Below are 57671 nucleotides of genomic sequence, written 5' to 3' on the forward strand. Positions count from 1 at the left end.
GGGCCTGGACCGCAGCATCCCTGCTGCGGACCACCCTCGATAGCCCTACCTGGCAGCCGGTGCTGAACTTTTGCTAGCGAACTCCGAAACTTGCGTTACCGAGCTGAGCCGGTGTCAGTGGCGGAAATGGCGCATGCCGGTCAGTACCATGGCGATGCCATGCTCGTTTGCGGCGGCGATGACTTCGTCGTCGCGCATACTGCCGCCCGGTTGAATGACGGCTTTTACGCCCATCTCGGCGGCCTGGTCGAGACCATCGCGGAACGGGAAAAAGGCGTCGGATGCCATCACCGAACCGGAGATATGCAACCCTTCATCGGCGGCCTTGATACCGGCGATTTTGGCGCTGTAAACCCGGCTCATCTGGCCAGCACCGATACCGACCGTCTGGCCGTCTTTGGCGTAGACAATGGCGTTGGATTTAACAAACTTGCACACCGACCAGGCAAATTGCAGGTCTTGCAGTTGTTCAGGCGTTGGGGCTGTTTGCGTAACCAGTCTGAATTCATCGGCCGTTACCTCGCCCAGATCCCGATCCTGAATGAGCAGGCCACCGTTAACGCGTTTGAAGTCAAAACCGGGCAGGGCAGAGCCCCAGACGCCGCTGCTGAGCAGGCGAACATTCGGTTTGGCGGCCACAATGGAGGCGGCTTCGGCGCTGACCGAGGGTGCGATGATGACTTCAACGAATTGACGGTCGACGATGGCACGGGCGGTGGTGGCGTCGAGTTCCCGGTTGAACGCGATGATGCCGCCAAAGGCTGAGGTCGGGTCGGTTTGGAAAGCGCGTTCGTAGGCTGCCAATTGAGTGTCTGCGACGGCCACACCGCAGGGGTTGGCGTGCTTGACGATGACACAGGCCGGTTGAGCGAAGCGTTTAACGCATTCCAGGGCGGCATCGGTATCGGCAATGTTGTTGTAGCTCAGCGCTTTGCCCTGCAGGCTGGTGGCGGTGGCAACGCTGGCTTCGGGTGTCTCGGCGTCTACATAAAACGCCGCTTTCTGGTGCGGGTTTTCACCGTAGCGCATGACGTCTTTTAGCTGCCACTGTTGATTGTAGGTATGCGGGAAGTCGGCTTTTTCCGGAACGCTGGCCGGGTCGGTCTCGAGTTCAATGCGGCCCAGGTAGTTGGCGATCATGCCATCGTAGGCGGCGGTGTGCTCAAAAGCGGAGCGAGCCAGCCGGAAGCGGGTTGAATGCGACAGGCCACCCGTGGCATCCCATTCACTCAGAATGGCAGAGTAATCATCTGTGTTGACCACAATGGCCACATCCGCATGGTTCTTGGCGGCCGAGCGCACCATGGTCGGGCCGCCGATGTCGATGTTTTCAATGGCATCGGCCAGGGTGCAGTCGTCCCGGCTGACGGTATCGGCAAAGGGATACAGGTTGACCACGACCAGATCAATGGCGTCGATGCCGTGTTCGCTCATCACTGCGTCGTCCTGACCGCGCCGCCCCAGTATGCCGCCGTGAATCTTCGGGTGCAGGGTTTTGACCCGACCGTCCATCATTTCCGGGAAGCCGGTGTGGGCGGATACTTCGGTTACCGGAACACCGGCGTCGGTCAGCAGACGAAAGGTGCCCCCAGTGGACAGTAATTCGACGCCGCGCTGGTTGAGTGCGCGGGCAAAGTCGACAATACCGGTTTTGTCGGAGACGCTGATCAGGGCGCGTTGTGGCGTTTTGGTCATGGGATCCTCGAACGATCAGTCGGTGGCTCACACCGGCAGGTACGGTGCTGGGATGGGCCGGTTTCAGTCAAAATAAAGTCGGTGATGGTAAATCTGGTGCAACTGGTCAAAAACCGGTTGTCCGAAATGCAAAAAGGCGACTCAGGGTCGCCTTTTTAGATATCAGAGCAGTCCGTACTGCTTCAATTTTTTGCGCAGCGTACCCCGGTTGAGGCCGAGTACCCGGCTGGCTTTGGTCTGGTTGTCCCGGCTGAAGCGCATAACGGCCTCCAGCATGGGCGCTTCCACTTCACTCATCACCATTTGGTAGACGTTGGCGACGTCCTGGCCTTCGAGGTGTGCGAAATAGTTGCGCATGGCAATTTCAACGCTGTCACGCAGGGTCTGTGGGTTGTCGGCCGAGGAGTGAATGTGCAATGAGTCTTTTAAATCAGGGCGCTGAGGGTCCTGGGCAACGGGGTCGAGGTTCATGCTGCTGTATCCTTTAACGATGTCAAACGTTGAAAAAGGGTGGCTATAACCTGAAGCTGCTCACGCGGTTGCTCCAGGTGATTGAATGCTGAGAGTGAGGTCCGGTCGACACCCTGGGCTTTGAGATACCAGCCCACGTGCTTCCGGGCGATGCGCACACCCATGTGGTCCCCATAAAATCGATGCAGTGCCTGAACATGCTGGCTCAGCGTGGCGGCAACTGTCTCCAGACCGGGTTCAGGCAACTGTTCGCCGGTCGCCAGGAAATGATTGATGGCCTGGAATATCCAGGGATTTCCCTGGGCCGCCCGACCGATCATCACGCCATCAGCTGCAGTGACTGACAGCACCTTCGCGGCCTGCTGCGGGCTGTCGATATCGCCATTAGCCAGTACCGGTATCCGCACCGCCTGCTTTACGTTGGCGATGGTGTCGTACTCGGCTACGCCCTTGAAAGCGTCAGCCCGGGTCCGTCCATGAACCGATAACAGGGCGATGCCCAGGTCTTCTGCCATCCGTGCGATGGCCACGGCATTGCGCTGATCGGCAGACCAGCCGGTGCGAATCTTCAGCGTTACCGGCACATCGACGGCATTGACGACGGCGGTCAGTATGTCTCTGACCAGGCCTTCATCGCGCATCAGGGCGGAACCAGCGGCCTTGTTACAGACTTTTTTAGCCGGACATCCCATATTGATGTCTATAATCTGAGCACCCCGGGCCACATTGGCTTGTGCCGCCTGGGCCATCATGCCAGCGTCGCCGCCAGCAATCTGGACGCTGACCGGGCCTTCCTCTCCCTGATGATCCAGCCGCCAGCGTGACTTGTTGCTGTTCCACAAACGGGTGTCGCTGGTCACCATTTCAGATACGACCAGTCCCGCACCCAGCGACCGGCACAGCGTGCGAAAGGGTCGATCGGTTACCCCGGCCATTGGCGCGAGGACAGTCGGTTGTGAAATGGTGTAGGGGCCGATGGAAAACACAGTAATCGGTTAAAAATTGCTCAGCTCAAGGGCGGGGAATGATACTGGCTCTGGCGTTGAGATGAAAGATTGACAATCGGTTTCTTTTCAGAAAATGGGACCGAAGGCCCCATTGCGCTCTGGAAGTCTCTAGGAGTCCGACAGACTCCTAGGCCGTCATTAGCCTGTTCCAGCGGGCGCCAGTACAAGCTGGTAATTGACCGCCCGGGTACCGGGGTCGCGAATCGGCAGCGATACATAAATCCGTGTGTTGACGGGCATCAGCCGCGTACCGGTCAGTTCGCCGCGCAGGTATTGTTCCGGAGTGAATGACTGGTCGGCAACGAGATCTCCATTGACGTCGGTGTATTGCAATATCAGCATCGGGAAAGGTTGTCGGAAGGCGGCACGGTTGGTTAGTACAGCGTCCAGTAATTTCACCTCATCCAGTGCCCGGTGATCACGGATCAGGACGTTGGAGGTGCGAATCAGGTCAATGTCTTCCTGGTCCGGCAAGGTGCAGCCCAGTACGTCACAGGCACTCTGGTACAGGCCACGCCACTGATCCATCTTGGCGTAGGTGTCCCGTTGTACCCAGGCAAACTGGGCGGTCAGAACAGCCATCAACAGCATAATGAACACCACGCCCAGCCAGCGCCAGCGGGCGAGCCGGTCTTCGGCGTTGAAATCCAGATCAATATCGTGATTCAACTGGCGAACGACCGACGACGCCGTAGACGTGCCTTTGGCCCGCCGGTCGGTGCCACCGAAGTCGACCGAATTGAAATCATCGTCTCCTGAATCATCAAGCGACCAGGCCGGTTGTGCCTGATTGTTTTTTGGCTTGGCGGGCCGGGTGTCTGAGATCGGTTTGCTGACGAAACTTGTTTTTTTCTGGCGTCGGCTCTCCCGGGATTCTTCACGCTCCTGCTCTTCAAGGATCGATTCAGCCCAACTCTCGTCGGCCGATTCAGGATCATCGAGGACGTCTTTGTCGAGATCGCTCTCGCGCTGAAACGGATTGGCCTCTTTGCTCCGATCACCACTCGGGTTACTTAGACTGATGAAGGAGTCACTCAAATCATCCAGTTCGGAATCGTCATCTTCCTGGTCATACAGGTCGTCATCGCTGTCCTGAAAAACGTACTCCTGATCTTCCTCTGGGTCGTCTGCAAACAGGAAATCGGCATCGGCATCTTCATCGGCCGCGAAACGAGAGGGAGCGGTTGGCTTGGGTTTTGATGTCGGTGGTGTTGATGCTGGCTTGGGTGCAGCAGCGGCTTTCGGCGCGGATGTCTGTTGGGTTCTGGCCTGTTTTTGTGGGGTTGGCCGGGTGGCGGGTTTTTTCGCAACGGCTGCGGTAACAATGTGTTTGCGAGCGCTGAACACCTGAAGGCAGGCGCCACAGCGCACAGAGCCATTGGCAATGGACAGTTGTTCGTCGCTGACGCGAAATGAGGTGCCGCAGTGTGGGCACTGTGTAATAAAAGTTTCAGCCATTGCTAACTATGATTCCTGGCATCCATGCGCGATTAGGCCCTGTTTTGGCCACCCGATGAGTAACCGGCAGGGCATTGTTGTTCCGTCCGGTAATGCAAACGGTCTGGTAGTGTAAGAAAGGCGCCAACAGATAACAATATACCGCCTTCACACTGGGCTCGCCCAGCCGCTAATTGCGACGTTCTCCATTCAATCGAACCCAGCCATCATGGCTTGCCGGGGGCTCAAAGTCGATCCAGGGCGTATAGGCCGTGCGTACGGCATCGGCCTGATGCTCCAGAATACCGGAAAGAGCGATTCGCCCGCCGGGCCGAAGGCGCTGACAGATCGCTGATGACAGATCGCACAGAGGCCCGGCCAGTATGTTGGCGACGATCAGGTCGTATTGGTCGACGAGATCACGGTCGTCGAGCATGACTCGGTAGCGGGATGGGTCGATAGCATTGTTCTCCGCATTGGCCCGGGTCGCGTCGAGCGCCTGAGGGTCGATGTCGAGCCCATCCATGCGGGACGCACCGAGCAACAGGGAGGCCAGACCCAGAATGCCGGAGCCGCAGCCATAATCCAGCACGGTATCACCAGGCTGGGTGTTCCGGTCGAGCCATGTCAGGCACAGGTAGGTCGTAGGGTGAGTGCCGGTGCCAAAGGCCAGGCCGGGGTCCAGTCGCAAGTTGATGGCTGCTGGGTTGGGTGGCTCCAGCCAGGACGGGCAAATCCACAGGCGGTCGCCGCAGGCGATGGGCTTGAAATTGTCCATCCAACTGCGTTCCCAGTCTTTGTCTTCCAGAATCTCGGTGACGATCGGACCCCGGGCGTCAATGTTCAGGGCGCACATAGCCTGCTGCATACGATTTACCAGCGCGTCGGCATCCAGCTGGTGATCGAACAGCCCCTGTATCGTTGTGTGTTGCCACAAGGGCGTAGTGCCGCGAATCGGCTCGAAAACCGGCTGGTCTTCTGTGTCGACCAGGGTTACCGCCTGGCAGCCAGCCAACAGCAGCGCGTCTTCCAGTGCGTCGGTGTGGTCCGGCGAGGTGGGGATTTTGATTTGTAACCAGGGCATGGTAGATCCTGTGCAAGTGGATGCATCGTGATAGAGGGTGACTTGCTGTAAGAGTGTACACCAGACGGACAATCCGGTTTAGCTCAAGGTGATAACTGCGGATCTTTCCTGGTATCACCCGCTTAATAACTCAAGTTTCGGAGTTCGGTCGTGGCCCGCACCGGCTACCGGATATGCCCCTGTGGGGTCGGCGTAGATCCGTCCGTGGAGCCTAGGCCGCAACATCCATGCTGCGGACTTTCCCACAGGGGCATATCCGGCACCCGCTGCTAGTCTTATCGGCGAACTCCGAAACTCGAGTTATTAAAAAGCCGGGCGATGCCCGGCTTTTTAACGGCGTGCTAGGGCAAAATTACTGCTCGTCGGCCAGCTTGTGTTCGAGGTAGTGGATGTTGACGCCACCGCGTGCAAAACCGGGGTCACGTACCAGGTCCATTTGCAATGGGGTGTTGGTCTTGATGCCAGCGATGACCAGTTCATCCAGTGCCGACTTCATCCGTGCCAGCGCCTGGGGCCGGTCGTCTGCCAGGGTGATCAGCTTGCCGATCATCGAGTCGTAGAATGGCGGAATGGTGTAGCCGGAGTAAATGTGTGAATCCCAGCGCACACCCAGGCCACCGGGTGGGTGGAACTGGGTTATCTTGCCCGGGCTGGGCATGAAGGTACGCGGGTCTTCGGCGTTGATCCGGCATTCAAACGCATGGCCTTTGATGTGAATCTCATCCTGGCGATACGACAAGGATTCGCCGGAGGCAATGCGCAACTGCTCCTTGATAATGTCCACCCCGGTAACCATTTCGGTGACCGGATGCTCAACCTGGACGCGGGTGTTCATTTCAATAAAGTAGAAGTTGCCATCTTCGTACAAAAATTCGAAGGTGCCAGCGCCCCGATAACCAATTTCGATGCAGGCATCCACGCAGGCCTTTTGCACTTTGGCGCGTGCCGCCGGTTCAATGAGAGGCGCCGGGGCTTCTTCCATAACCTTCTGATGGCGTCGCTGCAATGAGCAGTCACGATCGCCAAGGTGAATGGCGTTGCCGTGGGTGTCGGCCAGCACCTGAATTTCGACGTGACGCGGATTCTGCAGGAATTTTTCCATGTAGACCGTACCGTCACCGAAGGCTGCAGCCGCTTCGTTTTGGGTGACCTGGATAGCGTTCAGCAGGTCTTTTTCAGCGTGAACGACCCGCATACCGCGGCCACCGCCACCGGCAGCTGCCTTGATGATCACCGGGTAGCCCACGTGGCGACCCATGGCCAGGCATTTCTCAGTGTCGTCGGTCAACGGGCCATCGGATCCGGGTACCGTTGGAACCCCGGCTTTTTTCATGGCTTCAATGGCTGAAACCTTGTCGCCCATCAGCCGAATGACATCGGACGAGGGGCCGATAAAGGTAAAACCAGACTTTTCAACCTGCTCACAGAAGTCAGCCCGTTCGGCCAGAAAGCCGTACCCGGGGTGGATGCCGTCGGCATCGGTGACTTCCGCTGCGGCGATCAGGGCGGGAATGTTGAGGTAGCTGGCTGAGGAAGCATTCGGGCCAATACACACCGACTCGTCGGCGAGTTTCACGTGCTTCAACTCACGGTCGACGACAGAATGCACCGCCACCGTTTGAATGCCCAGCTCTTTGCAAGCCCGCAGGATGCGCAAGGCAATCTCGCCACGGTTAGCAATCAGGACTTTCTTAAGCATGACAGGCCTCGTTAGCTAATGGTGATCAGGGGTTGGTCAAATTCGACCGGCTGACCGTTTTCCACCAGAATCGCTTCTACCGTGCCGCTCTTTTCGGCTTCGATCTGGTTCATCATCTTCATCGCCTCGACGATGCAAATGGTGTCACCCTGCTTCACCTGCTGACCGACTTCAACGAAGTTGGGACTGGTCGGTGAGGGTGCACGATAGAAAGTGCCGACCATTGGGGAGCGTAACGCATGGCCTGCCGGTTCGGCGGGAGCGCTGGGTTCAGCCGGGGCCGGGGCTGGTGCGGGGGCAGGTGCTGCCATTTGGGCCGGTGCTGCCGCGTAATGCATTTGCTGCGGCGGCAGGCTGTGAGAGGTTCGGCTGATGCGAATGGCTTCTTCACCTTCGGTGATCTCAATTTCATCGATGCCGGATTCTTCCAGCAGTTCGATCAGTTTTTTGACCTTGCGAATATCCATAATGGGTTCCTTTAATCAGTGCGTTAACTGTTGATGGGCGGCGTGCAAAGCGAGTTCATAGCTGTGCGCTCCAAATCCACATATTACCCCGACCGCCTGGCCGGAAAGATACGATTGATGTCTGAAGGGTTCGCGGGCATGCACATTGGACAGGTGCAATTCGATGTAGGGTATGGCAACACCGGCCAGTGCATCGCGCAGCGCTACACTGGTATGGGTGAAGGCTCCGGGGTTGATCAGAATAAAGTCGACCTGCTCGTCTCGTGCTTTGTGTATCCGGTCGATCAGTACGCCTTCATGATTGCTTTGGCAACACGCCAGGCTGTGGCCGAGGTCGGCGGCGGAGCGCGTCATCGACTGTTCAATATCGTTGAGGGTAGTATGCCCGTAAACCTCGGGCTCTCGCGTGCCCAGTAAATTGAGGTTGGGGCCATTGAGCAGCAGTAATTGCGCCATGAGTACCTGTATGTCCTTGCCTGTTGGTCCGGAGGTAAGTGTATGCGGTGAATCGACCTATGTCCGGGAATTTGTCCGGAAATGTAGACGATAGTGCTGTTAAATTCGTCGAACAACTGAATCGACGAATTTTAGTTGTGAATTTATATCATTAAATGCCTGCCTTTCCACGCTTTTCGTGCATTTCAGGCGCTGTCCAGTCCGTCGGGGCAAAGGCGATCTCTCCGCTTTATTGCATTTGTGACCTTCATCCCTTGGTTTCGGGTGAGCGGATGACTAAGCTGGATGAAATGGTTTCACATTTCCCAACGTTCAAAGCATAGAACGTTAATAACATCGTAAGCAGGGAGTTAAGACATATGATTCGTGAACGATGGTCGCGCATGAGAGCAGGGTTAGGTCGCGGACTTGGCCGATTTCGACTGACCGGTCGTTCAAGCCGCTGGTTGGGCCTGGCGGTAATTGTGGTGTTTTTAGGTCTGGTTCTGCTGGGCTGGTTCTGGAGTAATGAGCCCAGCGAGCGGGATGTGGTCGCCCTGGCGGAGCGCCATGCCAGTGAGAACGGTCATGAGTTGGTCGTGGGGTACACCACGACCTATACACTCAGAGAGCTGATGACCGTGGTGCTGGAAAAACCCGGGGGTTATTTGTCCAATGACGTAACACCGCCTTCATTGTGGCTCGACAACATGCCGAGCTGGGAGTTTGGTGTGATCATTCAGGTGCGGGATCTTAGCCGTGCCATGCGTCGGGACATGAGTCGCTCCCAGTCGCAGTCAACCGAAGATCCGGATCTGGCCCGAGCCGAGCCACTGTTTCACTTTGACCACAACAGCTGGATGTTGCCCTCCACCGAAAGTGAGTATCGGCGCGGGCTGAATTTTATCGACGCCTATATGCTGCGACTGTCTGACCCCGAGAATACCCGGGCTCAGTTCTATGCCCGGGCCGATAACCTGAATCGCTGGCTGGAGGATGTGGAGACCCGCCTGGGCTCTCTGTCGCAACGTCTGAGTTCGTCAGTGGGCCAGCGCAGCGTAAGCTCTAACGAGATGCTTAACCCCCAGGTATCGGCCGAACTGATCAATAATGAAGAGCAAATTGTCAAAACACCTCGTCTGCAGGTGGACAATGTCTTTTATGAAGCCCGGGGTTCCGCCTGGGCCTTGTTGCATATCCTGAAGGCCATTGAAGCTGATTTTGGCTCGATTCTGGATAACAAGAACGCTCGGGTCAGTTTGCAGCAGGTGATCCGTGAACTGGAGGGAACGCAGCGGATGGTGTTCTCCCCCATGGTGCTGAACGGCAGTGGCTTTGGCATTCTGGCTAACCATTCGCTGGTGATGGCCAATTACATTTCCCGGGCCAATGCCGCTCTGGCGGATTTGCGTGAATTAATGGCCAGCGGCTAAATCTTCTTGGGCGAGCACAAAAAAGCCGGGACTGTGATCCCGGCTTTTTTAATGACACGCTAACCGGTTTGGTTTATTGCTTGTCGTAGGCGTTGGCCGCTTCAACAATAATCTCTTTGGCGCGTGCTGCATTGGCCCAGCCTTCCACTTTCACCCATTTGCCTTTCTCGAGATCCTTGTAGTTCTCGAAGAAATGCTTGATCTGTTCCAGCAGCAGGGCAGGCAGGTCAGTCACTTCCTGAACGTCGTCGTACAGCGCGCTGAGCTTGCTGTGCGGCACGGCGACGACTTTGGCATCGGAGCCGGCTTCATCGGTCATTTCCAGAACACCTACCGGGCGGGCGCGAATGACACTGCCTGGCACCACCGGATAAGGCGTGACGACCAATACGTCTACCGCGTCGCCATCGTCGGCCAGGGTGTTGGGGATGTAGCCATAGTTGGCCGGGTAGAACATCGGTGTGGCCATGAAGCGGTCGACCATCAGGGCGTCGAAATCCTTGTCGATTTCGTATTTGATCGGGCTGCTGTTGGCGGGAATTTCTATGGCAACATAGACGTCGTTGGGCAGGTCTTTCCCGGCCGGGATCTGGTTATAGCTCATGAGGCGGGCCTCCTGGGTCAAATCAATGGAACCGCCCGGGTTCAGGCGGCCTGAGTCAAAATATTGTGCGCGCCATTATAGGGGCTGGCGCGCGGCTTTGCAGCCTTACCATGGTCGCATTAGCTATGGGTAATGCTGGTAAAGCGTTCAAAATAGTCCGGAAAGGTTTTTGAGGTGCAGCCCGGGTCATTGATGGTGATGTCGGCATCGCCAAACGCGGCCAGTGAAAAACACATGGCGATGCGATGGTCGTTGTAGGTGTCGATGGCAGCTGATTGCAGGGTTTTGGGTGGGGTAATAGCAATGTAGTCCTCGCCTTCATCGACATTGGCGCCGAGTTTGCGCAACTCGGTGGCCATGGCTGAAAGCCGGTCGGTTTCCTTTACCCGCCAGTTATAAATGTTACGAATGCGCGTCGTGCCCTCGGCGAACAGCGCCGTGGTGGCAATGGTCATGGCGGCATCGGGAATATGATTCAGATCCACATCGACGGCCTTGAGCGGCCCGCCCTGGCTGACTTCGATCCAGTGCTCATCCCAGGTGACGTTGGCCCCCATCTGTTCGAGCACCTCGGCGAAGCGGGCATCGCCCTGCACCGAGGCGGTGCCGGTGCCCTCTACCCGAACCGGCCCGCCGCCAATGGCGCCCGCTGCCAGAAAGTAGCTGGCACTGGACGCATCGCCTTCAACCATGATGCGGCCCGGGCTGACGTAGGTCTGGTCGGCACTGATATGGAAGGACTGGTAATGGTTGTTCTCGACGGTTACCCCAAACTGCTGCATGACGTTCAGAGTAATGTCGATATAGGGTTTGGATACCAGTTCGCCAGTGACCTTAATGGTGAGGTCTTCGGTCAGTAATGGCGCGGTCATCAGCAGGGCCGTGAGGAACTGGCTGGAAATGCTGCCATCGATACTAACGGTACCGCCGTGCAGCGGTTGTGATTCAATGTGCAGCGGTGGAAACCCCGGTTGACCGAGGTAGGTCACCTGGGCGCCAAGGGGTGTTAACGCATCGATGAGATCTCCAATCGGACGCTCGGCCATGCGCGGCTCACCGGTCAGTTCAAATTCGCCCGAGCCGACGCAGAGGGCCGCTGCCAGGGGCCGCATCGCGGTTCCTGCGTTACCGAGGAACAAGGTCAGAACCTGACCCCGGGCCAGTTCACCCGCCTGGCCTACCACCCGGCACTCGGTGCCATCGTCGCTCAGGTAGTAGGGGATGCCAAGTTCGTACAGGGCGTCGAGCATGTACCGGATGTCGTCACTGACCAGCAGGTTACTGACCCGGGTGGTTCCCTTGCACAGAGCCGCCAGCAGCAAGATTCGGTTGGACAGGCTTTTGGAGCCCGGAATTTGAACGATGCCGCGTGCCTGTCGCAATCGGGGAAGGGTCAGAGTTTGCATAGCCATCCGTACGCTGAAGAAATCGGGCGGTTATTGTACGTCAGCTTGGGGTGGTCTTGCATCCAGTGCAACGCACTGAAAGAGTGTGTTGCACATTTAGGCGGCGGGGTTGCCCCTTATTTGACGATCAGGATGTCGACGGTAATCCGGTCCAGTATTTTTTCGGCGGTATGGCCCAGTAGCCAGCGTTCCAGTCCACTGCGCGCAACGGCACCCATGATGACCATGTCGACATTGGCCTGGTGCAGGTATTCGGGAATGACGGTTAGCGTTGAGCCGGTTTCGAGGACGGTATGGTCCCGGTCAATCTGGTGTTGATCCGCCAGTTGATGCAGCGCCTGCTCATGCTGTTCGCGAATTTCTTCGCTGATGTCGGCACTGTCGATGGTTGGCTGGTCGAGGTAAATGAGCAGGGGTGTGGGGTCGTACACGTGCAGCAGTTCCAGACGCCCATTCAGGTGTTTGCCAAAATCCTTGCCCCAGCGAACGATGTGTTCATCGAGGGTGTCGGGTTTGTCGTTCGCTTGCACCGGGTCGACGGCGGCGGTGAGACGCACCGGGTCACCCCAGGCGTTCGCTTTGGTGAGCAACAGCGGTACCGGGCAATGACGAATCAGTTCCCAGTCGGTCTGGCTGAAAAACGTCCGCTGAATCACGTTTTGATGGTGAGTGGCCTTTATCACCATATCGGTCGGATGTTCGGCCAGATAGTTCAGCAAGGCCGTGCCAGCGTGTTTGTCCCAGATACCTTCCAGCGAGACCTCGACGGCCTCATTTCGGGCGATGTCGGCAATGGTTTCCAGCCCTTCCATCATGCGATGCATATAGGCTTTCTGGGCTTTTTCGGACGTTTCGGGATTAAGCGGGTGGTTCGAGGCCAGGCTGGCATTGTAGCCGCAGGCGAACAGGGTAAGATGCGCATCGTCAAGACGCGCCAGACGGCTGGCCTTGCTGACCGCCAGTGCACTGTCTTCGGCCGGGTCAATCAAAACAATAATGTGTTTGTGTTTAAACATGGCCAGATCCTCACAAGGTCGGTTCAAGAGTAAGCTTAGACGCAGATGTCGAGCTTGTCTTTGCGGTGTCTAAACTAAATGAATCCGCTTGCGGTGACTTTACAGCAATGGGCGCCTGCAACAACCGGCGTATACAATGACCAGTAGGGCACCCGACGATCAGTCGGCCGGAGTGAAAACAGTCACAACTTTTTGCACGCCCGATACTTCCGAAGCAATGGTGACGGCTTGCTGTGCGGTGTCGCGGGTTACCCGGCCGAGCAAATACACAACACCTTCTTCTACCACGATGTTGACGTTGGAAGAGGCAAATTCGTCCGTGGTGAACATTCTGGATTTCACCTTGACCTCGAGCCAGGAGTCGTTGGTGCGTACACCAGCAGAAATGGGTGCCTTGACTGAGAGGTGGTTGTGTACCGCCTCGACCTGGGGGTCGGTCCGAGCGACCTGGGTAGCTCGGGCCACCAGCTCTGTGCTCGGTACCTGGCCGACCAGCAACACCAGGCCACTGTTTACATGAATGCCGATACGGCTCTGGCTGAAGCGCTGGTCGGCTTTCCCGAGGTTTACAGACAGGCGTGTGGCAAGACTGTTGTCGTCAATCACCTGGCCCATGCTGCGACCTTCGGTGTCGGGAACGATGGGCTCGTCGGTAGCGCTGCCGATAAGGTTTGCGCAGCCGCTGAGGGCGAGAAAACCGGACATAATGACGATAACAGGGAGTTTCATATCAGAGCTCACTTCCAAATAATTGATGTTCGATCAATGCACCCAGGCAATTCAGTATCAAGTGATGGGTTAGCTGTAGACTGGTATTGGTGGCGCCGGAAACACTGAGTTCAACATCATTCTCTTCCAGCAGGGTGGCGATGTCACCACCGTCCGGCCCGGTTAGTGCAACAACGCACAAACCCATATCGTGGGCAGCCTGCACCGCTTTGATAACCGCAGGGGCCTTGCCTGAGGCAGAAATCGCCAGCAAGACATCCTGTTCATGCCCGAGCGTGCGGACTTGCCGGGCAAAGATGTCGTTGGGATTGGTGTCGTAACTGATGCCGCTCATCAGTGAACCGTCGCCCGACAGTGCCAGTACCGGCAGCCCCGGACGTTCCCGGTCGAAGCGACTGAGCATGCCGGTGGCGAAACCCTGGCCCAGAGCTGCAGAACTGCCCATACCGCACACCAGTATCTTGCCGTCGTTGAGCAGGGCTTCGGTCAGCAGGTCGGCGCCGTGGTGCAGCAGTTCGTCCAGTTGTTCGGCCACCCATTGAAACGTTTCGAGGCTCTGGCCAATGTGTTCGTAGAGAATGTCATTGGGCTCCATCATCAGGCCGCAAAGGCTCCTTTTATCCAGTGGATGGTGTTGTTTTTATCGAGTGCGAGTACATCAAAACGGGCGCCGCTACGGGCCTGGCTCGGATTCGACTGCAAATACCATTGCGCCGCCCGGATCAGCTTCTTTTGCTTGGCTGGCGTCACACTGGCGCTGGCGGAGCCAAAACGTTCATTGCGACGTTGCCGGACTTCCACAAACACCAGGGTGTCGCCATCGCGGCAAATCAGGTCGATTTCGCCCACTTTTACCTGATAATTGCGCGACAGGACGGTCCAGCCCTGTCGCTGGCACCAGTCATGAGCCTGGTCTTCCGCATCGCCGCCTTTAACCGGACGCCATACCATCAGGGTGTGATGCCGGACGGATTGAGCACATTTACCAGCCCGGAACCGGCACGGGCTTCACCGTTACTAAATTGAGCCCAGCTCAACTCACGCTCGATGCGCTGGCGCGCATCAAGCCGTAAGGTGCCGGTAACGCCGTACACACGGGTGTCGGGAAACTGCTGCAATTGTGGCAGACGCGGGTAGAGACGGTAGCTATCGACGCCCAGTGCTACCAGTGAGTCAAAGCCCGCGAACTGTTCATTAAAGGCGGTTTGCACTTTCTGTTTGATCGGGTTATTGCGCAGTTCCCAGGGCATTTCGACGAAGGCGACGCCGTTCAGATCCTGATCTCGACTGGTGTTGCGGGTCCCGTCGTACAGGTGAGAGGTGGCCATGACGGGTATGTCCGAGGCGTACTGGAAGTTGAGCATGGGTTTCAACTGGCGTGCCTGGGCGGGAAAGGCGACCATGAAAATCATATCGATGTCTTCGCGTCGGCGCGGTTCAAACAGGATGTCTCGTTCAATCAGTGCATCGAGCGTGCGCATGCGTCGTTCGCTCTGGTCAATATTGAGTGCCCGGCGAACGGTATTGAGGTACTGATCGGGTTGGGTATACAGCGATTTGCTGGTTATGCGTCCGCCCTGGGATTCCCAGTTACGGATAAAAGTGTCGCTGACTTTGCGGCCCCATTCAGAGTCGGGTGCCAACACCATGGCGGTGCGGTTTCCCTGTTGCCAGGCCTGTGCGGCGACCTGTTTGGCCTCATCTTCCGGTGCCAGCCCGAACTGGTAAAAGTTGGACGGACCTCGGCCTGCGAGATCACTGTAGTTAAGCGCCAGAACGGGGACCGACAAAACCGTTTGTTGTTGCAGTTGCTGAACCCGGCTCTTGTCGAGCGGGCCGATGACCAGATCGGCACCCTCGAACACGGCCTGCTTGTAGGTGTTGTAGGCATCGGCATTTTTAGTGGTATCGAAGAAGGTCAGGGAGGGTGCTTCGCCCTCTTCCATATTCGCCTCATACCAGGCGGCCAGGAGCCCACTGCGAATGGCCTTGCCTGCCATTTCCAGTGGACCGGACAGCGGCAATAGCACGGCGATGTTACGTGGCTGAGTGGTGGCCAGCTGACGCAGCAAAGCCAGATCACCGGGAATATTCTGGGCGGCCGGGTGAGTGGGATGGCTGTTGATCCATTCGTCGATGGCGATCACTTGTCGGCGTAAATCGTCCGGGTTATCACGCGCAATTAGGGCCAGCTCCAGCCAACCAGTCAGGTCGGGGCTTGATTCGGCGGCTGCCAGTTTGCGAATGGACTCCTCGGGCACCAACTGCAGGTCGAACCAGATTTGTTCGTTATTGAAGCGGGCGTCATCGTCTTCCAGCACAGGTGCCAGGAAAATGCGCTCACGTGCGCCTGATAAAAAGTTACCCGAATATTCGTAGGCTTCCGCTCGCATCAGGCTGATAATTTTCTGCTGCTCCATTGGCAACCCATCGAACAGGGAGGCGTTTTCGCCTCTGAGCCAGATGAGGGCTTCATTGCCATCGCCCAGGCTCAGTGCCAGCTCTGCCCTTAACTGTGCGTACAAGGTGCGCTGTGCCGTGCTTAACTGGGAAAACTGGAGGCCGCTGAGTACGATCTCGGCTTCGCTGACCTGGTGTTCTTCGAGTAGCGCCTGGGCTTGTTGCAGGCGCTGATCGACCAGTCCATCGACCGTCTGTGCAGACTCATCCGATGATGATTCCGATGTTGTCGACTGGCTGGCACAACCGGCCAACAGTGCGACGGCAATCCAGGCGCAGAGTGACAGGGCAGTTTTGGTGATAGGCATTTTCAACATGGACCGGGCGCTGGTTACAATGGATGAACGCCATTCTACTGAATAAAGTCACGATGAAATAGGGCGTTGGCCGGTGAGTATCGGATATGCCGGAGTCCGTCCCTTCTGGTAAAGTGCTCCGGGTATCTGTTTCCTGCTTTCACTGGCCGCCTTCGTGCCTGTGGCATTGTCTAACCGAGGTCTCATGTCTGCCAATCCAACCCTGCCTGCGGCACTCTATGTGGTCGCCACGCCCATCGGAAATCTTGATGACATCACGCGCCGGGCGGTGACGGTGTTGTCGTCGGTCGATGTCTGCTGTGCGGAAGACACCCGCCATAGTCGCCGCTTGCTGGATCATCTCGGCGCATCGCCCAGGCTTATTTCTGTTCACGAACATAACGAGCGCGACCGTGGACACTTTATTGTTTCTTTACTTGAGCAGGGTCAGTCGGTCGCACTGATCAGCGATGCAGGCACGCCATTGATTTCTGACCCGGGCTATCACCTGGTGCAGGCGGTGGCGGATGCCGGTTTTCCGGTACACCCGGTGCCGGGGGTGAGCGCCGTCATCACGGCGTTGAGCGTCGCGGGGCTACCCACGGATCACTGGCGTTTTGAGGGGTTTCTGCCCGCTAAATCAGCCGCCCGGCAGAAAACGTTGCAGGCCTGCGCCGATAGCCCGCACACCCTGGTTTTCTACGAAAGCAGTCATCGTATACTGGCCAGTCTGAGTGATATGGTGACCGTTTATGGTGGGCAGCGACGTGTCGTGGTAGCCCGGGAGTTGACCAAGACGTTCGAGACGGTGATGCGCGGTACGCTCGACGAGGTGCTGGCGCTGGTCGAAGCGGACGAACACCAGCGTAAAGGAGAGTTTGTGGTGATGGTTGCAGGTGAAACCCGTGCTGATCAGTCGGTCGGGCTGGATCCTGCCAAGCTGGCCAATGTGCTGGCACCGTTGCTACCCCCCAAGCAGGCGGCTGCGGCTATGGTGTCGTTGATTGGTGGTCGCAAGAAAGAGTGGTATGAGCTGATTACCGGGTTGAACCAGACCGACTGACCGGGTCGACGGCCAGTGTCTGTTTCAAACAACAAAAAACTTGCGATTCGGCGGGTTTCCCGTATTGTGCGCCCCGCGAGTTGGCCAGGCAGTCGCTGCTTCGAAAGAAGGAGAGGAAAGTCCGGGCTCCATAGGGCAGGGTGCCAGATAACGTCTGGGCGGCGAAAGCCGACGGAAAGTGCAGCAGAAAGGAAACCGCCGTTCGCTTGCGAGCGGTAAGGGTGAAAAGGTGCGGTAAGAGCGCACCGCAGGTCTGGTAACAGAGCTGGCGATGGTAAACCCCACCTGGAGCAAGGCCAAATAGGGTCCCACTAAGGCGCGGCCCGCGTCGGGACCGGGTAGGCTGCTTGACCCTGCGGGTGACTGCAGGGCTAGACGAATGACTGTCCACGACAGAACCCGGCTTATCGGCTGACTCGCACTCTTTTTACCTCCAAGGCAGGGACCGTGCAGACCACCGGGTTCACCTATTCGGGGTCGGCGTAAATCCATCCCTGCAGCCTAGGCCGCAGGATATGAATCCCATCCATGGGATTCACCCTTCGGGCTCGCTGCGCTCATGCTAAAACGCTCCCGGCGTTTTAGTCCCTGCTGCGGACTCCCCCGAATAGGTGAACCCGGCAGCCTGCACTGGTTTGGTGCCACCTTAAATAGATACTAGGTGAAGGCGACGAAACCACCTTGGAAGCTCAAGCATTCATATGCAGTCCTATCAAATGCTACTGATTAATAGATTTCCGTTAATTTGTTTAACCCTCAATGCAAGTCTCTTTCTAAAATTTTTCTGACTGCAACTTTTTGATGTTTAATTTTTACATCGAAGAGCTCAGTTCCCTTTCTTCTCTCAGTTCTTTGTCAGCAAACCGCAAAGCCAGTAATGATGCGGCTGTGCGCCGTTTCACATCCGATCGCTGTTTTACTTCTTTAATGTCCTCTGAGTCTAAATATCATCATTTATATTCAAAAATAATCTTTAACTTAATGTGTCACTTTAACTTGAGCGGCCAAGTTGGTCTGTTTGCTTGGGTTTGGGGTGTTAGTGATCACTAACTTTAAGGGTCAAGATTGTGCGCTATTTCCTAACTTGCTGTTTTTAGTGGTTTTTTCTGTAGCTCCCAGGCTAGTGACCACTTGCTTGTGGGTCGCGCGACTCCTATAGTGTCAATATGTGGAGAAAAGTGGCAAAAAGTGGGTTTGAAAGGCGAGGTTTTACCCGAGTTACACCTTAGCCTTAGGTAGGCGGGAAGCCTCTCGATCCAACCCGATGGGAAAACAGATCAAAAAACGGATTACGACCACCATGGCACGAGCAACAGACACAATTATGCTCCGAGGAGTGCATACCCTGGCATTGGATGCCAAGGGACGCCTCGCCGTGCCCAGTCGCTACCGGTCGGTATTACAGGCCCTTGCTGAAGGCCAGTTAGTCGTCACCATTGATACCGAAGCCCGCTGTTTGCTGATTTACCCGCTGGATGAGTGGGAGGTCATCCAGGAGAAAATTACCGCTCTGTCCAGCTTTAACAAGGCCGCCCGGCGTATTCAGCGTTTGCTCGTGGGTCATGCGACTGATGTTGAAATGGACGGTTCGGGCCGTGTGCTGATTCCGCCGCCGCTGCGGGATTACGCCAGCCTGGATAAAAAAGTCGTTTTGCTGGGCCAGGGTAATAAGTTCGAATTGTGGTCGGAAGAATTGTGGGCGCGTACACGCGATGCCTACCTGGATGAAGCTGGCGACGAAGACCTGTTAACTGAAGAATTGGAGCAAATTTCATTGTGACCCCGACATCGGCCGAGACATTCAGTCACGACACCGTATTGCTGCACGAGACTGTGGCGGCGTTGCAGGTGGCGGACGGCGTATATGTGGATGGCACTTTTGGGCGGGGTGGTCACAGCCGTTTGCTGCTGGAGCAGCTTGGCCCTACCGGCCAGTTGGTTGTTATTGATAAAGACCCTCAGGCGATTGCCGCCGCCCATGAGCTGGCTGAGCAAGACGCTCGGGTCAGTGTTTGCCACGCCAGTTTTGCCGACCTTAAAACCCAGTTGCAACAGCGGGATCTCGCAGGTCGTGTGAACGGCATTTTGCTGGATCTGGGTGTTTCGTCGCCGCAGTTGGATGATGCCAGCCGGGGCTTTAGTTTCCGCGCCGATGGCCCTCTGGACATGCGCATGGATCCGACCTCTGGTGTTAGCGCTGCGCAGTGGCTGATGCATGTCGGTGAAGCCGACCTGGCCAATGTCCTGTTTCGCTATGGCGATGAGCGCTACAGCCGCCGCATAGCCCGCGCCATCGTGCGCGCCCGGGGTGAAGCGCCCATTACAACCACCTTGCAGCTGGCGGATATTGTGTCGAAGGCGCACCCGGCCTGGGAGCGACACAAGCATCCGGCCACCCGTAGCTTTCAGGCAATACGCATCCACATCAATGCTGAACTGGCCGATCTTGAGGCGTTGCTGGCGGACTGTGTCGAGTTGCTGGCACCTGGCGGCCGCCTGGCGGTGATTACGTTTCATAGCCTGGAAGACCGTTTGGTTAAACAATTTATTCGAGAGCAGGAACAAGGCCCTGAACTGCCGCCCGGGTTGCCGATTCTCGAAGCTGAAATTCCGCGCACCATGAAAAAAGTAGGTAAGCCAATAAAAGCCAGCGCGGCTGAAGTTCAGGGCAACATTCGCTCGCGCAGTGCAACCCTCCGGGTTGCTGAAAAGCTGTGACGGAGGTCGGGTGATGTCCTGGCCAGCCCGGCTGTTAACGCTGGGGTTGCTGGTTGCGGTACTGGTATCTGCCTTTGGGGTTATTCAGGTGACTTACCAGACCCGCGTGCAGTTTGCCCAGTTGGAATCGCTGCGGCGGGAGGGGCGGCGGTTAGAGGAAGAATGGGGGCGGTTGTTGCTGGAAGAAAGTGCTTTTTCGTCTCCGGCGCGGGTTGAGCGTCTGGCACGCGATGAGCTGGGCATGTCGGAACCGGAGCCAGGGCAAATGCGCTGGCTGAATAGAAACGAACTAGAAACAGATTGAGTTAGGTCATTAATAAGGGACACTGAAAAATACTATGTTGGCAAACTGGCGCTTTCATTTCGTCCAAATCGTACTGCTGGCTCTGCTGGCGGTGGTGGTTTGGCGTGTGCTCAGTTTGCAGGTGCTCGATAAAGAGTTTCTGATCGATCAGGGTACGTCGCGCTGGCAGCGTGTTGAGGTTATTAACGCGCCACGCGGCATGCTGACCGATCGTCATGGCGAGCCGGTGGCTGTTAGTACGCCCGTGGTATCTGTCTGGGCAGACCCGCGTGAACTGAGCGCATCCGATCTCGGTCGCCTGGCCGAAGCCTCCGATGTGAGCGAACTTACTCTGGCCGCCAGGCGTCAGCAACATCGTGCTTTTATGTACGTAACCCGTCATTTGGCGCCAGCTGAGGCGGAGGAGATTCTGGCGCTGGAAATTCCCGGCGTTTATGGCCTGACGGAGTACAAGCGCTACTACCCGGCGGGCGAAGTGGCCAGCCATGTTGTCGGTATTACCGATATTGATGATCGCGGACAGGAAGGCATTGAGCTGGCCTATGACCGTCAGTTGCAGTCCCGGGCCGGTAAAAAAGAAGTCATACGGGACCTGATCGGCCGTTCGGTGCGCGATGTTGGTGAGCTTGAAGCGCCCAAAGCCGGTCGCGATCTGAGTCTGACCATTGATCTTCGGTTGCAGTACCTGGCGTATCGCGAACTGAAAAAAGCCGTTACCCAAATGGGTGCAACGGGTGGTTCGGTGGTGGTGATGGACGTGCACACCGGTGATGTGCTGGCGATGGTGAATCAGCCCGGCTTCAACCCCAACAACCGGGCGAGTATGTCGCCAGCCTCCATGCGCAACCGTGCCATGACCGACCAGTTTGAACCGGGCTCGGTGATGAAGCCTATTAGCATGGCAGTAGCCCTGCAAAGTGGCCAGTTTCAGCCGGATACCGTGATTGATACGAGCCCTGGGTATATGAAGCTGGGTACCTACACCATTCGCGATTTTCGCAATTACGGTGAATTGGATCTGACCGACATCATCACTAAGTCGAGCAACATCGGCATGGCCAGGGTCGCCTTGCAACTGGAGGGTCAGGATATCTGGGACATGCTTTATGCGCTGGGTCTGGGCCAGAGCACCGCGATCGGCTACCCGGGCGAAGCCGTAGGCCGGTTGCCTAATCAGGTTGAATGGCGGCCGGTTGAGCAGGCATCGATGGCCTATGGCTATGGTATTGCTGTGACCCCACTGCAACTGGCCCAAGCGTATTCGACCCTGGCCAACGGCGGACATAGGGTCAACGCCCGAATTCTGATGGACGCTCCCATTGAAACTGGTCCTCAGGTGCTGTCTGAGGAGATTTCCCGTCAGGTATTGGCAATGATGGAGACCGTGGTGCAACCCAGTGGTACTGGCACCGCGGCTGCACTGGACTGGTATAGTGTCGCGGGTAAAACCGGTACCGTGCATAAAGTCGGTGGCGAGGGCTATATTGATGATCGCTATATGTCGACCTTTGTCGGCGTGGCACCGGTACAGAACCCAGAAGTCGTGACGGTCGTGGTGATTAACGAGCCCCCGTCAGACGCCTATTACGGGGGTCGTGTTGCCGCGCCGGTGTTCAGCGGTATTATGCGCCAGGCTTTGCCACTGCTGGGCGTCGAGCCCGACCAGATTCCGCCCCAGGCCCGCATGGAGGATGACCAATGATGCCTCTGCGTATTGGCTTGCCCGGGTTTCCCGAGTTATCAAATCTTGCAGTACGGGACCTGACGCTCGATAGCCGTGAAGTGGGCCGCAATGATGTGTTCATCGCCCTGAAAGGCGCGGCCTTTGACGGTCACGATTATATCGACGCAGCGGTCAAAGCCGGTGCTGTGGCCGTGATTGCTGAACATCCGGTGGAAAATGTTCCAGTGCCTGTCGTGGTGATGTCCGATTTGCGGGCTCGCCTGGGTGATTTGGCGCATGACTTTTATCAGGCACCCAGCGAGCAACTTCAGTTAATTGGTGTTACCGGCACCAACGGCAAGACCTCGACCTGTCAGTACATTGCCCAATCGCTGGATTATCTGGGCAAGCGTTGCGGCATCATTGGCACTAACGGTCAGGGGCTGTGGGGCGCCTTGCAGGAAACACTGAATACAACGCCGGATGTGGTGCGACTGCATCGTGAACTGGCTCGCCAGCGGGGTCAGGGTGGGCGTTTCTGTGCGATGGAAGTGTCGTCGCACGGTCTCGATCAGGGCCGGGTTGCCGGTATTCATTACAAGACGGCCGTATTCACCAATCTGAGTCGCGACCATCTCGACTATCACGGCACCATGGAAGCCTATGGCAACGCCAAGTGGACTCTACTGCAGTGGCCGGGCCTGGTGAATGCGATTGTGAACCTCGACGACGCCTGGGTGCAGCAGCACCTCGACAGCATTCGTGCCGAGCGGGTCCTTACCTTTGGTCATGCGCAGCGGGCTGATGTTCGCGTGGTATCGCATCAGTGTCATCCGGGTGGCATTGATGCGGTGGTCGCCACGCCCTGGGGGGAAACCGAGTTGAATTTGCCGTTGCTCGGTCAGTTTAATCTGAGCAACGCCCTGGCGGCCTTTTCGGTGCTGTTGTCGGAGTCGGTACCGCTGTCGACCGCCGCGCGCGTGTTGTCGACTCTGCGCCCGGTTAAGGGTCGTATGGAAAAACTGACCCTGAGCTCTGGCCTGACTGTGGTCGTTGATTACGCTCACACGCCAGATGCCCTGGCCAAAGCCCTGGCGGCTTGTCGGGACCATGTGTCTGGCCGCCTGGGTGTGATTTTCGGTTGTGGCGGAGATCGTGATGCCGGAAAACGACCGGAAATGGCTGTTGCCGCGGAACAGGGTGCTGACTTTGTAGTGGTTACTGACGACAACCCCCGAGGTGAAAATTCTGCGGCAATTCTGGCCGATATTCGTCAGGGTTTTGCACGACCTGTACAGGTGACTGACATTCCGGATCGGCGTTCGGCCATCGAACAAACGCTGGCGCGTTGCGGTTCCGGGGATGTCTTGTTGATTGCAGGTAAAGGCCATGAAGCCTACCAGGAAATTAACGGTACGCGGCATCCGTTTTCCGATCAGGACACGGTACTGGCATGGCAGGAGGTGCATAATGTGGAGTAACCCGACACTGAGTCAGTGGGCCTCTGCCTGTCAGGGAACGCTGATTGGCGAAGACCAGATTATTACCGAGATTTCAACCGATAGCCGCACCGTTAACGCCGGGGATGCGTATGTGGCGCTGGTCGGTGAACAGTTCGATGGCCACAGCTATGTACCGACGGCCCTTCAAAAGCAGGCGTCGGCCATTGTTGTGCAGCAGGCGCTGGCCGAGTGCCCGGTCCCGCAAGTCGTTGTCGATGATACGCGCAAGGCGCTGGGTTTGTTGGCCGGCCTGCTGCGCAATGCCTTTGACGGTCAGGTGGTGGCGATAACCGGCAGCGCTGGCAAAACCTCCACTCGCTCGATGCTGCAGCACATTTTTAGCCAGCAGCCTGGTTTGCTGGCGACGCAAGGCAACTTTAACAACGATATCGGTGTGCCCAAAACCTGGTTCCGCCTGAGCGATCAGCACCAGCGCGTTCTGCTTGAAATGGGCGCCAGCGCTGTTGGCGAGATTGAGTGGATGACGCGTTTTTCGCGGCCGCACATCAGCTTGTTGCTAAACGCTTCTGAAGCACACGCAGGCGGTTTTGGCGGGCTTGATAAGGTTCGGCAAGCCAAAGGCGAGATCCTGGAAGGTACCGAGCGCGATGGTGGCTGTGTGCTGAACCACGACGATCAGGGTTATCAGGGCTGGCTGAAACGGGCTGATGATCGTCGGGTCATCAGTTTTGGGCAGCACAGTCGGGCTGATGTCTGTTTGTTGTCATTCCAGGCCGCCGGTGCCGGCAGTGAATTTACCCTGTCGTTACCCGATGGTGATATCTCGGTGTCCTGGCCAATGCTGGGCAAGCACATGGCGCTGAATGCAGCCGCAGCGGCGGCAACTGCCTACCTGGCGGGCGTTTCACCGCTGGATATCGCCGAAGGCTTATCGCAGATGCAACCGGAGCCCGGCCGTCTTGAACCATTGATGTCCCGGCACGGTGGCATGCTGATTCACGATGCCTATAACGCCAGCCCGGCGTCGGTAAAAGCCGCCATTGATGTGCTGGCAGAACAGGGCAGCGATACCTTGTTGATTCTGGGTGATATGGGTGAGCTCGGAGCCAATAGTCAGGCCCTGCACCACGATCTGGGCGTTTATGCCCGGGGTCGGATTCAGTCGCTCTGGACTGTCGGGTCTGAGTCAGTCGCGACCGCCGAGGCGTTTGGCGGTCAGTCGTTTGAAACCATAGCGCAATTGCTGGATGCGTTGTCATCCCGGTTGACGAAAGCCACCGCAGTACTGGTGAAGGGATCACGCAGTGCAGGCATGGAACGGGTCGTAGAAACCCTGAAAAGGAAACCTTGATGTTTGTTTGGTTGACACAGTACCTCATTCAGCTCCATTCCGGCTTCGGTGTGTTGCAGTACCTCACACTGAGAGCCATTTTTGGAGTGCTGACGGCCCTCGGCGTATCACTGATTCTGGGCCCCTGGCTGATTCGGACGCTGCGTCAATACCAGATCGGACAATCGGTGCGCACCGATGGGCCACAAAGTCATTTGAGCAAGGCCGGTACGCCGACCATGGGCGGTGCCCTGATTCTCGTGTCGATCATCGTTTCCACGCTGTTGTGGGCTGATCTTGGCAATTACTACATCTGGATTACGGTGCTGGTTACCGCCGGGTTCGGCGCCATTGGCTGGGTCGATGATTACCGCAAGGTGGTCAAGCGCAACAGCCGCGGGTTACCGGCCCGTTGGAAATATTTGTGGCAGTCGGTGGTTGGCCTGGGCGGCGCCCTGGCGTTGTTCTGGGCGTCGGGGGATTACATTGTGGCGAACACTTTGTATGTGCCGTTTTTCAAGAACATTGCCATCGTTCTTGGCGGGTTTTTTGTGGTGTTGGCCTATTTCGTTATTGTCGGCACATCCAATGCGGTCAACCTGACCGATGGCCTCGACGGCCTGGCCATTCTGCCCACGGTACTGGTCGGTGGCGCACTGGGCGTGCTGGCCTACGTCGGTGGCAATACAGTGTATTCGGAATATTTGCAGATCCCCTATGTGCCAGGTGCAGGGGAGCTGATCATCATTTGCGGTTCACTGGTCGGTGCCGGGCTGGGCTTTCTGTGGTTCAACACCTACCCGGCGCAGGTGTTCATGGGCGACGTTGGCTCGCTGGCGCTGGGTGCTTGTCTCGGCGTTATGGCGGTGATCGTTCGGCAGGAACTGGTGCTGTTCATTATGGGGGGTGTCTTTGTCGCTGAGACGGTATCGGTCATTTTGCAGGTCGCATCCTACAAACTGACCGGCAGACGCATTTTTCGGATGGCGCCCTTGCACCACCACTATGAATTAAAAGGCTGGCCCGAGCCCCGGGTCATTGTTCGTTTCTGGATCATCACCGTGATTCTGGTGCTGATCGGTTTGGCAACGTTGAAGATTCGCTGATATGACACTGATAGCGGCAGACACACAGTATTTGGTCGTGGGCCTTGGGGTTACCGGGCTGTCGTGTGTCCGTTATTTGTCGGCACAGGGCAAGTTGTGCTCGGTGATCGACAGTCGGCAAACGCCGCCCGGGCTCGATACGCTGCGTGCGGAGTTTCCGGACATCGAAGTCACTCTGGGTGGCTTTGATGCCGATGTCATGATTCGCGCAGACGTACTGGTGATGAGCCCGGGTGTGCCGCTATCGACGCCTGCTGTCCAAGCCGCACTGGCCAATGGCGTTCGGTTGAGTAGTGACATTGAGCTGTTTTGTCAGGCGCACCAGGGGCGTACGGTGCTGATCACAGGTTCCAACGCCAAATCGACCGTGACCAGTTGGGTGGCTGACGTTGCCCGGCACGCGGGAATGTCCCACGTTGTCGGTGGCAATCTTGGTCAGCCAGCGTTGACCTTGCTGGATCAACCGGTTGATCTGGCGATTCTGGAGCTGTCGAGTTTTCAGCTTGAACTGGTCGGGCCATTGCGCGCTGATGTGGCCACGGTGCTGAACGTATCCGAAGACCATCAAGACCGTTACCCAAGCTTTGCGGCCTACCAGCAAACCAAGCAGCGCATTTATTTTGGCTGCCGCCACGCTGTTTTTAACCGGGACGATCCTTTGACCGCACCGTTGTTACCGAGCGGCGTTGCTCAAACGTCTTTTGGTCTGGGTCAGCCCGATCTGAAGCAGTTTGGGGTTCTGGAGCGCGATGGCGAGGCCTGGCTGGCTCGTGGTCAGGAAGCCTGGCTTAAGGCGAGCGAGGTTGCGTTGCCTGGCCGCCATAATCGTAATAATGCGCTGGCTGTTATGGCGCTGGCCGATGTCATAGGCCTCGACCATGACGCCATTGTCGCCTCATTGCGTCAGTTCAAAGGCTTGCCGCACCGCTGTGAACCGGTCGGGTCGATCAACGGCGTTCAGTTTGTGAATGACTCGAAAGGCACCAATGTGGGCGCTACCCTGGCGGCCGTGGAGGGCCTGGGCCGGGACCATCCGGGGCGTCTGATTCTATTGCTCGGTGGCCAGGGTAAAGGCGCTGATTTTAGCCCGCTGCGGGGGCCGGTCGCACAGTTGTGCAAGTCGTCCTGGGTATTTGGTCAGGATCAGGCGCAGATCGTAGCGGCACTGGCGGTCGGGGATCAGGGTGGCAGCGTGTACTGCGTGGAGACAATGGAACAGGCATTGGCCGGAGCCGAGGCCGAGTCCGTTGCTGGCGACATTGTTCTGCTGTCGCCCGCCTGTGCCAGTTTCGATCAGTTCAACGATTTTCAGCATCGGGGTGATGTCTTCCGGTCCTGGGTGGAGGCGCGCCTATGACGGCTCAGGCGAATGCTTTGCCGTTGCTGTCCGGTCGTCTGGCCGTGGCCTACCAGCCTTTGTGGCAACCCGATCGAATGTTGCTGGGAACCAGCATGGCATTGTTGCTGATTGGTCTGGTGATGATCGGCTCGGCGTCCATCGACGTCAGTGAACAGACCTTTGGCGTGCCACATCACTTTGTGTTGCGCCACTTTATATACATGGTGCTTGGGTTGGGTCTTGCTTACCTGGTCAGCGCGGTGCCGATGCGTTTGTGGCAATCCTTCAGTTGGTTGCTGCTGGTGTTGGCCATGGTTCTGCTGGTGCTGGTGCTTATTCCGGGCATTGGCCGGGAAGTTAAGGGCAGCTGGCGCTGGATCGATCTGGGTCCGATAGGGTTTCAGCCCTCCGAGCTGGGCAAAGTTGCCATGATTCTGTATGTGGCCTCCTATCTGGTGCGGCGCCGTGACGAAGTTATCAATCGTCTGTCCGGGTTTGTGAAACCGTTATTGGTCATGTCGATCATGGTGGTCCTGCTGTTGCTGGAACCGGATTTCGGCACCGTGGTTGTGGTCATTGGTACCATCCTCGGCATGCTGTTTCTGGGCGGCGTTAAAGCCGGGCAGTTTTTCCTGGCCGTGCTCGCCGCTGCAGGTGCCGTGACCCTGATGGCCTTTGCGCAGAGCTACCGGGTGCAACGACTGATGTCGTTCATGGACCCCTGGTCGGAAGAGAATGTCTATGGCAGTGGCTATCAGTTGACCCAGTCTTTAATCGCCTTTGGCCGGGGCGAATGGTTCGGTGTTGGCCTGGGTAATTCCATGCAGAAACTGTTCTACCTGCCGGAAGCTCATAACGATTTTATTCTGGCCATTATCGGTGAAGAGTTGGGCCTGGTCGGGGTCATGACCGTGCTGGCGCTGTTTACAGCACTCATCTACCGGATGTTTGCCATTGGTCGGCTGGCTGAACAAAAAGGGTATTTGTTTGGTGCCTTTGTCAGCTACGGCATCGCGATGCTGTTTTCAATCCAGATCTTTATCAACGTCGGCGTGAACACCGGCTTGCTGCCTACCAAAGGGCTGACCTTGCCGTTTGTGAGTGCTGGTGGCACCAGTTTACTGGTTTGCATGGCGCTGGTGGCGCTGGTCAATCGCGTTTATGGCGAAACCTTGCGCATGAGCGCCAAGGGGGCTTCATGAAGCGGGTATTGATTATGGCGGGCGGTACCGGTGGGCATATCTTTCCCGCCATGGCCGTCGCCGAGGCGCTGCAGGAAGCGGGTTATGCCGTGAGCTGGCTGGGCGCACGCCGGGGCATGGAAATGACACTGGTGCCCAGGGCGGGTTATGACCTTCATGCTTTGTCGGTTTCGGCCTGGCAGGGTGGTGGCCTGATACGCAAGCTGCTGGCGCCACTGAACCTGATTCGTGCGTTGCTGCAAGCCTGGTCAGTGATGGGCCGGTTGCGCCCCGCTGTGGTTGTCGGTTTTGGTGGCTACGCCTCAGCTCCGGGTGGTTTGGCGGCCCTGATGCGGCGAGTGCCGCTGGTATTACATGAACAAAATGGCATTCCCGGTCTGACCAATGCGCGCCTTGCCGGGAGTGCTACCCGGGTATTACAGGCTTTTCCCGGCACCTTTACCGGTGATGTCGACGTTGTGGGTAACCCGGTGCGCCAAGCCTTGCTGGCACTGGCCGAACCGGTCCAGCGCGGCCTCGGCGGACATCGCCGTCTGAGAGTGCTGGTGATGGGTGGTAGCCAGGGCGCTCAGGCGCTGAACGAAGTGGTTCCCCGGGCGGTTGCTCAGTTGTCCCAGACGGCACGGCCTGAACTCTGGCATCAGGCGGGTCGTGACAAGGTTGAGGCGACCCTGGCCGATTATCACGCTGCCGGAGTCGACGGCAGCGTGGTCGAATTTATTGATGATATGGCCAGGGCCTATGCCTGGGCCGATCTGGTGGTTTGCCGCAGCGGTGCATCAACGGTGTCGGAACTGGCCGCCGTGGGTGCCTACAGCATTCTGGTGCCTTACCCCTGGCACCGGGACCGGCAGCAATACCGCAATGCGCAATGGCTGGTGGATGAACAGGCCGCTGAATTGATTGACCAGGCGGACTTTACCGCTGCCTGGTTGGCGGAACGCCTGGCTTACTGGCACAGCCACCGAACAGAATTGAAAGCCCGGGCCACGAACAGTTGGCGCTGTGGCATACGGGATTCCGCACACCGTGTGGTTTCCGTGATTAACGAATTGGCAGTGGAGAATGCGGCATGACACGCCTGGATCTGAACAACGAACAGGAATTCCCGATTCCCGAAATGCGCCGCATACGTCGCATTCACTTTATTGGCATCGGCGGCGTCGGCATGTGTGGCATCGCCGAGGTGTTGCACAACCAGGGCTATAACATCAGCGGGTCGGACCTGAAAGACAGTGTCACTACCGAACGGTTGGCTGCCATGGGCGTCACCGTCTTTATCGGTCACGACGAAAACAACGTTGCCGGTGCCGATGTCGTGGTTGTATCCAGCGCCATCAACCCGCTCAACCCGGAAGTAAAGTGGGCTCTGGATCGCCGTATTCCTGTGGTTCGCCGGGCTGAAATGCTGGCCGAACTGATGCGCTACCGGCATGGCATTGCCATTGCGGGTGCCCACGGCAAAACCACGACAACATCGCTGATGGCGTCGGTCATGGCCCAGGGTGGTTTTGACCCGACTTTTGTAATCGGTGGCAAGCTAAACAGTGCGGGCAGCAATGCCCGCCTGGGTACGAGCCGCTATCTGGTAGCCGAAGCCGATGAAAGCGATGCGTCCTTCCTGCATCTGCAGCCGATGACGGCGGTCGTTACCAACATCGATGCCGATCATATGGATACCTACGAGGGCGATTTCGAAAAGCTTAAGGACACCTACATCCAGTTTCTGCACAACCTGCCGTTTTACGGCCTGGCTGTGCTCTGCGCCGATGATGAGCACATTCAGTCCATTCTGCCGCGCCTGTCGCGCCAGTTTGTGACCTACGGGCTGGGCTCAGACGCCGACTACCGGGCCGTGGATGTCCGTCAGATCAGCGGCCGCACTGAGTTCCGGGTGCACCGGCCAAGCGGGCATGAGCCGCTGGACATCGTGTTGCACATGCCCGGTATGCACAACGTGATGAATGCCTTGGCGGTGGTCGCAGTCACGACCGATGAAGGCATGACCGACGACGCCATTTGCCAGGGGTTGAATGGCTTTGAAGGGGTCGGTCGGCGGTTTCAGTTGCAGGGTGAATACCCGGTGCCCGGTGGTGAAGTGATGCTGGTCGACGATTATGGACATCATCCGCGTGAACTGGAAGTGACCTTCGATGCCATTCGCCAGGGCTGGCCGGACCGGCGACTGGTGGTGATGTTTCAACCGCATCGTTTTAGCCGCACACGTGATTTGTATGAAGACTTCGTCGATGTGTTGTCGAAGGTCGATGTGTTGCTGTTGCTGGATGTGTATCCGGCGGGTGAGGAGACCATTGCTGGTGCCGATGGCCGCAGCCTTAGCCGCAGCATTCGACTGCGTGGCCGGGTAGACCCGATTTTTATCGAACACAAAGAGAAAGTGCTGGAGATTTTGCCGGACGTACTGCATGCCGGTGACATCCTGTTGACGCAAGGTGCGGGTGATGTCGGGGCGTTATCGGCTGACATTGCCGCCGCAAAGCTGGGGTTCAAATCATGACTCGGGCGGTCATCGACAACAGTGCTGCAACCCTGCGTCGTTTCCCACGGGTAGGCGTGGTGTACGGAGGGCTGTCGGCTGAGCGCGACGTCGCTCTGGGCAGTGGCCGCACGGTAATCAGGGCGCTGAATGAAGCGGGATATCAGGTCGCAGAACACGACGTTACTGGCCGCGCCGCGCTGATCAACTGGTTGCAAACCACTGAACTGGATGTGGTGTTCCCGGTACTGCACGGCCGCGGTGGGGAAGACGGTACGCTGCAAGGTTTGCTGGAGTGGTTGGGCATTCCTTACGTCGGCAGCGGTGTGCTGGCCTCGGCGCTGGCTATGGATAAATTGCGCAGCAAGTGGGTGTTTGGCAGTGCCCAGATCGCCACGCCACCCTTTGCGGTGGTGCGCTCGGCCGAAGAATGCGCCGCTCTGGCCAACCAACTTGAATACCCGGTAATGGTGAAGCCGGTGCACGAGGGTTCGAGCATTGGCATGAGCCGGGTCGAGGATGCCTCTGGCCTGAGTGAAGCCTGCGCGCTGGCATTCCGGTTCGATACCGAAGTCATGATCGAACAGTTTGTGATGGGTAAAGAATACACCGTAGCGGTAATCGGTGATCAGGCGTTGCCGGTCATTGGCCTGCAGCCAGCGTCCGGGTTTTATGACTACAACGCCAAATATATTTCTGACGATACCCAGTATGCGTTGCCTTCGGGATTGTCGGAAGCGATGGAAGCAGAGGTACAAGCTCTCTCCATTAAAGCGTTCCAGGCGCTGGGCTGCCAGGGGTGGGGTCGGGTCGACCTGATGATGGACAGCGCCGGTCAGCCCTTTGTGCTGGAGGTAAACACCATTCCGGGCATGACTGACCACAGCCTGGTGCCGAAAGCGTCGGTGGCGCATGGCTGGCCGCTGCCGAAGTTGATGCACCGCATTCTGGCGACGGTACCGGAGCAGCGGGCGTGACGGATTATAAACGACGCGGTCAGGGCGCTGTGCCGCGCAAGCCCAGCAAGCCGCCACGCGACTGGCGGCGGGCATTGCGCCTTACTGCGCAGGCGCTGGGTGCTGGTTTGGTCATTGCGGTATTGGTTGTCGGTGGACGCTGGGTAGCGCATCAGGATCTGGCGCGGGATTGGCGCCCCATGGCCGTGACCACCTGGGAAGTGAATGAAATTCTGGTGTACGAAGACCGGGCGCGGCTGGACGCAGTGATGGAATCGTTTCGGGGCCGTAGCTTGCTGACCATCGCGCCGGGTGACGTGCAGCAAAGGCTGGAACAGCTGCCGTGGATTGCCGAGGTAAGCGTCACCAAAGCCTGGCCCGACCGGTTGCAACTGGCCGTCACCGAGCACGAACCGGTGGCACGCTGGAACGGGGATCAGGTGTTGAACAGCGACGGCGAGCCGTTGAGTCGCCCGGTAGCCGAGCTGGTATTGGCGGAATTGAATGGGCCGAATGCGGCCGCCAAGCGGGTGATGGAGCAGTACCTGCAGTTCAGCCGGGTATTTTCCGGTGCAGGCCAGCGGCTTAATGGTGTTCATATGCACCGTCGTGGTGCATGGACGGTGACGCTGGACAGTGGCATCGAGGTCGAGTTGGGCTCCAAAGACATGCTGGCAAGAACACGTCGGGTGGTTGTGCTGCTGAATGCAGAGGGCGTAGCCCCCGACACGATTGAATACATTGATGCGCGGTATCCGAACGGTCTGGCCGTCGGGCACCGGGCATCTTCTGAACCATCGGTATGAGGTGAGAGATGACATCGCCGTTTCAGGGAAAATTGATCGTCGGTCTGGATATTGGCACATCCAAGGTCGTCGCTATCGTGGGTACGGTGACGGCCGAAGGCGGCATTGAAATTGTTGGCCTGGGGTCACACCCGTCTCGCGGTTTGAAAAAAGGGGTGGTGGTGAATATAGAGTCCACCGTCCAGAGTATTCAGCGCGCCGTTGAGGAAGCTGAATTGATGTCTGGCTGCGACATACATTCTGTTTATGTCGGTATCGCGGGCAGTCACATCAGCAGCCTGAACAGCCATGGCATTGTTGCGATCAAGGAAAAGGAGGTGATCGAAGCCGACCTTGAGCGCGTGATCGATGCGGCCCAGGCCGTGGCCATTCCGGCTGACCAGCGGATTCTGCATATTTTGCCGCAGGAATACATCATCGATTCCCAGGAGGGCATCAAAGAGCCGCTGGGTATGTGTGGTGTGCGTCTTGAAGCGAAAGTACATCTGGTGACCGGTGCCCAGAATGCGGTGCAGAACATCGATAAATGCGTACGCCGCTGTGGCCTGGAAGTAGACCAGATCATTCTCGAACAACTCGCCTCCGCCCAGGCCGTATTGACAGACGATGAGCGCGAACTGGGCGTTTGCCTGGTCGATATCGGTGGCGGCACCACCGACATGGCGATTTTCACCGAAGGTGCGATTCGTCACACCGCGGTGATTCCGATTGCCGGGGACCAGGTGACCAACGACATTGCGATGGCGTTTGCGACCCCGACCCAGCACGCCGAGGAGATCAAGATCAAATACGCCTGCGCGCTGTCTCAACTGGCCGGGGCGCACGAAACCATCAAGGTGCCGAGCGTGGGTGATCGCAGCGCGCGCGAACTGACCCGTCAGGCCCTGGCCGAAGTGGTAGAGCCGCGCTACGAGGAACTGTTCAACCTGATCAAGTCGGAACTGCGCCGTAGCGGCTTCGAAGACATGATTCCGGCCGGTATCGTACTGACGGGCGGCACGGCCAAGATGGAAGGCGCGGTGGAATTGGCCGAAGAGGTGTTTCATGTACCCGTCCGGCTGGCTTACCCGCAAAACGTGTCGGGCCTGTCGGATGTGGTTTCCAACCCGATACACGCTACCGGCGTTGGCCTGCTGCAATACGGGTTGAAGCAACTCCAGGGTGGCAAACAACCGACCACTCGTGTGCGCAAGCAAGCTCAGGTGCCCAAAGAGAGCGCCTGGATTCGGTTTCGCAGCTGGATGGCTAATAATTTTTAACCATGCTTTTTAACAGCCGCTCCGGTTGGTTCGCTGGAGCTGAAAAAGGACGGTTGCTGCATTCAGGTCGTTAAGTGGCAACCAAGACAGGACGACCTTCACACATTCAGGGCACAGACCTTTGGGTCTGAAACAACAATATCCATTCTTAAAACAATGGAAGGAGCAGGAAAATGAAACATTATGATCCGGAAGTAAACGGCGGTGATATGTTCACACTCGTCGACGAACAGCCGCAAAGTGCGGTTATAAAGGTGTTTGGTTGCGGCGGCGGCGGCGGTAACGCGGTGCGGCATATGTTGCAATCGCATATAGAAGGCGTTGAGTTCATTTGCGCCAACACCGATGCCCAGGCGTTGCGGGGCGTGGAAGCCACGACTCAGTTACAGTTGGGTAATGGCATCACCCGCGGGCTGGGCGCCGGTGCGAATCCGGACGTTGGCCGTCAGGCGGCGCTGGAAGACCGTGAGCGCATTGCTGAGGTGCTCAAGGGCGCGGACATGGTGTTCATCACTGCTGGCATGGGTGGCGGTACGGGTACCGGTGCAGCCCCAGTTGTAGCTGAAGTGGCCAAAGAACTGGGCATCCTGACCGTAGCCGTGGTTACCAAGCCGTTTCCGTTCGAAGGCCGCCGCCGGATGAAGGTCGCCAACGACGGGCTGGACCTGTTGCGCGAACATGTTGATTCGCTGATCACCATCCCGAACGAGAAACTGCTGACCGTTTTGGGTAAGAATGTGACACTTTTGGAGGCTTTTTCCGAAGCCAATAATGTGCTCCTGAACGCAGTTCAGGGTGTTGCTGACCTGATCATACGTCCGGGTACCATCAACCTCGACTTCGCCGACGTCCGAACTGTGATGTCTGAAATGGGTATGGCGATGATGGGCAGTGGTATCGCTTCGGGTGAAGACCGTGCCGTGCGCGCCGCTGAAATGGCGATTCGCAGCCCGCTGCTTGAAGATGTCGACCTGCATGGTGCCAAGGGCATCCTGGTAAACATCTCCGCTGGCGTTGATTTGGGACTGGACGAATTCACTCAGGTAGGCGATACCATCGAAGAATTCGCTTCCGAAGATGCGACTGTAGTAGTTGGCACAGTTATTGATCCGGAATTGGGTGATGAAATACGTGTCACCGTGGTTGCGACTGGTATAGGCCAGGCCGAAGCCATGGCAGCCAAGCCCAAAGTAGCGGTTGATAATACTCGCAAAGCCGATGGCAGCGTCGACTATAAAAAGCTCGACCGTCCAACGGCCGTGCGTAATGCCAAGCCTGTGGAATCTGCGACAGAACAGAGCAAGCCTATGCGCAGCGCCAAAGACCTGGATTACCTCGATATTCCAGCCTTTTTACGCCGTCAGGCTGACTGAATCTGTACAGAAATTGCGTATGTTCGATGTCAGGCTTCTGCTAGAATGCTTGCCTGATAAAATTGACGGTGTTGAGCCAGGATTGACTGGCTGAACCATATAGTAGGATCGGAACGCATGGTGAAACAGAGAACACTCAAGAACCCAATTCGTGCCACAGGGGTGGGTTTGCACTCCGGCAAAAAGGTGTATCTGACGTTAAAACCTGCGCCCGTCGACACGGGTATCGTTTTCTGCCGAACGGATCTTGATCCGGTTGTGGAAATTCCTGCCCATGCCCTGAATGTGGGCGATACTACCTTGTCGACGACCCTGGTTAAGGGTGATGTCTGCATCGACACCGTCGAGCATTTGCTGTCAGCCTGCGCAGGCTTGGGCATCGATAATGCCTATATAGAAGTCAGCGCAGCCGAAGTACCGATTATGGATGGCAGTGCCGGTCCCTTCGTATTTCTGCTGCAGTCGGCCGGAATCGAAGAGCAGGGTAAGGCAAAACGATTTATTCGCATCAAGAAGCCGGTGATCGTGGAAGATGGCGATAAAATTGCCCGGTTTGAGCCCTACGAGGGTTTTGTTGTACGCTTCACTATTGATTTCGATCACCCGGTGTTTCGCGACCGGTCGCAGACGGCCGAGCTGGATTTCTCCACCACGGCCTTCGTGAAAGAGATCAGCCGGGCCCGGACCTTCGGCTTTATGCGCGATTTCGAGTACCTGAGAGCCAATAATTTGGCACTGGGTGCCAGTGTGAATAACGCAATCGCCGTTGACGATTACAAAATTCTGAACGAAGATGGGCTTCGATACGAAGACGAGTTCGTCAAGCACAAAGTGCTGGACGCCGTTGGCGACCTGTATTTGCTGGGCCACAGCCTGATTGGCCGCTTTGTCGGTTACAAATCAGGCCATGGCCTGAATAACTTGCTGCTGCGGGCCTTGCTCAAGCAGGAAGATGCCTGGGAGTTCGTGACTTTCGAAAATGAAGAGGCCGCTTCCGTGCCCATCGCTTATGCTCCGGTGCTTGCAACAAGCTAAGAGTTCATGTTTTTCGTGCAGCTTGTTCAGGATAGGTAATTGCGCAGTATGAACGTCATCTTTGTCAGCCGTCGACATAGTCGGTCCAGAACCTTATCGCTGCCACTTATTGTGGCTTTTTTAGCATTTGTTGCCGCCAGCCTGGTGGGCAGTGGCGCCTATGTGGTGCATCTCTGGTACCAGGGCGACACTCCCCTCGTTATGGATTCGCGCGCCGTGCAAGCCTGGCATGACCGCCTGGCGTTCCAGGCGGAAGAGCTCGAGCGAACGCGTCGCTATACTGAAGACCAGATCCGCGCTCTTACCGTTAAGCTTGCTCAGCAACAATCCCGCCTGACCCGGCTTGATGCGCTCGGCGAACGTCTGGTTGGCGTCGCCAAGCTTGAAGATGGCGAGTTTGATTTCAGTATCGATCCGGCCGTTGGTGGGCCGGAAGGTGATATCGGCGATGCCTACACCCCTCCCGATTTTGTGAATGCCCTGAATGAACTCTCCAGCCTGATCGACAACCGCGAACAGCAATTATCCGTCCTGGATTCGCTGCTGGGTGACCGCAAAATCCAGTCATCCACCTTTGTTGCCGGTCGGCCGATTGAGCGTGGCTGGATGAGCTCACGCTACGGCTACCGGAATGATCCGTTCAATGGCAACGTCGCCTGGCACGACGGGGTCGATTTTGCCGGTAAAGACGGGTCCAATGTCATCGCCGTCGCGGCTGGGGTGGTCACCTGGGCGAGCGATCGTTACGGCTATGGCAATTTGGTCGAGGTAAACCATGGCAACGGCTATGTGACCCGCTACGCGCATGCCCGGGAAATTCTGGTCAACGTCGGAGATGTCATCAGCAAGGGCGACATTGTTGCGCTGATGGGCAGTACTGGCCGTTCAACCGGGCCTCATGTGCATTTTGAAGTGCTGCATCGCGACAAGTCAGTCGACCCGGCCAAATTCATCGATCGCGTAGCCCGGTTTTAATTTTAGTGACTTAAATTGCAACCAATTGAGTGCCAGGTACCGGGTGTGCGCCTCCGGGGAAGTCCGCAGCATGGGCGCTGCGGTCTAGGCCCCAGGGATGGTTCACGCCGGCCCCGGAGAGGTACACCCGCTACCTGGCACGGATTCCCGCCATTTTTTACAATTTCAAAGACAAGAGCACTTGCAGTTAGTATAGTTGACCTCCACTAAGTCTTTGAATCGAATCTAAAAAACGACACTCTCCTATGTTCACGACACTAATAAAGAAGGTGGTCGGCTCCAAGAACGACCGCGAAGTTAAGCGATTGGCCCGCCTGGTACAGCGAATAAATGTCCTGGAACCCGATATGGAACGCCTGTCTGACGACGATATTAAAGGTCAGACGGTGGTGTTTCGTGAGCGCCTGGAAAAGGGTGAATCGCTCGATAGTCTAATACCCGAAGCCTTCGCGCTGGTGCGAGAAGCCAGCCGCCGCGTATTGGGCTTGCGCCATTTCGATGTGCAGATGATCGGCGGTATGGTGCTGAATTCCGGCAAGATCGCCGAAATGAAGACCGGTGAGGGTAAAACCCTGGTCGCAACGCTTGCCGCCTACCTGAATGCCCTGCCTGCCAAAGGGGTTCACATCATTACCGTGAACGACTACCTGGCCCGGCGCGACGCCGAGTGGATGCGACCCTTGTATGAAACACTGGGGCTGACCGTTGGCATCGTGGTCTCGCAACAGGATCCGAACGAAAAGCGGGCTGCTTACCAGGCCGACATCACCTACGGCACCAACAACGAGTTCGGTTTCGACTACCTGCGCGACAACATGGCGTTCAGCCTCAAGGATAAATTTCAGCGTGGCCAGGCCTTCGGCATTGTCGACGAAGTGGATTCCATTCTCATCGACGAAGCCCGGACTCCGCTGATTATCTCCGGTGCCGCCGAGGATTCCAGCGAACGTTATATCCAGATTAACAAGCTGATTCCATCGTTGAAGCCAGCCAAAGAAGCGACGGAAGGTGAAGAAGCCGTAGACGGCGATTTTCTGGTCGACGAGAAAAACCGCTCCATTGAACTGACCGAACAGGGCCACGACCGGGTAGAAAATCTTCTGCATGAAGCCGGTCTTTTGCCCGAGGGTGAGTCCCTCTATGCACCGCATAACCTGTTATTGTTTCATCATGTGACGGCGGGTCTGAAAGCGCACTATATGTTCCAGCGCAACGTCGACTACATTCTTCAGAACGACCAGGTGGTCATTGTCGACGAACATACTGGCCGCACCATGCCCGGGCGTCGCTGGAGCGATGGTTTGCATCAGGCCGTTGAAGCCAAAGAAGGGCTTGCGGTTCAAAAAGAAAACCAGACCCTGGCCTCGACCACCTTCCAGAACTACTTCCGGCTGTATGAAAAATTGTCTGGCATGACCGGCACGGCCGATACCGAGGCGTTCGAGCTCAACCAGATTTACGGTCTGGATGTGGTGGTTATCCCGACCAACAAACCCATTTCCCGTACCGACTTTAATGATTTGATCTTCCTGACCGAGCCCGAAAAGTTCAGTGCGGTGATTGAAGACATTATTGTCGAACGCGACAAGAAACGTCCGGTGCTGGTGGGTACTGCCTCGGTCGAGGCGTCGGAACGCATTTCCGAAGCACTGACCAAGGCTAAAGTGCCGCATAATATTCTCAACGCCAAGCAGCATGACCGCGAAGCCCAGGTGATTGCCCAGGCTGGTCAGCCTGGTGCTGTAACCATTGCCACCAATATGGCAGGCCGGGGTACCGACATTAAGCTCGGCGGTAACTGGGAAACCGAAGTTCTGGACCTCGACAGCGCCGACTCGGAAGTTTTGGCCAGGGCCGAAGCCGACTGGAAAGAACGCCACCAGACGGTGATTGACGCCGGTGGTTTGCACATTATCGGTACCGAGCGTCACGAAAGCCGCCGCATCGATAACCAGCTGCGTGGCCGTGCCGGTCGTCAGGGGGACCCGGGCTCATCCCGCTTCTTCCTGTCGATGGAAGACAGCCTGATGCGTATTTTCATGCCCGAGCGTATGAAAGGCATCATGCAATCGCTGGGTATGAAAGACGGCGAAGCCATTGAAGCGAAGATGGTCAGTAACGCCATTGAGAAGGCGCAACGCAAGGTAGAGAACCGCAACTTCGACATCCGCAAACAATTGCTGGAATACGACGATGTGGCCAATTCCCAGCGTCAGGTGGTGTACCAGCAACGCGACGATCTGATGGCAGCCGATAGCATCGAAGATGTGATCGACAATGTCCGCAGCGACATCGTCAATGCTGAGATCAGTGAGTATATCCCGCCGCAAAGCTTGCCGGAGCAGTGGGATATTCCGGGTCTTGAAACCGCGGTTGAGAAAGAATTTGGCGTGAAGTTGCCGATTCAGGAATGGCTTGATGCAGACGACCATCTGCATGAAGACAAGCTGCGTGAACGCATCCTGGAAGCCGCAGTCGCGCACTATAAAGAAAAAGAATCGGTCGCTGGCCCCCAGGCGCTACGCCAGTTTGAAAAGCAGGTAATGCTGCAAGTGCTCGACCAGCACTGGAAAGAACACCTGTACAACATGGATCACCTGCGTCAGGGAATTCATTTGCGCGGCTACGCGCAAAAGAACCCGAAGCAGGAATACAAGCGCGAGTCGTTTGAATTGTTCCAGGCCATGCTCGAGCAGGTTAAAGCCGACACTATCCGCATTTTGTCTCACGTGCAGGTGCGCACCCCGGATGAAGCCGCCGAAGAAGAGCGCAAGCGCCGCGAAGCGGCCATGGCCCGAATGAACTTTGAGCACAGCCAGGCAACGCCGCTGGAAGATGCCGCCAGGGCGGAAGCCGGCGCGGGTTCGGAATCGCCAGCGCCCCAGGCCGCTCCCGTACGCCAGGGCCCTAAGGTTGGGCGCAACGAACCGTGCCCCTGTGGTTCCGGCAAAAAATACAAACAGTGTCATGGTAAATTGAACTGAGGGTGCAGGGATGGCCGTGGGAAAACCCAATACAGACCCGTTGATTCCGATCGACGGCGTTTCCATTGGTGTGGGCTGCGCCGGCATCAAAAAGCCAAATCGTCAGGATCTGGTCGTGTTCCAATTGGCCCCGGGCAGTTCCGTGGCCGGGGTGTTCACCACCAATGCTTTTTGCGCGGCACCGGTTATTGTAGCCCGGGAGCACCTGAAACAGGGTGATATTCGCTGTTTGGTGATTAACACCGGCAACGCCAACGCCGGTACCGGCCAGCAAGGGCTGGACGATGCCCATGAAACCTGTGCTCGTCTCGCGGCCCTGAAGCGCATAGAACCCGAACAGGTATTGCCGTTTTCAACGGGCGTTATTGGTGAATACTTGCCGATGCAAACCATCGCCCAGGCGTTGCCCAACGTCGTTGCAGCGATGAGCCCGAACCACTGGGCCGATGCCGCCAAGGGCATTCTGACGACCGACACTCGCCCCAAAGGCTGCTCGCGTCAGTTTGAATACCATGACGAAACCATTACCGTCACCGGCATTGCCAAAGGTTCGGGCATGATCAAGCCTAACATGGCCACCATGCTGGGTTTTGTAGCAACCAACGCCAACGTTGACACCGCTGTGCTTCAGCAACTGGTCACCGCCGCCAACGATCGCAGCTTCAACCGCATTACCGTCGATGGCGACACCTCGACCAACGATGCCTGCATGCTGATTGCCACCGGCCAGACAGACGCCCCGGCCGTTACTTCCACCGACAGCGATCTCTACCGTCACCTGCTCAAAACCGTATCGGAAGTGATGCTGGAGCTGGCGCAGGCCATTGTGCGGGATGGAGAAGGGGCGACCAAATTTGTCGAGATTGCCGTCGAAGGCGCCAATACGACGGACGAAGCGCTGAGCGTTGCCTATACCATTGGCCATAGCCCGCTGGTAAAAACGGCGCTGACCGCCTCAGATGCCAACTGGGGCCGCATTCTGGCTGCGGTTGGCCGTAGCGGTGTACCGGAACTCGACGTCGACCAGGTCGATATCTGGCTCGATGACGTTCAAATTGTTAGCAAGGGCGAACGCGCACCGGGCTATACCGAAGCCGCGGGCAGCGCTGTGGTTGCACAGGAAGAGATTACCATTCGGGTGCATCTGAACCGGGGTGAAATAGCCGACCGAATCTGGACCACCGATCTGTCTCACGAATACGTCAGCATCAATGCGGACTATCGTAGCTAAGGATAAGGAGTTGGTTTAACCGTGTCTGCTGCTGACCGAAAAACTGTTCACGTTGCCGTAGGCATGGTTGTGCGCGATGGCCAGATATTGATCGCCAAGCGCCAGGATCATCAACACCAGGGCGGACTCTGGGAATTTCCCGGTGGCAAGGTCGAGCCAGGCGAAACAACGCCACAGGCACTGGTTCGCGAGTTCCAGGAAGAAGTAGGCCTGGAACTCGCGCCCGGGCATATGACTCCCCTGATGCAATTGCCCTTCGATTACGGTGACAAAACCGTCCTGCTGGATACCTGGGTGTGCGAACACAGCCAGGGCGTTGCCAGGGGTTGTGAAGGGCAGATTGTTCAATGGGTAGCTATCGAAGAACTCGATGGGTACTCCTTTCCGGAAGCCAATGCGGAATTGATCGCAAAGTTCCGGAGAACAGTGAAGCCACAGTAGTAACGGCTACGCCGCCCCCCTCTCTCTAGCTCTCTCCCCCCGGTGGTGGAGAGAGGGCTGGGGAGAGGGTTCACTTCTGGTTTCTTTCCTCTAGTGACGAAAAAGGACATTCAGTCTATTTCCCCGATTGGGTCACTCATTGCTCCAGCGCGGAACTTGTCCGAGCAGGAGGCCGTACTAACGCTGACCCCAACCTATAGGTCCGGAATCTCATGACAACCCGTGTCGCGCCCTGTTCGCCACAACGTCGCCCCTGGGTATTGGCGGCAACGATCCTGGCGTCGGCCATGGCCTTTATCGATGGCTCGGTGGTTACCATCGCCCTACCGGTTATCCGCACCGACCTGGATGCCTCTCTGACCGAGATGCTCTGGGTGCTGAACGCCTATACATTATTTCTGGGGGCTCTGCTGATGGTCGGTGGCGGTGCTGGTGATCGCCTCGGCCGGCGCCGTGTCTTCCTGGCCGGTATTGCCCTGTTCGCTCTGGCTTCGCTGGTCTGTGCCCTGGCACCCAACCCGACTGTGCTGATCGCTGGCCGGGCTCTCAAGGGCATCGGCGCCGCTCTGCTGGTCCCGCAGAGCCTGGCGATTATCTCTGCCTGTTACCCGTCTGGCGAACGCGGCCATGCCATCGGCCTCTGGGCCGGTGCCTCGGCTCTGACCACCGCACTAGGCCCGGCCGTTGGCGGCATACTGATGGATCTGTTCAACTGGCGCGCGGCGTTCTGGATTAACCTGCCGCTGGCTGCGCTTGTCCTGTTACTGACCCTGGCTTTCATGCCGGAAACCCGCGACCACTCAGTCAGCGGCCGACCCGATTGGGGAGGTACGCTGATTGCCTTTCTCGCCTGCGGGTCACTGACGCTGGGGCTGACCTGGTTGACCGAAGCCGAGGGCCGTTTGACGCTGTCCCTGGTGTTGGTTGGCCTGGGGCTGGCAGGTCTGCTGGCATTCTTCCGCTTTGAAGCTAATGTGAAACATCCGATTGCACCGACTGCGCTGTTTCGCAGTCGCGCCTTCACAGGTACCAATCTGATGACCCTGCTGCTCTACGGTGCCCTGTCAGGCACCATGTTCCTGGTGCCCATTGACTTGATCGAATACCGTGGGCTGACGCCGACCCAGGTGGGCCTGGCGATGATGCCGTTTGGTCTGATCATTGGGCTGTTGTCCAGTAAAGCTGGCAAGTTGGGAGATCGTCTGGGCCCCCGCCCGATGCTGCTGGTCGGGCCGACGGTGGTGGCAGCGGGCGTCGCGGGTCTGGCGTTGCAGCTTGACAACTTCTGGCTGGGCGTTGAACTGCCGTTGTGCATTATGGCCCTGGGCATGGCGATCGTGGTGTCGCCGCTGACGACGACGGTGATGAATTCGGTGTCCGATGCCCGCGCCGGTACCGCTTCTGGCATCAATAACACGGCCAGTCGATTGGCGGGGCTGTTTGCCATTGCAGGTGCGGGCGCCTGTGCGGCTCGTCTCTTCCAAACTGTTAACCAGTCCGGACAGGGGCAGTTCGGGCTTTTTCCCGATTCTGATGCCAGCAGCTACGAGGCCATCGTTAGCGCCTATCAACTGGCCTACGGCGGCAGCCTGGCAATGCTCGCGGCCGGCAGCCTGGGTGCAGCACTAATAGCCGCCTGGCTGATCCCCATAAAACCAGGTACTAAACCCGAGAAATGAATAATAGGGGGCGCTTAACCTGTCCCTAAATCCCCACGTCTTTTAATGTTTAGCGTCTTTTTTGTGTTGCGTCCTTACATGTCCCGCGTCTTCCAATGTACTGCGTCATTCAATGTCCTACGTCATTCAATGTTTCGCGTCATCGGATGTCCAGCGTTCCATATCTTCACTCATCATCTCATCATAAGCTGGCTTTCCAGCGATTTTATGCCCCTCACTGGCCCATTCACCCAGATCAATCAGCTTGCAACGCTCCGAACAAAACGGCCGCCAGGTATTGTCTTTGGAATAGGTGATGGGCTTCTTGCACGTTGGACAGGGCACCTTGGGTGGCGCTTTGGCTGACATGCCGGACTTCCTCTTGATTCGGATTATTAGGGGCTTTTTGCCACAAAGTGGCGGTGCAATGCAAGAATAGCGCTTTCCAACTGCTCCAGCGTGCCGGTATTTTCGATGCAATGCGTTGCTCTGGCCTGTTTGTCGGCGCGGCTCATCTGACTGTCGATGATGCGCTGCACCTGGGCTTCATCGACTGAATCGCGTTGCGTCACTCGCTGGCGCTGGACTGACTCTGGAACATCAATCAACACGGTCTCATCACACAGAGCATCCAGATTGTTCTCGAACAGTAACGGCGCGACCAACACAGAGTAGGGTGGTGGTTGCTGCTGCAGTTGAGTCAGCATTTGCTCGCGAATCAGCGGGTGCAGCAGGGCTTCCAGCCAGGTTTTATCGGCCACCGAGGTGAATATTCGCTCACGCAGAAAGCCCCGGTTTAACTGGCCTTCTGAGGTGAGAATGGTCGTGCCAAAGCGTTCAGCGATGGCGTTCAGGGCTGGTGTCCCTTTGGCGACGACGTCACGAGCGACGACATCGGCATCGACACAGCCAACACCGAGTGACTCAAACACCCCGCTGGCGGCTGATTTACCGGAACCAATACCGCCGGTTAACCCGACAATCATGCAAAACTACCCAGATACCAGGCGGTGATGGCGCTGCCCCAGAATATATACACCAGTGCTGCGCCGCATAGATAGGGACCAAACGGAATGGGTATCTGGCGGTCTCGCCCCAGAATGGCGATCATCGCAATACCGACTATCGCCCCCACCAGAGAAGACAGCAGAATAATCAGCGGCAACGCCGCCCAGCCAAACCAGGCGCCAAAGGCGGCAAACAGCTTGAAGTCGCCATAGCCCATGCCTTCCTTGCCGGTCAGTAGCCTGAACGCCCAATAAATACTCCACAGCGAGAGGTAGCCGGCAACAGCGCCGATCACCGCCTGCTCCAGACTGGTGAATACGCCCCCGAGGTTGAGCAGCAGCCCGAGCCACACTAACGGCAGGGTGATGCTGTCTGGCAGCAGTTGATGGTCGACATCGATCATCGTCAGCGCGATCAGGCTCCAGAAAAAGACCAGCAGCGTCGCCGTTTGCAGCGTCGCTCCGAACTGCCAGGCAATGGCCAGCGTCAACAGCCCTGTGATCAGTTCAACAAGGGGGTAGCGTGGCGAGATGCGGTTCTTGCACTGGGCGCATTTGCCACCCAGCGCCAGGTAGCTGATGACCGGGATGTTTTCCCAGGCCCGGATCTTGTGGCCGCAGTGCGGGCAGGTGGAATCCGGGGTGATGAGGTTGAACGTATCCCGTTCGGCCACGGCCTGGCCGCTCATGGCGTCAGCCTCACGGGCCCAGGCGTGTTGCATCATCACCGGTAGTCGGTAGATCACCACGTTCAGGAAACTGCCAACCAGCAGGCCAGCCACAAAAACGGTCGCCAGCAGGGCGAGCGCGTTGCTTTGGAGGAGGTTAACTATTGCCATCTAAACAACGGCCCCCATTTGGAAAATGGGCAGATACATCGCTACCACCAGCCCGCCAACGACGACGCCGAGGAAAGCCATGATCATGGGCTCCATCATGGAAGTCAGGCCGTCGACCAGGGTGTCGACTTCTTCCTCGTATATCGTGGCCGCCTTGGACAGCATGTCATCCAGGGCGCCGGACTGTTCGCCAATGGAGACCATCTGGATCAGCATGGGCGGGAAAATATTCTGCGATTTCATCGACACGGCCAGTTCAGTACCGGTTTCAACGTCGTGACGCACGTTCAGGATCGCGGTTTGGTAGACAATGTTGCCCGACGCTCCGGCAGCCGAATCCAGCGCATTAACCAGGGGCACGCCGGCGGCAAAGGTCGTCGATAAGGTTCGGGCATAGCGGGCCATGGCGGCCTGATAAAGGATCGGGCCAAAGACGGGTAACTTCACAGACAGCCGCTGACAGCCGTTCTTGAACTTTCTGGATCGTTGCAGGGCCTGGTTAAAACAAACGCCGAACCCAACCATAATAACGCCGCCGAGGAAACCATTGGCCTGCACCCACTCCGACATGTTCATAACCACCTGTGTTGGTACAGGAAGGTCGGCGCCGAAGTTCTTGAACATCTGGGCAAAGGTCGGGACTACCTTAACCAGCAGGATAATGGTGACGATAAAGGCGATGACGAGGACAGTAATGGGGTATTTCAGGGCGCTTTTGACCTTTTTCCTCAGGCTTTCCGCTTTTTCCTTATAAATGGCGACCCGGTCCAGCATGGTCTCGAGTGCACCTGCCTGCTCGCCCGATTCAATCAGTGCACAGTAGAGGTCATCGAAATACTTCGGGTGCTCGCGCAGGGCCCCGCCAAAGGTCCCGCCACCGGCAATGCTATTTTTCACCTGCATCACCAGGTCAGTCATCGTCTTGTTTTGCAAACCTTCGGCAACGATATCAAAAGCCCGCATCAGTGGGACACCCGCTTTCATCATGGTGGCCATCTGGCGGGTGAACAGGGCGATGTCGTCGGATTTGACTTTAGGATTGAACAGCTGAATGCTGGCTCTTTTTTTAACCAGCTTTTTTATCTGAACAAGGCCTTTGCGCCGCAGTTCCGCCTTAATATGAGCCGGGTTGCTGCCTGAAATTTCGCCTTTTTGAACCTTGCCGTTCCGATCACGACCTTCATAGGTAAACAGGCTGACCTTTTGAGCTTTTGTGGCCATGAATTAGAATCCTCAATCTGTGGTTACGCGGTTGACTTCCTCGAGGCTGGTAACGCCGCTGGCCACTTTGACCAGCCCGGATTTGCGCAAACTGTTAAAGCCTTCTTGTTCGAAAGCCTTGCCCAACTGTAACGAATTACCCTCTTCCATGATAATGCGGGAGATCGCAGGCGTGATGCGAACCACTTCGTAAATACCCACTCGCCCTTTATAGCCTTTGGTGCAGTTGCTGCAGCCGACCGGTTTGTACAGGGTAGCATCCTTCAGGATGTCGTCGGTAAAGCCTTCTTTCTCGAGCACTTCCGCTGGCAGGTCTGCGGGTTGTTTGCAGCTGTTGCACAGTCGGCGGGCGAGTCGCTGGGCAATGATCAGGTTGATGGTGGTGGCCAGGTTGAATGACGGTACGCCCATGTTCAGCATGCGCGTCAGGGTCTCCGCCGCGCTGTTGGTGTGCAGCGTTGAGAGTACCATGTGACCGGTTTGGGCCGCTTTAATGGCAATGGCGGCGGTTTCCAGGTCGCGTATCTCCCCCACCATGATGATGTCCGGATCCTGACGCAGGAAAGACCGTAACGCTGTGGTAAAATCGAGGCCCACTTTATTGTTGACGTTGACCTGGTTAATGCCATCGAGGTTGATCTCTACCGGGTCTTCAGCCGTGGAGATATTGGTGCCCTCCTGGTTAAGAATGTTGAGGCCGGTATAGAGAGAGACGGTCTTGCCCGAGCCGGTTGGGCCGGTGACCAGAATCATTCCCTGGGGTTTGGACAGCGCGGTCATGTAGAGATCTTTTTGGTCTTCCTCATAACCCAGTGCATCAATGCCCATTTTTGCAGAGGCGGGGTCCAGAATACGCAGCACGATTTTCTCGCCAAACAGGGTGGGCAGCGAGTTGACGCGAAAGTCGATGGCCTTGCTTTTGGAGACCTTCAGTTTTATCCGCCCATCCTGGGGGATTCGACGTTCAGAGATATCGAGGTTGGACATGATCTTTAACCGCGCGGAAAGCTTGGGCGCAAGCCCCAGTGGCGGGTTGGCCATATTCTGCAGAACACCGTCGATCCTGAAGCGTACCCGATAGCTCTTCTCATAAGGTTCGAAGTGCAAGTCGGAAGCCCCCTTCTTGATGGCCGACAGCAGCATTTGGTTGATGAAACGCACCACCGGCGCGTCGTCCACGCCGTCTGACGCATCGGTGTCTTCATCGTTTTTCTGGGTGTCGACGACATCGAGATCGTCGAGGCCCTGGTCGTCTCCCAGGTCGTCAAAGGCATCTGCGGAGTCGTCGAACAGCTTTTCGAGCGCCTGGGTGAGCTTGTCTTCCTCCACCAGCACCGCTTCGACGCTGAGACCGGTATGGAATTTTACTTCGTCGACGGCCGTCAGGTTGGTGGGGTCCGACACCCCGATAAACAGCCGGGTACCCCGCTTGACCAGAGGGATGATGCGGTGCGCTTGCAGCAGGTTGGCGGTGACCAGATCTTTCGGGGCGAGATTAAGATCGTAGGCGTTCAGGTCGAAAATGGGCGTACCGAACTCCTCGGACGCAAGCTCCGCTATTTTGCGAGCAGACACCAGGCCGTTCTCGACCAGGTAGGCCACCATGTTTTTTTGCCCTCTGCTGGCCTCCTGAGTTGCGGTTATTGCCTCCTCTTCGCCCACCAGTTCTTCTCTGACCAGTCGCTTGGCCAATCCGCCCAGGGAAACTGCCATAGGAAAGTACCCGGTATTCATCATGAAGGGCCCCTAGCTTAGACAATATGGCCGGAGAGTTGAATGGCCGGGCGGTTAAATGAGTGAATCATTTACCCGGGGTGACAAAAAGCGTCACTTCGTGCTGACTTTCCGTGGCCTGGCTGTGACGCCGGTCACTTCGCAGGGGTGACCGGGGGGTTGAGGGCGCCCGGGGGAAAGAGCGGGCGCGCTAACGGGAGTGTTAACGGGCCTATTAACGGGCTAGTCAAAGGAGTTTCCGGGCCAGATCCTGTTTTGGCACGCCCTGTGCTTAGGATAAAAGGCAGGCGGACTCATCCAGCAAAATAATGAGTTCACAACAAAGATAAAGTCACAACACAGTATGTGACGTTCGAGGAGCTCCAAACATGAAGAAGCAACAGGGTTTTACATTGATTGAATTGATGATCGTGGTCGCGATCATCGGCATTCTGGCGGCCATCGCCATTCCCCAGTACCAGGACTATATCGCGAGTACTCAAACCACTCGGGCCTATGGTGAGATTTCAGCCCTGAGAACGGAAGTGGAAGAGAACCTTTTGAGTGGTAATACCGATTTTACTGGCGACAGTTTGGGCTATGTTGGCTCTAATATGGTTAATCCTGACTATGTAGGGACGTACGATGCCAGTACGTTTGGTCTGGATGCAGGGTATAACTCAACCAGTCAGGAAACCATACTGGCCGTCGAAATGGGTGGTGAGGCTGCCTCGGTTGTACAGGGGGGTGTTATTACTCTAACCCGCAGCAGTGCAGGTGCCTGGTCATGTGCCTGGAGTCTTGGCAGTTATAACCCGAAAGGCTGTTAATTTTCAGTCATTATGAAATGCAATAAGCCCCTTGTCAGGGGCTTTTTTTTTGACAGATTCCTGGAATCTATTTTGTCCATTTATGCAATAGCCGCAGAATATGTTGATCTTGGATGATGGTCCGTGTGTGACGCTCGTACGGGTGTGATTCGGTGGTAACCGGCTGAACCTGTTATAAGGTAACCCTTTTCGGTATTTGAGGGCGGGAATACAAGTGAAGAAATTATGGTATAGGTTGGGGTTGGACAATGCTGGTGGCCGTTTGGCATTAGCACTGGTGCTGGTCTTTTTATTGGCGATGCACATACCCACCCCCAATATGGATGGCACCGGCCTGGTTATGGCGTTCAATGTTATTTCTCTGGCCATTCTGGTGCCTTGTCTGTGCTGGGCCTATGTCTCGGTGTTTGGCCAGGCCAGTCTGGCCATCGACCGTGCCGTGCTGCTGATTATTGGTCTGGCGGTGGTATTGACGGTGCCCATGGCGTTCGCTACGGATTTTGATGACATCACGCAGCGCATCGTCGGCTTGTGGTTGGGGGTCGCCTTGCTGGTGATCCTGTACCAGCAACACACCCTCGGCAAGGAGCAGGTGGTGGCGCTGGTGGTGGCCAGCACCCTGCTCGAGGCCTTGCTCGGCTGGTTTCAGGTGCTGTATTTTTATGAGCATGGCTTTCTGGCCTATAAGGACAGCAGCCGCCCCAGCGGGGTCTTTCAGCAGGTCAATGTGCTGGCCTCTTACGTCGCGACCGGCATCGCCGCCTCGGCCTGGCTGGCCTGTTACAGCTCTGGCCGGTTTTTCCGGGGGCTGTCGTACCTGATGGCGGTTGTCGGCCCGGGCATCCTGTTCATGATCTTGTCTCGCGCTGCCTTTGTCGGCCTGGCGGTTTCGGTGGTGTTCATCGGCGTTTTTTATTGGCGGGCCGAGGCCAGGAACCTGCTGTCCCGCTGGTGGCTCGCGCTGCTGTCTGGCGTGTCGGTTGGCATTATGATGCTGTGGTACCGCAACGCGACCGGCGCCTCGCCGCGCGATATCGAACAGGTTCTGACCCCGGGCAAGCGTCTTTACGACTATGGCCACAGCCTGTGGATGATATGGCAGAAACCCTGGGGCGGGTGGGGCTACGGTAATTTTGACTCGGCGTTTCTGTATTCGTGGGCGCAACGCAGTGCCGCTGGCGAGTTGCCAGGGTCGGTGTCCCGGCGCCTGCACCATCCGCATAATGAGCTGCTGTTGTGGGGCGTGGAAGGTGGCCTGCCGCTGATGTTGCTGATCGTTCTGGTGATGACGCTGCTGATTGTCTGGATCTTCCGGTCGCAACAGCAGAGCGCCTGGCTCAGCCTGGCGTTGCTCGCGCCGCTGGCCGTGCACGCCATGCTCGAGTACCCGTTTTATGCCTCGATCGTGCATTGGTTTGCCTTTATTCTGTTGCTCTGGGTGGCGCTCGATGGCGCGTCCGCGAAGCGCAGGGTGCGCATTCCGGTAAAGGATGCCTGGCGCCTGCTGGCCGCGCTGCTGGTGCCCGTCAGTCTGGTGTTTTTTGTGACCGCCTATCAGTCTTCGAACGTTCTGGAGCGGATCTACAATGACCCCGAAGCCGCTAAGCGCAACCAGGAACTGTCGAACATTACCAACCCCTTCGTGCTTGGCGATTACCGCAACCTGGCACTGACCACCTTTTATCTCGACTACGCCATGGCCCTGGGCGTCGAATCGGTGGCCCGGGCGGCCCTGTCCGACGCGCAACACCTGGTTCGGCAAGATCCGAACCAGGTGTTGCTGGTCAACATAATAGCGGCGCATGTCACCCTGGGGAACACGGCCGAGGCCGAGGAGTTTTACCTCCTGGGTGCCTCGGCTTACGATGGCATCGCGCCGTTCGACCAGCCCCGGGAACTGTCCGAGTTCCGGTATGCCGGGTCGCGGTTCCGGTTAACCGCAAGCCCGGCGAGTTCGGCTTTCCGGATGGTGCCCTAGGAGCCTGTACGCAAAGACAGTGACGGTGCGCTTCGCATTTGCCGGGAGCCAATGCTAACCTGACCGCCCACACAACGACGGAGAGCCTACATGACTTTTCTTGCCGCCCTTCTGGCCTGGCTGGTGTCACTGAGCCTGACCGGAAGCCGGATGCCGGGCCGGGGCCAGGTGCCTGCGCTGATCAGCCGGGTGGTTGCGCGCCTGGGTGGCAGTACCTGGGTGTACTGCCTGGTGCTGGCCCTGCCGGTGGTTGTGCTGGCGGCTATTCTGCACGGGCTCGACCACTGGCTGGTGACGTTTCTGGTCGGCCTGGGCAGCCTGGTGCTGGTGTTTGGCCCGGGCGACCAGGCCGACCAGCTCAAGCCTTATCGCCAGTACCAGCAAGACGATGATGCCGACCGGGCTTATGAGCTGGCGGTTGATACCTTTGACCTGCCGGCAGGGCTCTACGAAGGTGGTGCCGCCCAAATGGACGAGGCGTTAAAGCTGAGCCTGGCGTACCAGTTGCTGGAGCGTTTCTTCGTTGCCCTGTTCTGGTTTGTCGCCTTTGGTGCGCCCGGGGTACTGCTGGTGGTGTTGGTGCGACATGCCCGGTCAGTGCTGTTGCAGCTGCCTGCAGAATCCAGCGCTGCTGCTTCGCTGGCTGTTCAGGTGCACCATGCCATTAACTGGATTCCGGCCCGGCTGCTGACGCTATCGCTGGCGCTGGTGGGCGATTTTTCCCAGAGTTTTGCCATCTGGCTGCGGCGTATCCGGGATTTTGAGCTGGCTGACCGGGCGTTGCTGGAAACCTCATTAAAGGTCTCTCTCCCCGAAAACCAGGACGCCCAGCGGCCAGAAGATGTACTGGCGCTGATTAAGCGCGCTCAGGTTTTGTGGATGGTGGTGATCGCTCTGGCGACAATTTTCGGGTAACCCTGCCCGCCATTCATACCCCTTTATTGCCATTTATTATCGCCGCCATAGCGCGGCCGGGGTTGATTTGGCGGGTGAAACCACCATCCTTAGCGCAGTTTGAATGTATCGCATCAACCCTTCGTTTTTAGTGGATATACAGTCTATGAGCACTCAGCATCACGAATTGATCATTCTGGGCTCTGGCCCGGCAGGATACACAGCGGCCGTTTATGCGGCACGGGCCAATCTGAAACCGGTGCTGATCACCGGTATGCAGATGGGGGGTCAGCTGACCACCACCACAGAAGTTGAAAACTGGCCAGGTGGCCATGCGGAGTTGCAAGGGCCGCAGTTGATGGAAGAAATGAAGGCTCATGCCGAGCGGTTCAATACTGAGATCATTTTCGACCATATTCACACCACCGATCTGGCCAAACCGCCGTTTACGCTGGTGGGTGATCAGGGTACTTACACCTGCGATGCGCTGATCATCAGCACCGGTGCCAGTGCCCGTTACCTGGGTCTGACTAGCGAAGATGCGTTTAAGGGTAAAGGGGTCTCCGCCTGTGCGACCTGCGATGGCTTCTTCTACCGCAATAAAGAAGTCAGTGTGATCGGGGGTGGTAACACGGCGGTTGAAGAGGCGTTGTATCTGTCGAACATCGCCAGCAAGGTGCATGTGATCCACCGTCGCGACAGCTTCCGTTCCGAGAAGATTCTGGCCGACCGCCTGATGGATAAAGTGCAGGAAGGCAAGGTCGTACTGCACTGGAACCGTACGCTGGATGAGGTGTTGGGCGACGAGATGGGCGTAACCGGTATTCGCATCAGGAATACGCAAAATGAAGAAACCGAAGAACTGAAGCTGGATGGCGTGTTCGTGGCAATTGGCCACACGCCGAATACCCAGATCTTTGAAGGTCAGCTGGATATGGCGGGCGGTTACATCAAGGTCAAATCAGGTCTGGAAGGCAATGCGATGGCTACCAGTGTGCCGGGTGTGTTTGCCTCCGGTGACGTGATGGACCATGTGTACCGGCAAGCGATAACCTCAGCCGGTACTGGCTGTATGGCGGCGCTGGATGCGGAAAAGTATCTGGATAATCTGAAGCACGCTGGCTGAGACAGGTGTTGCCGGGTTTGCGCTTTCGCGCAAACCCGTTAATAACCCGCTTTACTTGGGCAGGTTAACGTTCACTTCCAGAATTGAATAATTCCCTTCTTCATTAATATCGACCTGAAGCTGTTCCGGGCCGATGTCGACGTATTTTCGAATCACATCCATGATGTCGCGCTGCAGCGCGGGCAGGTAATCCGGTGCGTTGCGCTGGTGGCGTTCGTGAGCGACGATAACCTTAAGCCGCTCTTTGGCGATATGGGCGGATTTGGGCGTAGTGCTGTTGTCCCTGAACAGGTCAAAAATCGACATCTCAGCCTCCAAATACGCGTTGCAGAAAGCCTCTGCGCTGGGCTTCGAGAAAACGGTGCGGTTTGTCTTCGCCCAGAAACCGGTCGACCGTATCCAGATAGGCCTGGCCGGCATCGCTTTTCTCGTCCAGTACCACGGGCATGCCTTTGTTGGAGGCATTCAGCACCGCCTGGCTTTCCGGAATGATGCCAAGCAGCGGAATGGCCAGTATTTCTTCGATATCCGGTATATCGAGCATGTCGCCCCGGGCGACACGCTGGGGGTCGAAGCGGGTGATCAGCAGGTGCTCACGGACGGGTGGCTGGTTGGTTTCAGCCCGGTAGCTTTTGCTTTGCAGTATGCCCAGAATTCGGTCTGAATCCCGAACCGAGGAGACTTCCGGGTTGGTGACGACGATGGCTTCATCGGCATAATACAGCGCCATCTGGGCGCCCTGTTCGATACCGGCGGGTGAATCGCAGACAATGTAGTCGAACTTTTCGGCCAGGTCGTCGAGTACTTTTTTAACGCCTTCTTTGGTCAGGGCGTCTTTATCCCGGGTTTGGGAGGCGGGCAATATGTAGAGGTTGTCGCAACGTTTATCTTTGATCAGGGCCTGGTTGAGGCTGGCTTCCTGCTGGAGGACATTGACGAAATCGAACACCACTCGGCGCTCGCAGTTCATGATGATATCGAGGTTGCGCAGGCCGATGTCAAAGTCGATAACAACGGTTTTGTGGCCGCGCAACGCCAGGCCCATACTGATGGCGGCACTGGAGGTGGTTTTACCAACGCCGCCCTTACCTGAGGTGATGACAACGATCTTTGCCAAGATGACGATTCCTTTTTACGTTAAACAGTTGGCTGAAACAGCTTCGGCGGGATTATCCGCTTTTTTACCGGCACCGGCCAATCTATCTCAGCGATACAGTTCTGAATTTGAATGCCTGCCAGTGTCGCAGAGGCTGACTGCCGCCTGCAAGTGAGGTTGATTAACCCTGCACCCGTCACTTAATTTTGCGGTTTATAGCTGCCTTTAAAACTGCTCGATCACCAGTTGGTCGTTTTCCAGTCTTACCCGGGTGGGTCGATTGGGCTCTGCGTTTAAATCGTCCCGAACCTGATAGTTACCGGCAATGGCCAGCAAATCCGCATCCAGGTTCTGGCAGACAATTTCCGCCAGTGTATCGCCTTGCACGCCAGCCATAGCACGACCACGCAGGGCGCCATAGACGTGAATGCTACCGTCGGCGATTACCTCGGCGCCGGAACTGACCTGGTTCATAATCAGCAAGTGGGCACCACGCGCATATACTTGCTGACCTGAACGAACGGGCTGGCGGATCACCTGGGTTTCCAGCCCTGCTGGCGCCGAATCAGCCTTGTTGGCTCGTGCTGCCCGGTCTTTGTCGTCAACCCAGGCCAGGTTGAAGCGTTCACACCAGGGGGTGAGTGCCTCTTTCGGGCCAGCCAGGGCAAATACGACCAGGCGCTGTTCGCGAGCGAAGTCCAGCATCTGTTGCAGGGTGCTATCGTTCAGCTCGGCAAGCACGGCGCCTACATCAAGTGCCACTGGGGCCCGGTTGAACAGAGCGGGTGCCTGTTCCAGTTTGTCAGTCAGTCTCTGCGTGAAACTTGCCAGGTCGAGGTGATCTATGATCAGTCGCTGAATGGGCAGCATGCGAGCGCGCACGGTCAGGGGCTTGGTTTCAGTCATTTAGTGCGAATCCTGCAGCGTTGATTTGGCTTGGTGGTGATCCAGGTAAGTCTGCAAGGCCTGCTCCCGGTCGAGTTGCTGTTGTTGGCTGAGGTGCAGGCTCGGCTCGGCGACGCGGCTGGCGCAATCGGTCAGTGGGCAGCGTTCGCAGGTTTCGTGAACGTCCATTTGCGGCACGGTCGGGTCGGCACTGAACGCTACGGTGCTATTGAATCGTTCATCCATCAGGAACCCGAGGGCCATACCGGTATTGCTGTTTTGTCCCAGAGACAGTGGACGCACCACAGCGATGTTAAAGAAGGTCTGATTCTGGGCGATGAAGTGACTGCGTTGTGCGGCAATTGCCAATTTTGGGTCTTCTCCCGCCGCCTGACGTTCGCCCACGTCGTTCAGCAGGCCAATGGCCACCCAGCGTCGGCAATGGTGCTCGCTCGGGCCGATGCCGCGCGGTGTGAATACGGTGGTGGTGTTGAGTTCCTTGGCGATGTGAAACTGGTCGACTCCGGCTTTGTTGTGCAGGCGCATGTAGTGCATTTTGTGCAAGCCGAAATGGTGGGGCATCAGTTGCGACATGCGGTACACGAACATCTCTGGCGTCGCATCGTACTGATCCATCATCTGGCTGAGTGCATCGCCATCAAATTCTTTGTTGGCCAGCCAGGCTTTCAGGTCGGTCAGCAGCGCGGCCTCGGGAATCAGCAGGGCGCCGGCAAAATAGGAGGCTCTGAAGTTGTTGTGGACCTGCTCGAATGACTCCACCTTGATCCAGGATGACGTTAATGCGCGCTCCTCCAGTTCGAGAAAACGGTAACCAATTTCTTTAGCCAATACGAACTTTTGCTGCTGTGGCATCAGCCGGGAATTGACCACCAGCTTATTGGGCGAGACACAGAGCGAGCGCAGGGTCTGGAGTTCGGGTGTGGCGGAAAAATCGTCGTAGCTGACCCGGCACTGGTACTGGTCGAGCAGCAGGGATTCCAGCCAGGCGAGGCTGATCAGCGGCTCTGCTACCGGGAATTGCGTTCGAAAGGCTTCAGCTTGACCCTCAATTTCTTCAAAGTAATTCAGGTGCATCTTCTGGTAGGAGCGCAGCGACGCCAGCAGAAAGTGTTCGACCTGCATGTCGTACCCCCGGCCAATTTCGAGCAGCGTACGAACAAAAGCACCGGCTTTACTGGGGGAGTCGGTTACCAGATCGAATATATCGGAGAGGCCAATGCCAAACTGTTTTAGCGGAAAGTCGTTGAACAGCGGCGAGTTCAATAGCGCAGTGACCGGGTTCAATTCGTCATCGAGTTGCAATGAGACCAGCTCGTCGAAGGAGACGCTGAGCCCCTGGGCCAGTTGAATGATCTTCTCCGGTTTGGGGTATTTCTTGCCCTTCTCGATTTCACTCAGATAGGAGATGGACAGTGAGGTTCGTTCGCCCAGTTGCTTGAGCGATAAACCGGCCGCCTGGCGGTGTTGTTTGACCTTGATGCCGAGAATGAATCTCAGGCTTTCACTGTTTATCTGCATAACCCTTCCAAGTTCGCGGTGAGCGAAATAGCCTGCGCATTCTAAAGAGGAGGCCGTTGCAACACAATGCGGGGGCTGTGTGGACTCTGCCGGTGATTGACTCAATGTCAGGCGATTTTGACGGATCGGCTGTTTTTGGCGGGGTATTTTGATAAGCTTCAGTTTCTGCTATCCGGTGCTCAAGAAGAGCGCTGGCTTGCCACTGGCTAAATCCGAAGGATAACGGAGCCAGATCAGGCGTTTTCGCAGAATCCTATCATTCATTCACTAAGGAAAGGCGAATGGACAAACTGAATCGTGCCCGTCGTATACAATCGTTAATGCAACTCCTGCCGGAAAACCCTGAGCCTGAAGCTGGCTTGTACTTTGGTGAACACGTGATTCGTGTTGCGGGGCAACTGTGCCTCGTGGTGACACTGAAGGGCCGGATTGGTATTCGTGCAATTGCCCCCGAACTTGAAGCCGAACTGCAGCACGCCTGCGGTGACCAGCACTGGATTGCCCATGGAAAGGTCTATGGGCAGTGGTATTTGCTGCCAGAACCGGTGTATCAGGATGCAGGCCAGGTCTGCAGTTGGGTTCGCCAGGCTGCCGTCGGAGCGGCCCGGCTGTCAATGGGCAATCACTTCTTAAGACAGGTTTACCATGACTGATTTCGAAACCGATGGCGCCGTTGAACGGTACCCCCTGTTCCCAATGGGGGCTTTATTGTTGCCTGGGGCGTCTCTGCCATTGCAGATTTTTGAGCCCCGGTACCTGATGATGGTGTCGAGCAGCACCCGGGAGAACCGGCCCTTCGTGATCATGGTTGCGGAGCCGGGAAAAGACCGCAGCGGCCAGGGTTGTCTGGCGCGTATTGTTGATTTCAATCAGCAGGCCAATGGGCTGCTGGGTATTACCA

The 57671-nt window shown here is 57.0% G+C and carries 53 protein-coding genes and 1 other RNA gene (1 of these 54 running past the window's edge); 30 read left to right on the forward strand and 24 right to left on the reverse strand.

Annotated elements, in window-relative coordinates:
* Window positions 1-114: 114 nt before the first annotated feature.
* The 8 genes from purH to aroQ all read right to left on the reverse strand — a co-directional run bounded on the left by purH (window position 115) and on the right by aroQ (window position 8316).
* Window positions 115-1695 (reverse strand): bifunctional phosphoribosylaminoimidazolecarboxamide formyltransferase/IMP cyclohydrolase, encoded by a 1581-nt coding sequence (gene purH, locus WEB54_RS10055; RefSeq protein WP_368054655.1) that lies wholly within the window; start codon window positions 1693-1695, stop codon window positions 115-117.
* Window positions 1696-1857: 162 nt separating this feature from the next.
* A complete protein-coding gene (gene fis, locus WEB54_RS10060) occupies window positions 1858-2166 on the reverse strand; it encodes a DNA-binding transcriptional regulator Fis (RefSeq protein ID WP_368054653.1) in 309 nt (102 codons plus the stop codon).
* A complete protein-coding gene (dusB, locus tag WEB54_RS10065; RefSeq protein ID WP_368054651.1) occupies window positions 2163-3152 on the reverse strand; it encodes a tRNA dihydrouridine synthase DusB in 990 nt (329 codons plus the stop codon). Before dusB ends, fis begins: the two co-directional genes overlap by 4 nt.
* A 159-nt stretch (window positions 3153-3311) precedes the next feature.
* Window positions 3312-4631, reverse strand: a complete 1320-nt coding sequence (locus tag WEB54_RS10070) for a DUF3426 domain-containing protein (protein ID WP_368054649.1) — start codon at window positions 4629-4631, stop codon at window positions 3312-3314.
* 169 nt (window positions 4632-4800) lie between these two features.
* A complete protein-coding gene (prmA, locus tag WEB54_RS10075) occupies window positions 4801-5694 on the reverse strand; it encodes a 50S ribosomal protein L11 methyltransferase (protein WP_368054647.1) in 894 nt (297 codons plus the stop codon).
* A gap of 352 nt (window positions 5695-6046) precedes the next feature.
* Window positions 6047-7393: an acetyl-CoA carboxylase biotin carboxylase subunit gene (gene accC, locus WEB54_RS10080; protein ID WP_368054645.1), complete on the reverse strand. Its 1347-nt coding sequence runs from the start codon at window positions 7391-7393 to the stop codon at window positions 6047-6049.
* Window positions 7394-7404: 11 nt separating this feature from the next.
* The gene (gene accB / locus WEB54_RS10085) at window positions 7405-7860 is read right to left on the reverse strand and encodes an acetyl-CoA carboxylase biotin carboxyl carrier protein (RefSeq protein WP_368054643.1); all 456 of its coding nucleotides are present in this window, start codon (window positions 7858-7860) and stop codon (window positions 7405-7407) included.
* Window positions 7861-7875: 15 nt separating this feature from the next.
* Complete coding sequence (gene aroQ, locus WEB54_RS10090) at window positions 7876-8316, reverse strand: type II 3-dehydroquinate dehydratase (RefSeq protein ID WP_368054641.1); 441 nt, start codon at window positions 8314-8316, stop codon at window positions 7876-7878.
* Between the two features lie 359 nt (window positions 8317-8675).
* Between aroQ and WEB54_RS10095 the strand changes: the two genes are divergently transcribed.
* Window positions 8676-9728 (forward strand): DUF2333 family protein, encoded by a 1053-nt coding sequence (locus WEB54_RS10095; RefSeq protein WP_368054639.1) that lies wholly within the window; start codon window positions 8676-8678, stop codon window positions 9726-9728.
* A gap of 73 nt (window positions 9729-9801) precedes the next feature.
* On the opposite strand, the gene ppa is transcribed toward WEB54_RS10095, so the two are convergent.
* The 7 genes from ppa to WEB54_RS10130 form a co-directional block, all read right to left on the reverse strand.
* Window positions 9802-10332, reverse strand: coding sequence for an inorganic diphosphatase (ppa, locus tag WEB54_RS10100; protein ID WP_368054637.1), 531 nt, complete (start codon window positions 10330-10332; stop codon window positions 9802-9804).
* 119 nt (window positions 10333-10451) lie between these two features.
* Complete coding sequence (gene aroA / locus WEB54_RS10105; RefSeq protein WP_368054635.1) at window positions 10452-11738, reverse strand: 3-phosphoshikimate 1-carboxyvinyltransferase; 1287 nt, start codon at window positions 11736-11738, stop codon at window positions 10452-10454.
* A gap of 116 nt (window positions 11739-11854) precedes the next feature.
* Complete coding sequence (locus WEB54_RS10110; RefSeq protein WP_368054633.1) at window positions 11855-12754, reverse strand: universal stress protein; 900 nt, start codon at window positions 12752-12754, stop codon at window positions 11855-11857.
* 159 nt (window positions 12755-12913) lie between these two features.
* Window positions 12914-13483 (reverse strand): BON domain-containing protein, encoded by a 570-nt coding sequence (locus WEB54_RS10115; protein ID WP_368054631.1) that lies wholly within the window; start codon window positions 13481-13483, stop codon window positions 12914-12916.
* A 1-nt stretch (window position 13484) separates the two neighbouring features.
* The gene (locus tag WEB54_RS10120; RefSeq protein ID WP_368054629.1) at window positions 13485-14081 is read right to left on the reverse strand and encodes an SIS domain-containing protein; all 597 of its coding nucleotides are present in this window, start codon (window positions 14079-14081) and stop codon (window positions 13485-13487) included.
* Window positions 14081-14434, reverse strand: a complete 354-nt coding sequence (locus WEB54_RS10125) for a YraN family protein (protein ID WP_368054627.1) — start codon at window positions 14432-14434, stop codon at window positions 14081-14083. The genes WEB54_RS10120 and WEB54_RS10125 overlap by 1 nt, the downstream gene beginning before the upstream one ends.
* The gene (locus WEB54_RS10130; RefSeq protein ID WP_368055389.1) at window positions 14434-16251 is read right to left on the reverse strand and encodes a penicillin-binding protein activator; all 1818 of its coding nucleotides are present in this window, start codon (window positions 16249-16251) and stop codon (window positions 14434-14436) included. The genes WEB54_RS10125 and WEB54_RS10130 overlap by 1 nt, the downstream gene beginning before the upstream one ends.
* A gap of 193 nt (window positions 16252-16444) precedes the next feature.
* Between WEB54_RS10130 and rsmI the strand changes: the two genes are divergently transcribed.
* The 23 genes from rsmI (at window position 16445) to WEB54_RS10245 (ending at window position 43663) form a co-directional block, all read left to right on the forward strand.
* Window positions 16445-17302, forward strand: coding sequence for a 16S rRNA (cytidine(1402)-2'-O)-methyltransferase (gene rsmI, locus WEB54_RS10135; RefSeq protein ID WP_368054623.1), 858 nt, complete (start codon window positions 16445-16447; stop codon window positions 17300-17302).
* Between the two features lie 76 nt (window positions 17303-17378).
* Window positions 17379-17725, forward strand: an RNA gene (rnpB, locus tag WEB54_RS10140) — RNase P RNA component class A.
* Between the two features lie 901 nt (window positions 17726-18626).
* The gene (gene mraZ, locus WEB54_RS10145) at window positions 18627-19082 is read left to right on the forward strand and encodes a division/cell wall cluster transcriptional repressor MraZ (RefSeq protein ID WP_368054855.1); all 456 of its coding nucleotides are present in this window, start codon (window positions 18627-18629) and stop codon (window positions 19080-19082) included.
* Entirely contained in the window at window positions 19079-20020 is a 942-nt protein-coding gene (gene rsmH, locus WEB54_RS10150; protein ID WP_368055390.1) for a 16S rRNA (cytosine(1402)-N(4))-methyltransferase RsmH, read from the forward strand. Before mraZ ends, rsmH begins: the two co-directional genes overlap by 4 nt.
* A 13-nt stretch (window positions 20021-20033) precedes the next feature.
* Complete coding sequence (ftsL, locus tag WEB54_RS10155) at window positions 20034-20324, forward strand: cell division protein FtsL (protein ID WP_368054851.1); 291 nt, start codon at window positions 20034-20036, stop codon at window positions 20322-20324.
* A gap of 34 nt (window positions 20325-20358) precedes the next feature.
* On the forward strand, window positions 20359-22026 hold the full coding sequence (locus tag WEB54_RS10160) for a peptidoglycan D,D-transpeptidase FtsI family protein (protein WP_368054849.1): 1668 nt from the start codon (window positions 20359-20361) through the stop codon (window positions 22024-22026).
* Window positions 22023-23468 carry a UDP-N-acetylmuramoyl-L-alanyl-D-glutamate--2,6-diaminopimelate ligase gene (locus WEB54_RS10165; protein WP_368055392.1) on the forward strand — a complete coding sequence of 482 codons (1446 nt, stop codon included), beginning with the start codon at window positions 22023-22025 and terminating at the stop codon, window positions 23466-23468. Before WEB54_RS10160 ends, WEB54_RS10165 begins: the two co-directional genes overlap by 4 nt.
* The gene (gene murF, locus WEB54_RS10170) at window positions 23458-24801 is read left to right on the forward strand and encodes a UDP-N-acetylmuramoyl-tripeptide--D-alanyl-D-alanine ligase (protein WP_368054845.1); all 1344 of its coding nucleotides are present in this window, start codon (window positions 23458-23460) and stop codon (window positions 24799-24801) included. Before WEB54_RS10165 ends, murF begins: the two co-directional genes overlap by 11 nt.
* Window positions 24801-25886 carry a phospho-N-acetylmuramoyl-pentapeptide-transferase gene (mraY, locus tag WEB54_RS10175; RefSeq protein ID WP_368054843.1) on the forward strand — a complete coding sequence of 362 codons (1086 nt, stop codon included), beginning with the start codon at window positions 24801-24803 and terminating at the stop codon, window positions 25884-25886. Before murF ends, mraY begins: the two co-directional genes overlap by 1 nt.
* Before the next feature lies 1 nt (window position 25887).
* A complete protein-coding gene (gene murD / locus WEB54_RS10180) occupies window positions 25888-27243 on the forward strand; it encodes a UDP-N-acetylmuramoyl-L-alanine--D-glutamate ligase (RefSeq protein WP_368055395.1) in 1356 nt (451 codons plus the stop codon).
* Window positions 27240-28427 (forward strand): putative lipid II flippase FtsW, encoded by a 1188-nt coding sequence (ftsW, locus tag WEB54_RS10185; RefSeq protein ID WP_368055396.1) that lies wholly within the window; start codon window positions 27240-27242, stop codon window positions 28425-28427. Before murD ends, ftsW begins: the two co-directional genes overlap by 4 nt.
* The gene (murG, locus tag WEB54_RS10190) at window positions 28424-29503 is read left to right on the forward strand and encodes an undecaprenyldiphospho-muramoylpentapeptide beta-N-acetylglucosaminyltransferase (protein WP_368054838.1); all 1080 of its coding nucleotides are present in this window, start codon (window positions 28424-28426) and stop codon (window positions 29501-29503) included. The genes ftsW and murG overlap by 4 nt, the downstream gene beginning before the upstream one ends.
* Window positions 29500-30945, forward strand: a complete 1446-nt coding sequence (murC, locus tag WEB54_RS10195; RefSeq protein ID WP_368054836.1) for a UDP-N-acetylmuramate--L-alanine ligase — start codon at window positions 29500-29502, stop codon at window positions 30943-30945. The genes murG and murC overlap by 4 nt, the downstream gene beginning before the upstream one ends.
* On the forward strand, window positions 30942-31901 hold the full coding sequence (locus tag WEB54_RS10200; RefSeq protein WP_368054834.1) for a D-alanine--D-alanine ligase: 960 nt from the start codon (window positions 30942-30944) through the stop codon (window positions 31899-31901). Before murC ends, WEB54_RS10200 begins: the two co-directional genes overlap by 4 nt.
* Window positions 31898-32686 (forward strand): cell division protein FtsQ/DivIB, encoded by a 789-nt coding sequence (locus tag WEB54_RS10205; protein ID WP_368054832.1) that lies wholly within the window; start codon window positions 31898-31900, stop codon window positions 32684-32686. Before WEB54_RS10200 ends, WEB54_RS10205 begins: the two co-directional genes overlap by 4 nt.
* Window positions 32687-32694: 8 nt before the next feature.
* Window positions 32695-33945 carry a cell division protein FtsA gene (gene ftsA / locus WEB54_RS10210; RefSeq protein WP_368054830.1) on the forward strand — a complete coding sequence of 417 codons (1251 nt, stop codon included), beginning with the start codon at window positions 32695-32697 and terminating at the stop codon, window positions 33943-33945.
* 209 nt (window positions 33946-34154) lie between these two features.
* Window positions 34155-35318, forward strand: a complete 1164-nt coding sequence (ftsZ, locus tag WEB54_RS10215; RefSeq protein ID WP_368054857.1) for a cell division protein FtsZ — start codon at window positions 34155-34157, stop codon at window positions 35316-35318.
* Window positions 35319-35435: 117 nt separating this feature from the next.
* Entirely contained in the window at window positions 35436-36353 is a 918-nt protein-coding gene (lpxC, locus tag WEB54_RS10220) for a UDP-3-O-acyl-N-acetylglucosamine deacetylase (protein WP_368054828.1), read from the forward strand.
* A gap of 48 nt (window positions 36354-36401) precedes the next feature.
* A complete protein-coding gene (locus WEB54_RS10225) occupies window positions 36402-37328 on the forward strand; it encodes a M23 family metallopeptidase (RefSeq protein WP_368054826.1) in 927 nt (308 codons plus the stop codon).
* Between the two features lie 245 nt (window positions 37329-37573).
* Complete coding sequence (secA, locus tag WEB54_RS10230; RefSeq protein WP_368055399.1) at window positions 37574-40312, forward strand: preprotein translocase subunit SecA; 2739 nt, start codon at window positions 37574-37576, stop codon at window positions 40310-40312.
* Window positions 40313-40322: 10 nt separating this feature from the next.
* Window positions 40323-41543, forward strand: a complete 1221-nt coding sequence (argJ, locus tag WEB54_RS10235) for a bifunctional glutamate N-acetyltransferase/amino-acid acetyltransferase ArgJ (RefSeq protein WP_368054822.1) — start codon at window positions 40323-40325, stop codon at window positions 41541-41543.
* Window positions 41544-41564: 21 nt separating this feature from the next.
* Window positions 41565-41984: an 8-oxo-dGTP diphosphatase MutT gene (gene mutT, locus WEB54_RS10240; RefSeq protein WP_368055401.1), complete on the forward strand. Its 420-nt coding sequence runs from the start codon at window positions 41565-41567 to the stop codon at window positions 41982-41984.
* Between the two features lie 212 nt (window positions 41985-42196).
* Window positions 42197-43663 (forward strand): MFS transporter, encoded by a 1467-nt coding sequence (locus WEB54_RS10245; protein WP_368055402.1) that lies wholly within the window; start codon window positions 42197-42199, stop codon window positions 43661-43663.
* Window positions 43664-43789: 126 nt separating this feature from the next.
* Here the strand turns inward: WEB54_RS10245 and yacG are convergent, their stop codons facing one another.
* From yacG to pilB, 5 genes are read right to left on the reverse strand one after another with little or no spacing between them, the layout of a single operon-like run.
* A complete protein-coding gene (gene yacG / locus WEB54_RS10250) occupies window positions 43790-44011 on the reverse strand; it encodes a DNA gyrase inhibitor YacG (protein ID WP_368055404.1) in 222 nt (73 codons plus the stop codon).
* A 26-nt stretch (window positions 44012-44037) separates the two neighbouring features.
* Window positions 44038-44628 (reverse strand): dephospho-CoA kinase, encoded by a 591-nt coding sequence (gene coaE, locus WEB54_RS10255; protein ID WP_368054713.1) that lies wholly within the window; start codon window positions 44626-44628, stop codon window positions 44038-44040.
* Window positions 44625-45488 (reverse strand): A24 family peptidase, encoded by an 864-nt coding sequence (locus tag WEB54_RS10260; protein WP_368055406.1) that lies wholly within the window; start codon window positions 45486-45488, stop codon window positions 44625-44627. Before WEB54_RS10260 ends, coaE begins: the two co-directional genes overlap by 4 nt.
* Window positions 45489-46709, reverse strand: a complete 1221-nt coding sequence (locus WEB54_RS10265) for a type II secretion system F family protein (protein WP_368055408.1) — start codon at window positions 46707-46709, stop codon at window positions 45489-45491.
* Window positions 46710-46721: 12 nt separating this feature from the next.
* Entirely contained in the window at window positions 46722-48422 is a 1701-nt protein-coding gene (gene pilB / locus WEB54_RS10270) for a type IV-A pilus assembly ATPase PilB (protein WP_368054707.1), read from the reverse strand.
* Window positions 48423-48811: 389 nt separating this feature from the next.
* On the opposite strand from pilB, the gene WEB54_RS10275 reads away from it, so the two are divergent.
* The 4 genes from WEB54_RS10275 to trxB all read left to right on the forward strand — a co-directional run bounded on the left by WEB54_RS10275 (window position 48812) and on the right by trxB (window position 53250).
* The gene (locus WEB54_RS10275) at window positions 48812-49252 is read left to right on the forward strand and encodes a prepilin-type N-terminal cleavage/methylation domain-containing protein (protein WP_368055410.1); all 441 of its coding nucleotides are present in this window, start codon (window positions 48812-48814) and stop codon (window positions 49250-49252) included.
* Window positions 49253-49514: 262 nt separating this feature from the next.
* A complete protein-coding gene (locus WEB54_RS10280) occupies window positions 49515-51230 on the forward strand; it encodes a Wzy polymerase domain-containing protein (RefSeq protein WP_368055412.1) in 1716 nt (571 codons plus the stop codon).
* Window positions 51231-51320: 90 nt separating this feature from the next.
* Window positions 51321-52145 carry a regulatory signaling modulator protein AmpE gene (gene ampE / locus WEB54_RS10285; RefSeq protein WP_368053989.1) on the forward strand — a complete coding sequence of 275 codons (825 nt, stop codon included), beginning with the start codon at window positions 51321-51323 and terminating at the stop codon, window positions 52143-52145.
* Window positions 52146-52290: 145 nt separating this feature from the next.
* Window positions 52291-53250, forward strand: a complete 960-nt coding sequence (gene trxB, locus WEB54_RS10290) for a thioredoxin-disulfide reductase (protein WP_368053991.1) — start codon at window positions 52291-52293, stop codon at window positions 53248-53250.
* Window positions 53251-53301: 51 nt separating this feature from the next.
* Here the strand turns inward: trxB and minE are convergent, their stop codons facing one another.
* From minE to WEB54_RS10310, 4 genes are all read right to left on the reverse strand, one after another.
* Entirely contained in the window at window positions 53302-53556 is a 255-nt protein-coding gene (gene minE, locus WEB54_RS10295) for a cell division topological specificity factor MinE (RefSeq protein WP_368053993.1), read from the reverse strand.
* A 1-nt stretch (window position 53557) separates the two neighbouring features.
* The gene (gene minD, locus WEB54_RS10300; protein WP_368053995.1) at window positions 53558-54367 is read right to left on the reverse strand and encodes a septum site-determining protein MinD; all 810 of its coding nucleotides are present in this window, start codon (window positions 54365-54367) and stop codon (window positions 53558-53560) included.
* Window positions 54368-54571: 204 nt separating this feature from the next.
* Window positions 54572-55252, reverse strand: coding sequence for a septum site-determining protein MinC (minC, locus tag WEB54_RS10305; protein ID WP_368053997.1), 681 nt, complete (start codon window positions 55250-55252; stop codon window positions 54572-54574).
* Window positions 55253-56770, reverse strand: a complete 1518-nt coding sequence (locus tag WEB54_RS10310; protein ID WP_368053999.1) for a helix-turn-helix domain-containing protein — start codon at window positions 56768-56770, stop codon at window positions 55253-55255. It abuts the gene before it with no gap.
* Between the two features lie 281 nt (window positions 56771-57051).
* On the opposite strand from WEB54_RS10310, the gene WEB54_RS10315 reads away from it, so the two are divergent.
* Both WEB54_RS10315 and WEB54_RS10320 read left to right on the forward strand, forming a co-directional pair.
* Window positions 57052-57423 (forward strand): hypothetical protein, encoded by a 372-nt coding sequence (locus WEB54_RS10315; RefSeq protein ID WP_368054001.1) that lies wholly within the window; start codon window positions 57052-57054, stop codon window positions 57421-57423.
* Window positions 57416-57671 carry the beginning of an LON peptidase substrate-binding domain-containing protein gene (locus WEB54_RS10320; RefSeq protein WP_368055416.1) on the forward strand. Its footprint extends 353 nt past the window's final position, so only the first 256 of its 609 coding nucleotides appear in the window; its start codon is at window positions 57416-57418; the stop codon falls past the right edge of the window. Before WEB54_RS10315 ends, WEB54_RS10320 begins: the two co-directional genes overlap by 8 nt.

The sequence above is a fragment of the Saccharospirillum sp. genome (genome assembly GCF_040881935.1).
Taxonomy (GTDB): Bacteria; Pseudomonadota; Gammaproteobacteria; order Pseudomonadales; family Natronospirillaceae; genus Saccharospirillum.

What these genes read in the sequence shown, in the direction of transcription:
- ftsW (WP_368055396.1), top strand. Translation starts at nt 27,240, where the DNA reads ATGACGGCTCAGGCGAATGCTTTGCCGTTGCTGTCCGGTCGTCTGGCC.
- murD (WP_368055395.1), top strand. Translation starts at nt 25,888, where the DNA reads ATGACACTGATAGCGGCAGACACACAGTATTTGGTCGTGGGCCTTGGG.
- WEB54_RS10315 (WP_368054001.1), top strand. Translation starts at nt 57,052, where the DNA reads ATGGACAAACTGAATCGTGCCCGTCGTATACAATCGTTAATGCAACTC.
- WEB54_RS10160 (WP_368054849.1), top strand. Translation starts at nt 20,359, where the DNA reads ATGTTGGCAAACTGGCGCTTTCATTTCGTCCAAATCGTACTGCTGGCT.
- pilB (WP_368054707.1), bottom strand. Translation starts at nt 48,422, where the DNA reads ATGGCAGTTTCCCTGGGCGGATTGGCCAAGCGACTGGTCAGAGAAGAA.
- minE (WP_368053993.1), bottom strand. Translation starts at nt 53,556, where the DNA reads ATGTCGATTTTTGACCTGTTCAGGGACAACAGCACTACGCCCAAATCC.
- prmA (WP_368054647.1), bottom strand. Translation starts at nt 5,694, where the DNA reads ATGCCCTGGTTACAAATCAAAATCCCCACCTCGCCGGACCACACCGAC.
- WEB54_RS10115 (WP_368054631.1), bottom strand. Translation starts at nt 13,483, where the DNA reads ATGAAACTCCCTGTTATCGTCATTATGTCCGGTTTTCTCGCCCTCAGC.
- murC (WP_368054836.1), top strand. Translation starts at nt 29,500, where the DNA reads ATGACACGCCTGGATCTGAACAACGAACAGGAATTCCCGATTCCCGAA.
- accC (WP_368054645.1), bottom strand. Translation starts at nt 7,393, where the DNA reads ATGCTTAAGAAAGTCCTGATTGCTAACCGTGGCGAGATTGCCTTGCGC.
- ampE (WP_368053989.1), top strand. Translation starts at nt 51,321, where the DNA reads ATGACTTTTCTTGCCGCCCTTCTGGCCTGGCTGGTGTCACTGAGCCTG.
- purH (WP_368054655.1), bottom strand. Translation starts at nt 1,695, where the DNA reads ATGACCAAAACGCCACAACGCGCCCTGATCAGCGTCTCCGACAAAACC.
- ppa (WP_368054637.1), bottom strand. Translation starts at nt 10,332, where the DNA reads ATGAGCTATAACCAGATCCCGGCCGGGAAAGACCTGCCCAACGACGTC.
- WEB54_RS10120 (WP_368054629.1), bottom strand. Translation starts at nt 14,081, where the DNA reads ATGATGGAGCCCAATGACATTCTCTACGAACACATTGGCCAGAGCCTC.
- aroQ (WP_368054641.1), bottom strand. Translation starts at nt 8,316, where the DNA reads ATGGCGCAATTACTGCTGCTCAATGGCCCCAACCTCAATTTACTGGGC.
- coaE (WP_368054713.1), bottom strand. Translation starts at nt 44,628, where the DNA reads ATGATTGTCGGGTTAACCGGCGGTATTGGTTCCGGTAAATCAGCCGCC.
- WEB54_RS10225 (WP_368054826.1), top strand. Translation starts at nt 36,402, where the DNA reads ATGAACGTCATCTTTGTCAGCCGTCGACATAGTCGGTCCAGAACCTTA.
- WEB54_RS10310 (WP_368053999.1), bottom strand. Translation starts at nt 56,770, where the DNA reads ATGCAGATAAACAGTGAAAGCCTGAGATTCATTCTCGGCATCAAGGTC.
- secA (WP_368055399.1), top strand. Translation starts at nt 37,574, where the DNA reads ATGTTCACGACACTAATAAAGAAGGTGGTCGGCTCCAAGAACGACCGC.
- mraY (WP_368054843.1), top strand. Translation starts at nt 24,801, where the DNA reads ATGTTTGTTTGGTTGACACAGTACCTCATTCAGCTCCATTCCGGCTTC.
- lpxC (WP_368054828.1), top strand. Translation starts at nt 35,436, where the DNA reads ATGGTGAAACAGAGAACACTCAAGAACCCAATTCGTGCCACAGGGGTG.
- WEB54_RS10110 (WP_368054633.1), bottom strand. Translation starts at nt 12,754, where the DNA reads ATGTTTAAACACAAACACATTATTGTTTTGATTGACCCGGCCGAAGAC.
- ftsL (WP_368054851.1), top strand. Translation starts at nt 20,034, where the DNA reads ATGTCCTGGCCAGCCCGGCTGTTAACGCTGGGGTTGCTGGTTGCGGTA.
- WEB54_RS10275 (WP_368055410.1), top strand. Translation starts at nt 48,812, where the DNA reads ATGAAGAAGCAACAGGGTTTTACATTGATTGAATTGATGATCGTGGTC.
- accB (WP_368054643.1), bottom strand. Translation starts at nt 7,860, where the DNA reads ATGGATATTCGCAAGGTCAAAAAACTGATCGAACTGCTGGAAGAATCC.
- WEB54_RS10260 (WP_368055406.1), bottom strand. Translation starts at nt 45,488, where the DNA reads ATGGCAATAGTTAACCTCCTCCAAAGCAACGCGCTCGCCCTGCTGGCG.
- aroA (WP_368054635.1), bottom strand. Translation starts at nt 11,738, where the DNA reads ATGCAAACTCTGACCCTTCCCCGATTGCGACAGGCACGCGGCATCGTT.
- argJ (WP_368054822.1), top strand. Translation starts at nt 40,323, where the DNA reads ATGGCCGTGGGAAAACCCAATACAGACCCGTTGATTCCGATCGACGGC.
- WEB54_RS10125 (WP_368054627.1), bottom strand. Translation starts at nt 14,434, where the DNA reads ATGGTATGGCGTCCGGTTAAAGGCGGCGATGCGGAAGACCAGGCTCAT.
- trxB (WP_368053991.1), top strand. Translation starts at nt 52,291, where the DNA reads ATGAGCACTCAGCATCACGAATTGATCATTCTGGGCTCTGGCCCGGCA.
- murG (WP_368054838.1), top strand. Translation starts at nt 28,424, where the DNA reads ATGAAGCGGGTATTGATTATGGCGGGCGGTACCGGTGGGCATATCTTT.
- WEB54_RS10095 (WP_368054639.1), top strand. Translation starts at nt 8,676, where the DNA reads ATGATTCGTGAACGATGGTCGCGCATGAGAGCAGGGTTAGGTCGCGGA.
- WEB54_RS10070 (WP_368054649.1), bottom strand. Translation starts at nt 4,631, where the DNA reads ATGGCTGAAACTTTTATTACACAGTGCCCACACTGCGGCACCTCATTT.
- murF (WP_368054845.1), top strand. Translation starts at nt 23,458, where the DNA reads ATGTGGAGTAACCCGACACTGAGTCAGTGGGCCTCTGCCTGTCAGGGA.
- WEB54_RS10165 (WP_368055392.1), top strand. Translation starts at nt 22,023, where the DNA reads ATGATGCCTCTGCGTATTGGCTTGCCCGGGTTTCCCGAGTTATCAAAT.
- WEB54_RS10265 (WP_368055408.1), bottom strand. Translation starts at nt 46,709, where the DNA reads ATGGCCACAAAAGCTCAAAAGGTCAGCCTGTTTACCTATGAAGGTCGT.
- WEB54_RS10200 (WP_368054834.1), top strand. Translation starts at nt 30,942, where the DNA reads ATGACTCGGGCGGTCATCGACAACAGTGCTGCAACCCTGCGTCGTTTC.
- WEB54_RS10130 (WP_368055389.1), bottom strand. Translation starts at nt 16,251, where the DNA reads ATGCCTATCACCAAAACTGCCCTGTCACTCTGCGCCTGGATTGCCGTC.
- WEB54_RS10245 (WP_368055402.1), top strand. Translation starts at nt 42,197, where the DNA reads ATGACAACCCGTGTCGCGCCCTGTTCGCCACAACGTCGCCCCTGGGTA.
- mraZ (WP_368054855.1), top strand. Translation starts at nt 18,627, where the DNA reads ATGCTCCGAGGAGTGCATACCCTGGCATTGGATGCCAAGGGACGCCTC.
- ftsA (WP_368054830.1), top strand. Translation starts at nt 32,695, where the DNA reads ATGACATCGCCGTTTCAGGGAAAATTGATCGTCGGTCTGGATATTGGC.
- ftsZ (WP_368054857.1), top strand. Translation starts at nt 34,155, where the DNA reads ATGTTCACACTCGTCGACGAACAGCCGCAAAGTGCGGTTATAAAGGTG.
- fis (WP_368054653.1), bottom strand. Translation starts at nt 2,166, where the DNA reads ATGAACCTCGACCCCGTTGCCCAGGACCCTCAGCGCCCTGATTTAAAA.
- rsmI (WP_368054623.1), top strand. Translation starts at nt 16,445, where the DNA reads ATGTCTGCCAATCCAACCCTGCCTGCGGCACTCTATGTGGTCGCCACG.
- minC (WP_368053997.1), bottom strand. Translation starts at nt 55,252, where the DNA reads ATGACTGAAACCAAGCCCCTGACCGTGCGCGCTCGCATGCTGCCCATT.
- yacG (WP_368055404.1), bottom strand. Translation starts at nt 44,011, where the DNA reads ATGTCAGCCAAAGCGCCACCCAAGGTGCCCTGTCCAACGTGCAAGAAG.